The organism is Streptomyces sp. NPDC005374, from assembly GCF_042872225.1.
Taxonomy (GTDB): Bacteria; Actinomycetota; Actinomycetes; order Streptomycetales; family Streptomycetaceae; genus Streptomyces.
In genome coordinates, this window is the sequence record NZ_JBIAKA010000015.1 from 115,100 (window position 1) to 171,072 (window position 55,973).

The window sequence follows — 55,973 nt, forward strand, 5'->3', positions numbered from 1 at the left end:
ACGCCCTGCGCTACGGCTGGAACTACGCCCTCCTCCTCGCCCAGGGCCCCACCCCGCAGGCCCTGGTGGACTCACCGGTGCTCGCCGCGATGCGCACCGGGAAGGTGACCCGGGTCGAGGAGATCACCCGCTGCCTGCCCGAGGTGCAGGACGCCCTGGTGTCGATCCTCTCGGACCGGCGGATGAGCGTGCCGGAGCTGTCCGGCACCGACGACGCCCAGGTCGCCGCCGCGCCCGGCTTCACCGTCATCGCCACCGCCAACCTCCGTGACCGCGGAGTGTCGGAGATGTCCGCCGCCCTCAAGCGCCGCTTCAACTTCGAGACCGTGCACCCGATCGCGGACGCCGAGGCCGAGACCGAGCTCGTCAAGCGGCAGGCCACGGCCGCCGTCGCACGGGCGGGCGCGGCCTTCGGCGTCGACGACGCGGTGCTCGACGTACTGATGACCGTCTTCCGCGACCTGCGGGCCGGACGCTCCACCGAGGGCTGGGACGTGGAGCGTCCGGGCACGGTGATGTCCACCGCGGAGGCGGTTCAGGTCGCCGTCTCCCTGGGGGTGGCCGCCGCCTATCTTCCCGGTGGCGACTCCCTGGATCTGGTGCCCGGCCATCTGCTGGGTGTGGTCCGCAAGGACGACCCGGCCGACCATGCGCGACTGCTCGGCTACTGGGACGGCCCGGTGCGCCGGCGCGCCGAGGACGGCTCGGCGACCTGGCGGCGCCTGTGGGAGCTGCGGGAGAACCTCCGGTGACACTCGCTCTGGAACCGAGGGCGGCCCTGACCGCCCTCGCCGACTGCGCCGCCCCGTACCTGCTGGGCGTGCGGCATCACAGCCCCGCGCTCGCCGCCGCGGTGCCCGCCCTGCTGGACGCCGCCGGCACCGAGGTCGTCTGCGTGGAGCTGCCCGCCGACTTCCAGTCATGGCTGCCCCATCTCGGTGCGCCGGGCACCCTCGCCCCGGTCGCGCTGGCCGGGGCCGGTGAGGGCGGCCGGCTCGGCTTCTATCCGTTCGCCGACTTCTCGCCCGAGCTGGCGGCGATCCGCTGGGCACGGGAGCGGGGGGCGGAGGTCGTCTGCTGCGACCTGCCGATGTCCGATCCGCGGTGGGGCTCCGAGGGGCCCGCTCCGGACGAGGCCGGTCTCGTCCGGTCCGCCGAGGCGCCCACCGCGTTCGCGGCGGCGCTGACCGCGTCCGGGACCGGCCGCGACGGCGACGACATGTGGGACCGCAGTGTGGAGGTCCTCGCCCCGGGCTGCGCACCCGAAGCGGTCCGCAGGGCCGCACTGGGCGTCGGCTGGGCGCTGCGCCGTGACGCCGAGTCGGCGGGCGGCGTGCCCGCGGTCGATCTGGCGCGTGAGGCCCACATGCGCGAGGCGATCACCCGCGCCTCGGCCGGCGGCCGCCGGGTCGCGGCAGTCGTCGGAGCCTTCCACGCCCCCGCGCTGACCACGCGGGAAGCGGCGGAACCGACCGGGCCTGTCGGAGAGTGCTCGGCCGTGGTCACCTCCCTCGTGCCGTACGCCTTCGACCTGCTGGACTCCCGTTCCGGCTATCCGGCGGGCATCCGCGACCCGCGCTGGCAGCAGGCGGTGTTCACCTCGGGCGGCGACCCCGAGCGACTGCACGACGCGGCCGCTGGGGCGATCACCGGCGTGTGCCGCGAACTGCGGGCGGCCGGACATGTCGCCGGCACGGGCGAGGCCCGCGAGACCCTGCGGGTGGCGTGCGACCTGGCCCGGATCCGCGGACTGGCGGCACCCGGCCGCGGCGAGGTGCTGGAGGCGCTCACCACCGTGATGGGGCAGGGCGAGCCGCTCGGCCGCGGCCGGGCACTGGCCCGGGCGCTGGAGACCGTCCTGGTCGGCACCGACCGGGGCCGTGTCGCCCCCGGCACACCCCGCTCCGGTCTCGGCCCGTCCGTCGAGGCCGAACTCGCCTCGCTGCGGCTGCCCGGACCTGACGACCCCGCACCGCGCGAGCTGCGTCTCGATCCGCTGCGCTCGGCCCTCGACGGCCGCCGCGAGGTCCTCCTCCAGCGGTTGGCGGTGTGCGGTACCGGGTACGGCGAGCCGGTCCAGGTGGCGGGCACCGGCGACGCGGCCGCCCTGACCACCCGCTGGCGGCTGTCCTGGACGCCGGCGGTGCCGGTCCGCCTGGACCTGGCCGGTGTCCGGGGCGTCACCGCGGCCCTTGCAGCCGAGGGCACCCTGCGGGAGACCTTCCGCAAGGAGGCGGCCGAGGGCGGTGCCACCAGCGCCCTGATCCTCACGGGACTGCGCGACGCAGCCCTGTGCGATCTGCCCGCGCTGGTGTCCGAGCGGCTCGCCGACGCCGCCGAGGTCCTGCCCACCTGTGCCACCCTGCCCGAACTCCTCACCGCACTGGACCTGTTGGAGGCCCTGCGGCGCGGCCATCTGCCCGGCACCACACCCTCGATCCGGCAGGGCGCCGCACACCTCGCCACGGAGCTGATGGAGTCGGCCGTACGGTCTCTTCCGGGCCTGGCGGGCAGTGACGACCCGCAGGACGCCGACGCCCTCACGGCGCTGGCCTCACGGGCGGGCGAACACCGCCTGGGCCTGCGGATGGACGACGCCCTGGACGACCTTGCACGCCACGGGTCCCCGCTCATGCAGGGAGCCGCGCTCGCCGCCCGGGTCATGCTCGACCTGGACGACGCCGACACCCTCGGCCGCCGCGCCGCGGGCTGGATCGACAACGCCACCGGGCCGGAAGCCCGGCACGCGATGAGCCGTCGGCTCACGGGGCTGCTCGGCGGTGCCGCACCACTGCTCCAGTCCGCGCCCACCGCCCTGAACCCCCTGCTCGACCGGATCGACACGCTCACCGACCAGGGCTTCCTCGATCGGCTGCCCGCCCTGCGCGGTGGCTTCGACACGCTCAGCCCGGCCGGCCGTGACCGGCTGCTGTCCACGGTGACCGAGCGCCTCGGCGACCGTCTCGATCTTTCGCTGGGCGCCTCACCGCAGTTGCTCGCCCTGTGGACGGCCGCCGACGCGGCGGGCCGGGCGGCGGTGACGTCCCTGCGCCCGCCGCTGGGAACAGGACTGAACGGCACCGCGGGCACCCTGGAAGACCCCCCGCGGGACGAACCCGGACCTGCCCAGGCACCGGTCGGGCCCGCCCCGCACCTCACGCCGGCCGACCGCTGGCGTCTGCTGCTCGGCCGGGAGAGCGAGAAGCTGCCGCAGAACGCCCGCCGTCTCGCTCACGCACTCGACGAGCTCTACGGCACCGGCCGCGGCGAGGGCTCCTCCGACCTCGGCCGGGAGGGCGGCCGGGGCGGCGGCCAGGACGCCTCCTTCCCGACCGCCCGTGAGTGGGCGGAGGAACTCGACGCGCTGTTCGGCGCCGACGTCCGCGAGGAGGTCCTGGCCCGGGCCGCCGGTCTGGGCCGCACCGACGTCCTGGCCGAGCTCGACCCCACAGCGGTACGCCCCTCGGTCGACCTGCTGACCTCCGTGCTGTCCCTGGCCGGCGGAATGCCCGAACAGCAACTCGCCAAGCTGCGCCCACTGGTGCGCCGACTGGTCGACGAACTCGCCAGGGAACTGGCCACCCGACTGCGCCCGGCACTGACCGGACTGGCCACCCCGCGTCCCACCCGCCGTCCGGGAGGACGCATCGACCTGCCACGCACCCTGCGGGCCAACCTCGCCCACACCCGCCGCACCGACGACGGCCGCACCCTGGTCGTCCCCGAGCGACCGGTGTTCAGCACCCGTTCCCGCCGGGAGGCGGACTGGCGGCTGATCCTGGTGGTCGACGTGTCCGGGTCGATGGAGGCCTCCGTCGTCTGGTCGGCGCTGACCGCGGCCGTCCTGGGCGGAGTGCCCACGCTGAGTACGCACTTCCTCGCCTTCTCCACCGAAGTGATCGACCTGACCGACCGGGTCGACGACCCGCTGTCCCTGCTGCTGGAGGTACGGGTCGGCGGCGGTACCCACATCGCCGCCGGCCTGGCCCAGGCCCGGTCGCTGGTGACCGTGCCCAGCCGGACCCTCGTCGTGGTGGTCAGCGACTTCGAGGAGGGGTATCCGCTCGGCGGACTCCTCGGCGAGGTCCGGGCCCTCACGAGTTCCGGGGTGCATCTGATGGGCTGCGCCGCCCTGGACGACTCCGGCACCCCGCGCTACTCGGTTCCCGCGGCGCAGCAGCTCGTCGCGGCCGGCATGCCGGTCGCCGCCCTCAGTCCCCTCGCCCTGGCCCGCTGGGTGGGCGACCGCCTCCGCGGAGAGAACCGATGAACACCGAACTGCCCCCCGTGGCACCCGAGGTGGTCGCCGCCGCCGTGGAACAGCTGACGTCCCGGCTGCGCAAGAAGCTGGACGCCGCGATCGAGGCGTACACGACGCTGCCCGTCACCGCGGACGGGACGGTACGGCGCGTGCGGTGCGGTGAGGACGCCGAGGTCACTCTCGCCCCCGGCCCGTCGGGGGCGGTCACGGACGCCGCCCAGGCGCAGTGCAGCTGTCTGCTGGCACCCCGGTGCCTGCATCGCGCGGCGGTCCTGGGGGCCGCGCCGGTGGCCGACGCCGACGCCGGCGCGGTGACCGAAGTCGCGGACCAGCGGTCCGAGGCGGCCGAAGCGGACGGCGGTGTGCGGGAGTCCGCGACACCGGACACCGACGCGACCTCCGGACCACCGACCGGCCCCACCGCGGCACAGGTCGTCGCCGCGGCCGGGCTGTGGGCCGCGGCGGCGGCGGTGCTGGCCGCCGGGGTGCCCGGTGCGGGCGCCGTACCGCAGGCGCAGGTGTTGCGGGCCGCGCACACCGCCCGGCTCGCCGGCCTGCACCGCGCCGAGGCTGCCGCCCTGAGGGTGGTGCGCGCACTGCGCGCCGCCCGGGCCCGCCATGACGGCCACCGGTTGGCCGACCTGGTCGCCGGGCTGCGGGAGCTGCTGCTCACCAGCGGCCTGCTCGCCGCATCCGATCCCGACCCGGCCCTGGTCGGCACCGCCCGGCGCAACTACCGCCCCGGCGGCAGCCTCATAGTGCACGGCGTGTGCCGGGAGCCGGTGATCTCGGCCACGGGCTACGGCGGGGTCGTCACCCATGTCATCGCCGACGACGGGCGCTGGTTCTCCGTGTCGGACGTCAAGCCCGGCGGACCGGCGCGGGCACGCGGGGCCGCCACCGCCACGGTCGCGCTCGGCTCCGGCAGCCTCGATCACGCGCAGCTCTCCCGGAGCGGCCTGCTGATCTCCGGCGCGACGCTCTCCCCGGACGGCCGCCTCGGCTCCGGGAAAGGGGTTCGGGCCACCCCGGTCACGGGTCTGTCCTGGACGTCCGGGCCGCTCGCCCGTCTGTTCGCCCGCCCGCTCGCCCAGGCCGCCGCGGCACGGCTCACCCCGGTCGACGACGTGGAGCGGGCCGAGGCTCAGGCCGGTGAACTGATCGGCTGTGACGTGGTCATCGCGGGGGCGGCGGAGGACAGCCTGTTCGCGCGGGAACTGACTCCCGACGGAGGCGACTCCGAAGGCCTGTTGATCCGGCTGGTGCCGGCCAACGGCCACCCGGAGCTGGCTCATGCGGCCAACTTCCGCAAGCTTGCCTCGCGCCCGGGACTGCGGCTGCGCGTCGTGGGCCGCCTCGACCCCGACCGTGCCGCGACACTACGGCCGCTGGCGGTGGGCCCCGTGCCGGACGGTACGGCGACGCTGCTGCTGCCGTCCGAGTGGGCGGGACACGCCGATCTGGGCTACGACCGCCTCGAAGGTGCGCACTTCCCACCGGCCAGTGACCTTGCGGCGGTGACGGGCCCGACCACGCTGTCATCGGACCCGGTGGCCGAGGCGCCCCTGTGGCGGTTGCGACGGCTGGTCGAAGTCGCGGTGTCCGGTGGCCGCCGCGCCGCCGCCGAGCCCGCACGGGACGGTACCCGGGCCTCCGGCGCGGCGCTGCGACGCAGCGGTTTCCGCACGGCAGCGGATCTGGCGGACGCCCTGGCCGCGGAGGCGGACCGGCGGGGCCGCGACGTGTTCGGCCGCACCCAACAGGCTGATCCGGACGGATACGCGCGGGTGTGGCTGAGCGCGGCCGTATACCTGTCCGGCACCGAACGGGCCCTGGTCGAGGCGACGTGGCAGCCGGCCGCGGCCGCGTGAATATCGGCCTGGTCCCTCCTGCCGAACATGAGGTCCACCAGGAGGGACGGGGTCGGCCGGGCGTGTCCGGCTGCCACCGAGACGATTGTCCTGTGCCGGCTGACGGGGGGTGTGACGCGTGGGGCGGGATCCAGCCGACCGCCGGCTGTCGTCCCGTCCGACCACACGCTCGCCATCCTGCTTGTGGCGACGGTCACCGCCTCACGTCGTACGGCGCGGCAGGCCTCAGCCGACGTTGAAGTCGAGGTTGGTCACATACCAGGAGTCGTTGATCCTGCTGGACTCGACCTTGACGTCCAGCTGATCCTGCGTCACCCCGGTGGAATGAGACAGGACGATCTTGTCGAGGGCCTGGCCGTCGACCTTGATCCTGTCTGCCGGGACCGTGACCTTGTCACCGGTGCCGGGAGCCTGCGTGACCTCTACCTTCGGGGCGTCCGAAGGCGGGTCGGGGGTGAACGACTCCTTGAACTGTCCGAGCGTCGCCTCCATCCGCTTCCGCTCGGGCGCGTCGTCACCGCATGTCTTCTCGCTGCCGACCTGCGCGGGCTCGGAACCGTCCGCCGGTTCCGCCATCAGCAGACACGCCTGCCCGATCTCCCCCTTGATGAGGGCCGCGACCCAGCCGGCGACGGCCTTCTCCGCGGAGGACCGGTCCACGCCCGACGCCGGTGACGCGCCCTCCTCGGCCGACTCGCTCTTGTCGTCAACGGGGGAATCGCTCACGGACTGCGTCTGCCCGTCGCCGGGCTCCGTGTCGTCCGAGCAACCGGTCAGACCCACGACCGCCGCGACAACAGCTCCCGCGATCGCGCCGGCCCGTCTCGACCTCTGATCCACTAACACCACTTCGGCAACCCTTCTATGAACCTCAACTGCAACAGCGGCACCACGAGTTGACTCGCGTACCGGCTCCGCTACACCGTCAAGACGAGCGAGGAGACTGGGCGGTTCTGTTTCTCACCGTCGTTTACGCAACCGATCACCGGTCACGGGTCACGGGTGTCCGACAGCGGAGCGGGACCGCCGACCCGGCGGACGGTCACAGCGAACACTGGCGCGCGGTCGGGCCAGATCTGCGCAGCGAAGGCTGCTGCACGAGCTGAGCGAGTCCGGCCATGCACGCGGCAAGGTGCTCCTGCGACCGTGGAGAAAGCACCGAAATTCGGCATCGGCTCCGTGGGCGCCGGTGACAACCAGCAAGAACCAGTGCGCTACCCGTCCGCCAACGACATGTGTTCGCTGAGCCGCTCGGGATGCGGGCGTCCCGGTTCAGGTTCGGCTTTCGACGCAGAGGGTGGCGGGGTTCATCTGTTCGACCAACCAGTGGAGCAGGCGACGATCGCGCCCTGGTCCTCGGTGGCGTACAGACGCATGCTGCGACGGCCGGCCGGATGTGGCTCATGGAACTCAGCCATTCCCGTACCCGTGACGCACCCCCTGCAGCCGCTCGGCAACTCACCGTCATTCGACCAGGTTGTCCTGGTGAACACCTCAGGACGGGGTAGCCGCATTCCTGCAAGGTCCCCCGCACGAAAGTGATGCCTACCCCCATGGCGCAGACACGAGACGTCGTTGAACTCATTCTCGAGGACCACCGGAAGATGGAGGATCTCTTCCACCTGATGCGCAGCGTCGAAGCCGACCGGGCCGCCGCCCTTCGAGAATTCTCCGATCTGCTGATCGCTCACGCCCTGGCGGAAGAGGCGAAGGTCTATCCCGCCCTGAAGCGCTACAAGAAGATCGACGACGAAGAGGTGGAACACGGCGAGGAGGAGCATGAGGAGGGCAACAAGGCGCTCCTGGAGCTCCTGGAAGTCGATGAGGTCGGCTCCCAGGAGTGGGATGAGAAGCTGGAAGAACTCGTGCAGGCCGTCACTCACCACGCAGACGAGGAAGAGCGCACCATTCTGAACGGAGCGCGCGAGAATGTGGCCATGGAGCGCCGCGAGGAGCTGGGCGAGGCGTTTATGGAGGAACGCGAGCGTCACCTGAAGGCAGACTGCGGTGCTGTCGACAACGTGCGCCACATCGTGGGCTCCTGACTCCTGTACCCAGGCAGGAGCTGTGCGGGCAGTCGGAAGTCACGGTGCCCCGCCGGCTCCCCCGGGCTCCGGCTCCCGAGAAACTCGTGCTTGCACAACTCGCCCGGGTAGATGTCCCGGATCCGGGATATGGCTGTGGGCCCCTGGACTGTCAGGGGCCCACAGCCATTCTGTTGCCGGGCGAATTACCAGCGATACCAGCGTCCCTTTCGGCCACCTGTGTCCGCGGACCGCACGACGAAGCCGAGCAGCCAGACGACCAGCACGATGACGGCGAGCCACCATAGTGCCTTCAGCGCGAAACCCGCGCCGAAGAGAATCAGAGCCAGCAGAAGAACGACAAGCAGGGGAACCATAGTTATCAACCTCCGTCGCTCCTCATGCCCGGCGAATGCAAGAACACGCAGCGATTATCCCTGGTTTCTCTACTGATCGAGCGGGCATTGGGATCAGTTTCGAGTTGTAGTCGCAGTTGGTGTTCTCCCGGAAATGGGGAAGTCCAGCGAGTACACCGGGTATGCCGCCGGTGCCCGGTGCTGCGCGGTCACGAGCGCGAGGTGCGGGCGCCGGTACGGGAGGTGCCGCAGGACCGGTCCTGAAGCAACGGGCGCTCCGGCCGGATTCCCGCACCTCCACGCTCCGGCGAACGCGGAGGAAGACCCGTCAGCGACTGGGCACCGTCGGCTGCTGCGCCGCCGGCACCGTCCTGCGTCGGCTGTCGGAGCCCAGTGCGCGCAGGATCTCCTCCACGCTCTGTTTGGCGTCGCCGAACAGCATGCTGCTGTTCTCCCGGAAGAACAGCGGGTTCTGCACACCCGCATAGCCGGAGGCCATGGAGCGCTTGAAGACGACGACCTGCTCGGACTCCCAGACCCGCAGCACCGGCATCCCGGCGATCGGACTCGCCGGGTCATCGGTCGCGGACGGGTTGACGGTGTCGTTCGCGCCGATGACCAGCACGACGGAGGTGCCGTCGAAGTCGTCGTTGATCTCGTCCATCTCCAGGACGATGTCGTAGGGCACCTTCGCCTCGGCCAGCAGCACGTTCATGTGGCCGGGCAGGCGCCCGGCCACGGGATGGACGCCGAAGCGGACCTCGATGCCCCGCCCGCGCAACTGCCGCGTCAGCTCCGCGACGGGATGCTGGGCCTGGGCGACGGCCATGCCGTAGCCGGGGGCGATGATCACCGAGCGGGCCTGAGCGAGCATCTCGGCCACCTCCTCAGCCGCCACCTCGCGGTGCTCCCCCTGCTCCTCCGCGCCGCCGGACGGCGCTTCGATGCCGAAACCGCCCGCGATCACGGAGAGGAAGGACCGGTTCATCGCCTTGCACATCATGTACGACAGGTAGGCGCCGGAGGAGCCCACCAGCGCGCCGGTGACGATGAGCAGGTTGTTGTCCAGAAGGAAGCCGGCCGCGGCCGCCGCCCAGCCCGAGTAGCTGTTCAGCATGGAGACCACGACGGGCATGTCGCCGCCGCCGATGGAGGCGACCAGGTGCCAGCCGAGCGCCATGGCCAGCGCGGTCACCGCGATCATCAGGGGCAGGTTCGGACTGATCGTGAACCATACGGTCAGCGCGACGAAAGCCACGAGCGCCCCGATGTTCAGGGCGTTCTTGCCCGGCAGCATCAACGGCCGGGACTTGATGCGCGCCGACAGCTTCAGGAACGCGACGATCGAGCCGGTGAAGGTGACCGCGCCGATGAAGATGCCGATGAACACCTCGGCGTGGTGGATGCCCAGCAGGTCGGCACCGATCGCGTCCTGCGCCGCGCCGTGGGACTCCACCGCCAGGTAGCTGTTCCAGCCCACGAGCACCGCGGCCAGGCCGACGAAGCTGTGCAGGACGGCGATGAGTTCGGGCATCTGCGTCATCTCGACGCGCCGGGCCCGCCACAGGCCCATCGCCGCGCCGAGCGCCATCGCCAGCACGATCAGCGCGACCGCTCCGGCGGTGATGCTCTGCGCCGCGACCACCACGGTGGCCACCAGGGCGAGGCCCATGCCGGCGATGCCGTAGACGACGCCGGCACGGGAGGTTCGGTGCTGGGACAGACCGGCCAGGCTGAGGATGAACAGCAGGGCGGCGACCAGGTCGGCCGCGTGGGAGGCTGTCAGGGAGGTCATCTCGGCTCAGCCTTTCGAGAACATGGACAGCATGCGGCGGGTGACGGCGAAGCCTCCGAAGATGTTGACGCTCGTCAGCAGGATCGCCACGAAGGACAGCGTGGTGACGATCCAACTCTGGTGCCCGATCTGCAGCAGGGCGCCGATCACGACGATCCCGGAGATCGCGTTGGTCACCGACATCAACGGGGTGTGCAGCGCGTGGTGCACCTTGCCGATGACGTAGTAGCCGATCACCACCGCCAGCGCGAACACGGTGAAGTTGCCCGCGAGTTGGGCCGGCGCAAAGGCCACGAGCAGGAACATCGCGAGCATCCCGAGCCCGATCAGGCCGAAACGCAGGGCGGCCGTCAGTCTCGGCTGCTTCGGTGCGGGCGTCTCGGGTGCGGCCGCGGGCTGGGCGGCAGGAGCCGCGGAGACCGCGACAGGGGGCGGCGGCCAGGTGACCTCGCCGTCGCGCACCACGGTCACCGCCCGCTGCACGACGTCATCGAAGTCGATCGTCAGCTGCCCGTCCTTGCCCGGGGTCAGCAGTTTCAGCACGTTCACCAGGTTCGTGCCGAACAACTGCGAGGCCTGGGCCGGGAGCCGGGAGGCCAGATCGGTGTAGCCGATGAGGGTCACGCCGTTGTCGGTCACCACGATCCGGCCCGGCACGGTGCCCTCGACGTTGCCGCCCATGGCTGCGGCCATGTCGACGATGACGCTTCCCGGCTTCATCGCGGCCACGTCCCCGGCCGTCAGCAGGCGCGGCGCGGGCCGCCCCGGGATCAGCGCGGTGGTGATCACGATGTCCACGTCCCCGGCCTGCTTGTGGTAGAGCTCCGCGGCGGCGCGGTCGTAGTCGGCGGAGGTCGCCTTGGCATAGCCGTCGGTGCTCGCCTCCTGGGCGGCGTTCACCGGCAGGTACTCGCCGCCCAGTGACTTCACCTGGTCCGCGACCTCCGGACGGGGGTCGGTGGCGCGCACGATCGCCCCGAGGCTGGAGGCGGCGCCGATCGCCGCGAGACCCGCGACGCCCGCGCCGGCCACCAGCACCTTCGCCGGCGGCACCTTGCCCGCCGCGGTGACCTGACCGGTGAAGAACCGTCCGAAGACGTGCGCGGCCTCGATGACCGCGCGATAGCCGGCGATGTTCGCCATCGAGGACAGCACGTCCATCGACTGGGCCCGCGAGATGCGCGGCACCGCGTCGAGCGCCAGCGCCGTCACCCCGGCATCGGCGAGTGCCTGGAGCAACTCGGGATTCTGCGCCGGGGCCAGCAGGGCGACCACGACCGCGCTTCTCCGCAACCGGCGGATCTCCGCCTCGGTGGGGGCGTTCACCTTCAGGACGACGTCCGCGTCCCATGCCTCGCCGATGTCGGCGCCGATTTCGGCGTACGCCTGATCGTCAAAGCCTGAGGCCTCGCCGGCCCCCGACTCGACGACGAGCTCGTAGCCGAGGCCCAGCAGCAGCCGGGCCGTCGCCGGGGTCGCCGCAACCCGCGTCTCTCCGGAGACGGACTCGGCCACGACGCCGACGCGGCGAGGAGGATGATGTGCGCGATCTTGAGCAGACATGTCCTGTATCTCTCGTCAAAGGAGGTGCGAAAGGGAGATCTGCGCTCGGGGCGGCTACGACGTCCTGCCCCGTGATCGCTGGAACCTAACCCGCCGGTCGAATACGGGCCAACGGCAGCAGAACGTCAGCGCCGGGCCGGGGCCCCTCGCCAGATCCGGGAGCGGCGGGGCAATCTTCGGGGGCCTCCAGCCAGGCCCAGGTGGACAGGCTGTTGAGGGAGGACAGGTCGGCGGTGGGGAGCTGGATTTCCCCGGTTGGGTTGGCGTCGCTGTTCTCACGGGTGAGATCGCCGGGGCGGCCTACCACCAGGCCGGCAGGCGGGCCGGGCTCCCGGCCGAGGTGGGCGTTGCCTCGACCGTGTTCCGCGTCCTCGGAGTTCCCGTCGTACGCCGCGATGTCGCCCCCTGCTCCGTCATGACAGGGACCTTGCGGGTCGCCGTCGATGCGGGCGCCCATCGCTCCGAGCTCGAACTGGCCCGAGGTTTCGATTCCGTGGTAGGTCAGCGAGCGCCCAGCAGGCCGGCAAGCAGTTGGAGTCGCTCGGCGTCAAGGCTGCCTTCGGCGGCGGTGCAGACCAGGAGCGCGGGGCCGCGGTTGCCCGGTATCGGGTAGGCGTCCCAGTCCAGGTTCAGTTCGCCGACATGGGGGTGGTTGAGGCGCATTTGGCCGCGGGTCTGTTCCTCCACGTCGTGGAGGGCCCACAGGGCCGCGAACTCGTCGCTGTGGACCGCGAGTTCACCCACCAGCTCTACCGCGCGCGGGTGGCGGGGATCGGCGGCGACCTGTGTCCGCAGCATCCCGATCAGCTCCGCGACGGTGGCCGCCCGCTTCGGGCACGCCCGGCCGGCCTCGGGGTGCAGGAACAGCGCCGGCAGGTTCCGCTCCCGCTGCGGTCGCCTGGTGAACTCCCCCAGCAGGGCACCGCCGAGCGGGTCCCAGGCCAGCACGTCCAGGAAACGGCCGACGACCAGAGCCGGCGAGGCCAGGCCGCGCAGCAGTCGTAGCGTGGTGTCCGGTACCTCCTCCGGCTCGAAACCTGCACGGCCTCGCCGCCGCCTCACGCACCCCGGCCCGCCGGGCTCCTCGGCGGAGAAGTCGAGGGCGCGCGCGAGGGCGTCCAGGGCCTGTTCGGAGGGGCGGACGTCGCGTCCCTGCTCCATGCGCTGGTAGTAGTCCGAGCTCATCCCGGCCAGCAGGGCCAGTTCCTCCCGCCGCAGCCCGGCGACGCGCCGCATCGGGCCGGGCTCCAGGCCGACGTCCTGTGGTCGCAGCCGAGTTCGGCGGGCGCGCAGGAACTCTGCGAGTTCGCGCCGGGGATCGTCGCTCTTGGCGAGGGGGCGTCGATCACTGCGCCAGTATGCCGCCGACGCGGCCCGCGAGGGTGGGTCTGCCGGACCCAGGAAAAGGAGAACGACCGTGATGGCGCGTACGGGGTCCAGCATCGGACACACCCCAGCCGGTCACGGAAGGACAGCGACATGAAGGCCGTTCAGATCATGAGTTTCGGTACGGCGGACGTACTGCGGATCAACGACGTGGATCGTCCCGCTCCCGGCGCGGGTGAGGTGCTGGTGTCGGTCGAGGCGTCCAGTGTGAACGGACACGATGTGATCGTCCGCTCGGGCGAGGTGAAGATGGTGTCGGGACGCCGGTTCCCGATCGGTGTGGGACTGGACTTCGCGGGCACCGTCGCCGCGACCGGCGCCGGTGTCGCGGGTTTCCGGGTCGGGGACCGGGTGTGGGGCATGGTGCACCCCCGGCAGCGGCACTCCGTCGCCGGGGCGGCCGAGTACGTCGTGGTCGGCGCGGAGCGGATCGCGCATGCCCCGGCGGACCTCTCGTCGGTCGAGGCGGCAGCCCTGGTGGTCGCCGGTTCCACCGCGCTGATCGCGCTGCGCGACAGCGTGCACCTCCAAGGCGGCGAACGTGTCCTGGTCCGGGGCGCGGCCGGCGGCGTCGGCACAGCCGCCGTGCAGTTGGCGCACGCCATGGGCGGCCATGTGACCGCGCTGGCCCGCGACCGCCACGCCGAACTCCTCTCCGACCTCGGCGCCGACCAGGTCCTCGACCACGGCTCCACCACCTCGGACCGGATCGGGCCGTTCGACGTCATCGTCGACACGGTCGGCTCGGAACTGCACTGCTACCGAAGCCGGTTGGCCAAGGGCGGCCGGATGGTCACCGTCGCACTGTCCGGTTCGGCCCTGGCCGCGATCGCCGCGTCGAGCGTGCACGGCTCCCGCCGCATCCGCACGTTCAGCGCCAACCCCGAGAGCCCCGTGCTGCGCGATGTGGCCGACCTCGTCACGTCGGCCGCGCTGCGCCCGGTGATCGACAGCGTGTACCCGCTCGCGGACATCGCCGCGGCGCACGAGGCGTTCGAGCGCGGCGGCGTCGCGGGCAAGCACGTGGTGACGGTGCCGCGCAGCTCCGTCTGACGGACCCCGGTCAGTGGGGCGTAATGCGCAGGTCTATGCCCCGGCCCTGGGCGTCGGCGGTCACGATCCGGGTCGCCAGCCGTGACAGCCGCCCAGATGCCGACCGAGCTGGTTCATGGTCGGCCTGCGGTCCCGCAGCACTCCGAGCAGCCGCGTCTGGACGACCGACAGGTCGTACTCCCCCACGATCTGCGTCAGAACGCCCTGCACGAGGAACGACAGCTGGGCCAGGGCGTCGACCAGCGCACCGTCACCCGTAGTCGAGGATCTCGGGCGATCCCGCGTACCAAGTCCGAGGAGAGCAGCCATGGACGTCCACGCCGCCGTCGTCAGCTCGTTCGACACCCTGCCCCGCTACGAGCCCTTCGACCTGCCCGCCCCGTCCGACGAAGACCAGGCGCTGGTCGACGTGCTCGCGGTGGGCCTGCACCCCCGGGTGCGCACCGGCGCGTCGGGCAGCCACTACACGAGCACCGGAAAGCTGCCGATGGTGCCCGGTGTCGACGGGGTCGGCCGGCGCGAGGACGGAAGGTTGGTGTACTTCGTCGGCGACGACGAACTCGTCGGCCCGATGACCACTCGGACCGTCATCGACACCTGCCGCAGCATCCCGCTCCCGGCGTGGGCGGCCTGCCCGAAGGGGACCGGCGCGATGCCGGTGCGGGACCGACTCGAGTGACCTGCGGCGACCGCCAGATCCTCAGTCTTCACACACCGGTGATCAGCGGTGACCATCCCCGTCCCTGAGCCGGCTTTGGACCGGATGGCGCAGTGCAGGACGGCCACTGCATGATCACTGACCGACCGATGAATTCGTGTCTCCTGGGAGGTCTATGCAGAAGGAGAGCCCACAGGAGGTCCGCATGTCCAAGGTCTATACGCACATGACGATGTCGCTGGACGGCTACATCGCCGACCCCGAAGACGGAACCGGCGAGCTGTTCGGCTGGTACGACGCCGGCGATGTCACCGTGCCGAGTGCCGACGAGCACTGGTCGTTCCAGGTCGACGCGAACAGCGCGGAGATGTTGCGCGAGGTTCTCGCCGGGGCTGGTTCGCTCGTCTGCGGACGTCGGCTGTTCGACTTGACCAACGGTTGGAATGACAGCCACCCGATCGGCGCGCCGACCGTCGTCGTGACCCACAACGCGCCCGAAGACGCCGTGAAGTGGCCACGCACAACCTTCGTCGACGGCGTCGCGGAAGGTGTCGCACGTGCCAAGGAGATCGCTGGTGACAAACACGTCAGCATTGCCAGCGCCGACATCGCACGGCAGGCGCTTGACCTGGGGCTGGTGGATGAGGTCTACATCAGTCTCGTACCGGTGTTGCTCGGCAAGGGGATCCCCTACTTCGCCAACCTGACCGGCGCACCGCACCGCTTCGACGACCCGGTCGTGATCCAAGGCAAGGGCGCGACGCACTTGCGATACCGAGTGCGACGGTGAGTCGAGCCTACGGAACAGCTCGTTGGTATCGAATCACCGAGCACGAGGAGGCCCCTGGTGTCCCAGCCTTGCGTGCCGATCTCCGGGCAGTCCAGCCTGGTCACCCGGCGGTGTGACTGCCTGGCTCACCGGTTCGGGAACGCTGCCGACAACCCGATGCGTGAGCGCCAGTAGCCGACCGGCTGACGGACCGGTGTGCAGGCGGTCCACCCCGGCCGACGGCCATCGATTCCCGTGATCAACCGGACGATCAAGGCTCCCCTCGGGACCCTGGAGATCTCCCGCGTGCGTGGCGCTCGCCGCGGATAGAGTGGACGGTGATCGACAGGGACGGGCTGGGCGAGGGCGGCGGACGGCGTGGGTGGTGCCGAGGAGAGCAGGAGCGCGGGGACCGGGCGTCCGACGTCGCGGGACGTGGCCCGGCTCGCCGGTGTGTCGCACACCGCGGTGTCCTTCGTGTTCAACGGCCGCGCCCAGGGCAACCTCTCGCCCGCCACCCAGGAACGCATCCGGCAGGCCGCCGTCCAGCTGGGCTACCGCCCGGACCCCGTCGCCCGCGGTCTGCGCCGTCGCCGTACCGCCGTGATCGGGCTGGTCACCGACGAGATCGCGTCCTCACCCTTCGCCGGTCGGCTCCTGCGCGGCGCGATGGAGACCGCCTGGGACAGCGAACATCTCGTGCTCACCGTCGACTCCGGCGGCGACCTGGCCAAGGAGGACGCGGCCGTGGCGGAGCTGCTCGACCGGAGAGTGGACGGCATCATCTACGCGGCCATGTCGCTGCGCCGGGTGCGCGTCCCCGAGGGTCTGCACCGCACCCACTCCGTGCTGGCCAACTGCCTGCCCGAGGACGGCTCCCTACCCGCCGTGGTCCCCGCAGAGCGGGCCGGCGGTCGTACGGCGGCCCGGCTGCTGCTCGGTGCGGGCCACCGCCGGCTCGCCCTGGTCGGAGGTCTGGACGACATCGCCTCGGTGGAACGTACCCGCGGCTTCCGGGACGCGCTGCGCGCCGAGGGCGTCACCGTGCCCGAGGAGTGGATCGTGCGCGGCGGCGGGGAGATCTCCGCGGGGTACGCAGGGGCGCTGCGCCTGCTCGACGGGGTCGATCCGGGCCGCCGCCCCACCGGCGTCCTGTGCTACAACGACCGGGTCGCGGCGGGCGTCCTGCATGCCGCGACCCGGCTGGGGATCGAGGTGCCCGCCGATCTGTCGGTGGTCGGTTACGACGACCAGGAGCACATGGCCGCGTTCCTCACCCCGCCGCTCACCTCGGTCGCGCTGCCGCACCGGGCGATGGGCGAGGCGGCGACCCGGCTGCTCCTGGACGCCATCGACACCGGCCGCACGCCGCCCGCGACCATCCGGCGTCTGGCCTGCCCGATGGTCAGCCGAGCCTCCGTGGGTCCGGCCCCCACCCAGTGACCCGGGCACCCGGCCCGCGCCAGCCTCCAGCCCATGGTCAGCCGGGCCTCCCTGGGCCCGATGCCCACCCGGTGACCCGGACACCCGGCCCGTCGACCGTCAGCTCGGCGATGTCGCCGGGGCGCCGGTAGACGCGTTCGGTGACCATCGCCCGTTCGGCGACGAAGAGTTCGAGGAGCGAGCCGTCGACGAGCAGCCGGAGCGCGAGTTCCGGTCCCTTCGGTACGTGCACGGTGATCGGCGCGGAACCCTCCCGGCCGGTCCGGGGCCAGGCGGTTCGGTCGAGGACGACCGTTCCCTCCACGGGGTCTGCCCGGACCGTCAGCTCCCGCCCCGAAGCGTCCCGAAGCAGACTCACCGTGGTCGCCTCACGCGCGATGACCGTCAAGTCGTACGACTCCGGAAGCGGGGCCTTTCCCGGTCCGCTGACGAACGGCTCGGCCGCCCGCAGGAGTTCGAGCTCCGGAGCCGGACTCACCCGCAGTGAGCCGTCGGGGTGTACGTCCACGACACGGGGTGCGGTGAGCACGCCCGCCCATCCGGCCCGGTCCACCTCCTCTCGCGGACGGGCCTCCCACGACCAGCCCCACATCAGTGCCCGGTCCGGCTCCTGGAGCACGGCGGGGGCGTAGAGGTCCCGCCCCTGGTCGAACCGACCGCCGACCCGCGTCACGAACCTCAACCCTCCCCCGCCATCGGCATCCAGACGGCCCGTCAGATACCCGGTCGAGCACGGATCTCCGTCCCACAGGGACAGGAGGAGTACGTGGTCGCCGCTGCGAGTCGCGTACAGCTGCGGGCACTCCCAGCCCACCGCCCCCTTGTCGCCGAACACGCCTGCGGCCACCGGGTCCCTGCCGTCCAGCAAGACACCGGCGAACCGCCAGTCGGTCAGGTCGTCGCAGTCGTAGAGCAGGACCGAGGGCGTGCCGTCGGCGTGCCCGGCTCCGACGAGGGCCCAACGTCGGTGCGCGTGGCGGAAGATGAACGGATCGCGGAACATCGCCACGTCCAGTCCCGGCGGCGGCCCTGCCACCACCGGCGTCGGCAGCGGCTTCCAGTCGGTCAGTCGCTCGTCGTCCGGGTCCGCCGCCCGCGCCAGGCAGATGGTGCCGAGACCGGTGTGGTCATGGTCGATTCCGGTGTACACGGCGGTCGGTGTGCCGGCGTCGTCGACGACGCAGCCCGACCAGCAGCCGCCCTCGTCCGGGCCGCCGGGTGTCGGTGTGAGGGCGATCGGGTGGTACTCCCAGTGGACGAGGTCGCGGCTGGAGGCGTGGCCCCAGTGGATGTCGGCGTGGACGGGTGCGTTCGGGTTGTACTGGTAGAAGAGGTGGTGGCGGTCGCGCCAACGGAAGGGTCCGTTGGGGTCGTTGATCCAGCCGGCGGGCGGACGGATCCTGAAGCGGGGTGTGTGGCTCAACGGTTGACTCCTGCTGAGGTGATGCCCTCGCGCAACGGGCGCTGACCGACGAGGAACACGGCGACGGCGGGGAGCATCGACAGCACGACTCCGGCCAGGACCACGGAGATCGAGCCGGTGCCGAGGTTGCCCTGGAGAGAGACCAGGCCCAGCGGAAGCGTGTAGTTCTGGCTGGACGTCTCCAGGATCAGCGGGCGGAAGAACTCGTTCCAGTGGTAGTTGAAGGCGAGTACGCCGACGATCGCGAGGCCGGGCGTGGCCAGCGGGGCGTACACCGAGCGGAAGATCCGCCAGGGTCCCGCGCCGTCCAGCATGGCCGCCTCGCCGAGGTCCTTCGGCATGCCGAGGAAGTACTGGCGCATCAGGAAGGTGCCGAAGGCGGTCGGGAAGGCGGGGATGATCAGGCCGAGGAGGGTGTCGGTGAGGCTCATCGACTTCAGCACCAGGAACACCGGCACGATGGTGACCTGCAACGGCACCATCATGGTCGCCAGGACCAGGCCGAACAACGGCTTCTTGAAGCGGAACTCCATGCGGGCGAAGGCGTATCCGGCCAGGCCCGCCGTGATCATCTGGCCGACCGCGATCAGCGCGGTCACGAGGGTGGAGTTCAGGGCGAGCAGCCATACGTCGATCTGCTGGAAGACCCCGCGGTAGGCGGCGGTCGTCGGGTGGGCCGGGATGATCTGCGGGGGCAGGTCGAAGGACTCGGCCGGGGTGCGCAGGGAGGTCGCGACGGTCCAGATGACGGGGCCGAGGGTCACCAGGGCGCAGACGGTCAGTCCGGCGATCCGGGCCCAGGGGGCGAGAGAGTGGCGTGCGCGGCTCAGGGTCGGAGGAGGGGTCGGGGTTGCCTTGCTCATAGCGCTCATTGCGCCTGTGGCGCTCATACGGATCACCGGCTCACTGGTAGTGGACGAAACGCCGGCTGAGCCGGAACTGCAGGGCGGTGACCGCCATGATCAGGACGAAGAGCAGCACGCCCACTGCGGACGCCTCACCGAAGTCGAGCTGCTCGAAGGCTCGTTCGTAGATCACCATCACCACCGTGCGGGTGGCGTCGCCGGGTCCGCCGTCGGTGAGGACGTACGGCTGCTCGAAGACCTGGAGGGCGTTGATGATGCCGACGACCGATGCGACGAGCAGGGTCGGTGACAGCAGCGGCAGGGTGATGCCGAGGTGCTTGCGCAGGCCGGTCGCGCCGTCGAGGGCGGCGGCCTCGTGGATCTCCTTGGGGATGTTGTTCAGACCGCCGACGAACAGCAGGAACGAGAAGCCGAACTGCTGCCAGACGTAGACCAGGACCACCGTGGCCATCGCCGCGTGCTCCGAGGTCAGCCAGGGCACGGGCGCGATGCCGACCAGGCCGATCAGCCAGTTCACCACCCCGAAGTCCTGGTTGAACAAGTACTTCATCACCACCGAGATGGACGCGGCGGACAGCACCAGCGGGAAGAAGAACGCCGAGCGGAACACCGACCGCAGCCACACCGGCATCCACCCGTTCACCACGAGCGCCAGCGTCAGCGCGATCAGGAGTTGCAGCGCGACCGCGAGGACCATGAAGACGAGCGTGTTGCGGAAGGAGACCAGGACGGTCGAATCCGTGAACGTGGTGCGGTAGTTGGCGCCACCGGCGAAGCGGGGCGGGTCGATCACGTTCCAGTGGAACAGGCTCAGCACGACCGACCCGATGATCGGTACGACCGTGAAGACGACGATCCCGACGACCGTGGGCGCCAGGAACAGCGCGGCCAGCAGCCGGGTGCCACGGTCGCGGACGGAGGGCCGCGCGGCGGTGACGGCGGGTGGCGGGACCGGCCGTGAACTCACTTCCTGTACTTGGGTGTTCGTCATACCTCACGCTCCATGGCCTTCTCCAGGTCGCCCTGCATCCGCCGCAGCGCGGGACCCACCGCGCGGGGTGAGGCCAGCGCGGTGCCGGTGTACTTGAGCAGGACGTCGGTCACCTCGGCGACCTGCGGCGGTGCCGGGATCGGGCCGGTGTCGGGAAACCGGTCGAGGGTGTCGTAGAAGACCTGCCAGTGCGCCGGGCCGCTCTCGGCGTAGCGGGCGTCGGTCAGCATCGAACGGCGGGCGGGGGTCGTCTGGTTGCCCTGGAACAGCCGGGTCATCGTGTCCTTGTGGGCGGTGTACTTGATGAACTCCCAGGCGGCCTCCTGCTTCTTGGAGGTGCGCAGCAGCGCGTAGCCCGCCGCGCCGAACTGGTGGCGCTGGGTGCGCCAACGCGGGAAGTACTGCACGTCGTAGTCGTCCGCCCGCATGCCCGCCAGATGCAGCCCGCCCGCCCAGAAGCCGCCGGCCGGGGTGACGCCGACGCGGCCGGTGGAGAACACGCCGACCAGGTTGGTGCCGCTGCCGCCTTCGGGCCGTGAACACAGGTCTTCCTGCACGAGGGAGGCGAGATAGTCGTACGACTCCTCGACCCGGGCGGTGGTGGCCTGCGGGGTCGTCCAGCGGAAGCCGCCGCCGCGGCCCTGCCGGTCGGCGGCCGGGTAGAAGCTGTCCCAGAGCCACGAACCACCGGGCGCCTTGGACTCCTTGAGGAGATTGGTGCCGTTCGCGAAGAGCCAGGGGACCATGCCGCCCCACAGGCGGTTGGTCCAGAAGTACGGCGTGAAGTGCGTGCCGCCTGCCCGCTTCATCTCCCGCAGCAGCGCGGTGAAGTCGTCGCGGCTCCAGTCGGCGGGCGGGAAGTCCGCGCCCGTCCGCTTCAGCACCTGCCTGTTGAGGTACATGTCGGCGGCGTTGAACTCCATGGGAAGTTGGTAGAGGCTCCCCTCGTACATCATCGACTCGACCAGCGAGGGGTGGACGTCGGCGAAGTACTCGCGCAGTTCCGCCGCGTCCCGGCGCACCCAGCGGTCGAGTGGCACTCCGAGCTTCTGGGCGAACAACTGCACGCCCTCGGTGGCCACATAGACCAGGTCCGGTGCGGTGCCCGCGGCGATCTGGGTGAGGATCTTGGCGAAGAAGTCCGACCAGTCGACGGCCTGCACCGCGTTCACCCGCAGCGGGATGTCGGGGTGGATGCGGTGGAAGCCCTCGGTGAGGGCGTCGAGGGTGGCCGGGTCGTAGGCGGAGCCGAGGGTGGCGACGACGAGGGAGCCGTCGTCGCGGCCGGGGATGTCGGCTCCGGTGAGCCGGTCCCAGCTCGCGGCGGTACCGGCCAGGGCAGCTGCGCCCGCCCCGTACGCGCCGTACCGCAGCAGCGTGCGGCGGGGGAGGTTCGAGTCGGTCATCGAGCGTCCCTAACTCGTGTTAGTTCAGGGTTGATGCCCCAGATGATGGGAACCGGGCCATGCGCCTGTCAAGAGCCGGGAACGCTTGACCTTTAACGAGTTAGGTCTACAGTCCTCGTTCACACGAGCCGCTTTCTTTATCACGCCCTCCGCGTTGTGAGCCGCACTCGCGTGTGTGACGAGCCGCCACGGGCCCTCAGGGGCCGCCACGAGAGGAACGATGCACCATGCCGAAAACATCGGGGATTTCCAGGAGATCACTGTTCGCGGGATCGGCGGTGGGCGCCGCCGCGCTGCTGCCCACCCAGACGGCCACGGCTGCCTCGAAGCCCAAGGTCCCGACCAACAACGAGGTGAAGGCCAACGCCGCGGCGAGCGGCGCGAGTTATCGCGCCGCATACCACTTCACGGTCCCCGACCAGTGGAAGAACGATCCGCAGCGGCCCGTCTGGGTCGACGGCGAGTACCGCTACTACTACCTCTACAACGCCGACTACTTCACCGGCGTCGTCGGCACCGCGTGGCGCCTGGCCAGCACCAAGGACCTGGTCTCCTTCACCGACCGCGGGGTCGCCGTCCCCAAGGACACCACGCCCAACGGCGACCTCTGGTCGGGCTCCGCGGTGGTCGACACCGGCAACACGGCCGGCTTCGGCGCGGGCGCGGTCGTCGTCATCGTCACCATGTCCCCCGGCGGCGGCACCAATCAGCAGGAGCAGTTCCTGTATTACTCGACCGACGGCGGACTCACCTTCCGCAACTACGGGACCGCCCCCGTCCTGCCCAACCCGGGCGTCGCCGACTTCCGCGACCCCAAGGTGATCCGCGACGAGGACCGGAACCGCTGGGTGATGGCCCTGGCCGAGAACGACAAGATCGGCTTCTACCACTCCGACAACCTCAAGTCCTGGACGTACGTGGGCGGTTTCATCCACGACGGCATCGGCGTCCTGGAGTGCCCCGACCTGTTCCGCATCACCGCAGGCGACGGCACCGTCAAGTGGGTGCTCGGCGCGAGCGCCAACGGCAAGGGCTCGGGACTGCCCGCCACGTACGCCTACTGGACGGGTTCCTTCGACGGCAGCACGTTCACCGCTGACACGAGTGACCCGCAGTGGCTCGACCACGGCTGGGACTGGTACGCCGCCGTCACGTTCGAGAAGCGGAACGCGAGCGGCGTCGTGGACGCGACCGCCCGGTACGCGATCGGCTGGGTGAACGCCTGGGACTACGCCAACACCACTCCCACCATCGACTGCGACGGCTTCAACGGCACCGACTCCATCGTCCGCCAGGTCACCCTGAAGAAGGCGTCCGACGGCACCTACTACCTCGCCTCCCAGCCCGTCGCCGGCCTCGACTCGCATGTCACTCGCACCGTGAACCTGGGCGACGTGACCGTGAACGGCACGACGGTGCTCGACTACACCGGCATCTCCTACGAGGTGACGACCGAGATCACCTGGTCCCAACTCACCGGCGCCGGCCTTCAATTGAGGCGCTCCCCGGACGGCGGCCGGCACATCGACGCCGGGATCTACAACAACTACGCCTTCCTCAACCGACGCAACACGGTGAATGCCGACACCTCCGGCAAGTGGCAGGAGAGCCACACCCCGTTCGATCCGTCCGCCGGCACAGTGAAGCTGCGCATCCTGGTGGACCGCACCTCGGTGGAGATGTTCGTCGACGACGGCCACTACGTGCACACCAGCCAGGTTTTCCCCTACCTGCTGGACACCCGGCTCGCACTGTTCACGATCGGAGGCAGCGCGGTGTTCCGCAACACGGTGATACGCGAGTTCTCGATGTGAGGCCGACCAGGACGGGTGCACCGACCGTACGCGTGAACTGACCGGTGGGGCTTCCCACTTGGCGTGCGGTGGTCGAGCGCCAAGGGACCGGCCCAGCACTCAACGGACCGGCCGGTCCCCCGGGACCACGGATGACTCCTGGCCCCCGATCCCGCTCCGGCGGGCAGGTGACTGTCTCGGCGGCCACATGGATGCCGCCGAACGGAGGAAGTCACGATCACGCGGCGCACGCCTGGAAAGAACTCGAGCGGCGTTGTCGATCCAGCCAGGTCCCGTTCGACATCCTGATGTAGAACGCATCGCCCACACGAGGAGGCGACAGGACATGATGAGGGAGCACGTGGATCAGCTGCTGCGAGTGCAGAACTTCACCATCTCGAGCGACGGCATCGCCGCTGGTGAGGACCAGAGCCTGGAAGAGCCTTTCGGCCACGACATCGATCCGGGAAAGCTCTTCGCCTGGGCCGGCGCCACGGCGAGCTGGCCCAACCGCACCGCGCCCGGAGGAAGCCGTGGCCTCGACGACTACTTCGCCCGGGACTTCAGCCACAACATCGGTGCCGAGATCATGGGCCGCAACAAGTTCGGGCCTCAGCGCGGTGAGTGGCGCGACCACGAGTGGCGCGGCTGGTGGGGTGACGAGCCGCCCTTCCACACGCCGGTCTTCGTCCTGACCCACCACAGACGTCCGTCGTTCACGCTCTCCGACACCACGTTCCATTTCGTGGACGACGACCCAGCCACCGTTCTCGCGCAGGCGCGGGAGGCCGCGCAGGGCAAGGACGTCCGGCTGGGCGGCGGCGTGACCAGCATCCGGGAGTTCTTGGACGCCGACCTCGTCGACACCCTGCATGTGGTCGTCTCACCGGTGAAGCTCGGCTCCGGGCTACGTCTGTGGGACTCGCCCGAAGATTTGCTGGACCGGTTCCAATTGGAGGTCGTGCCCAGCCCGAGTGGTGTGTCACACCACCTGTTCTGGCGCAGATGACAAGAGAGACACCGCGGTAGACAAACGCTGGTGTGGGCGAGTTTCCCCTGCACGTCCCGGTACTCGCCCACAACTGCGCATCGACCACATGTGCTGCACCCCCTGTCAACTGCAGTGCGCCCCAAGGCCCCCCGGATGACGGCGCTTACGCACGAGGTCGTCGCCCACTGACGTCTCTCCCGGCCAGGTTGCGGCCGTCGCCCCGCCCGGACACACGGACGAGAGAAACCGACCGCCTCCTCATTTACGGCCCGCCCTTCGGAGATCGTCTGGCTCGACCTCACCGCGATCCGGGTGGCTTCCTCACCCGACTCCGGCGAGTACTTGCTCGGCGGCGCCCCTTCATCCTCGTTTCCTGTTCAGGGCAACCCAACTGGGTCGCTGACCGGAAACACCGGGACCGCACGCAAGGCGCCGCGTGCATCACGCCGCCATCCGTGCCGTTCCCTTCGGCACCGCGCGCCCGGCCACCGCTCGCCGCCGTCGCACCGGAACGCCCAGTGTCGGGTTGGCGACGCCCCAGGCCGCACCCTTGCAGACCAACTCCTTGTAGCGAGCCGCGAAACGGCCTGTCAGGGTGCGATCGACGGCCCGGTCGTCGGCGGTGACGAACTGGATCAGGCCGTCCTCGCGGCCGAGGGAGATGCACTGGTTGAAGTAGCGCAGCGGGGTGTTCGGCAGCTTCCCGTCGGTCAGGCGGGCGGCGATGGAGTCGGCAGCCTGCCAGGCCATGGGGGTGCCCGAAGCGCAGGACATGCGCAGTGACTTGCCACCGGCGCCCAAGGCGTGGCCGGCGTCGCCGATCGCGTACACGTCCGGATGCGAGAGCGAGCGCATCGTCGCGTCGACCACGACCCGGCCGGTGTCCGCGAGTTCCAGGCTGGTGGCCGCGGCCAGCGGGTGGACGGCGAAGCCCGTGGTCCAGACGGTCACGGCAGCCGGGAGGGTCCGGCCGTCCGCGGTCGTGACCCGGTCCGCACCGACATCGGTCACCGCCGCGTTCTCGCATACCGTGATGCCGAGCCTGTCGATGACCTTGCGCAGGTGCGCGCGGCCCTTCGGGGAGAGCCAGTCGCCCAGTTCAGCGCGGGTGGCCAGGGTGACGCCGAGGTCCGGGCGTGCCTCGGCCAGCTCCGTCACGAACTCCAGGCCGGTCAGGCCCCCGCCCACGACGAGGACTGTCTCGCCCTCGGCGAGCTCTGCCAGACGCTCGCGCAGCCGGAGCGCACCGGGGCGGCTCGCGATCTGGTGGGCGTGCTCGGCGACGCCCGGGACGCCGTGGTCGTTCCCGCTGCTGCCAAGGGCGTAGACGAGGGTGTCGTACGCCAGATCCGCCGTGCCCTCGGCGCTCTGCACCTCGAGCGTCTTGCGGTCCACGTCGATCGACGTGACCTTGGCGATCCTCAGCTCGACGCCCGTGTCCGCGAACATGTCAGCCAGCGGGCGCGGCTTGAGCTCCTGTCCCACGGCCAACTGGTGCATCCGGACCCGCTCGACGAAGTCGGTCTCGGCGTTGACGAGAGTGATGGCGACGTCCTCACGGCGCAGCCGCTTGGCGAGTCGGCCCGCCGCGATCGCTCCGGAGTAGCCGGCGCCGAGAACGATGATCCGGTGCTGCATCTTCCTGCTCCTGTCTGCGCGGGTCCGGTGCCTTCTGGCCCGGTCACGCACCTTGAACCGGACAGCCCGGCGATCCCTGACAGGAGACAGGAGTGACCTGCGTCACATGGAGATCAAAGGACTTCGGTCAGGACCGGAGGACCGAAGTCGCCCGCCGCCCAGCGCTGTGTCGCCCGCTCCAGCTTGTCCGGGTTGACCTGGCTGCGGATCGCGACGACCCCCTCATGCGTCCGCTCCAGGCACATGATGCCGAAGACCCGCCCGTCGACCACCGCGACCACCGCCGGGCCACCGTTGGCCGTGGTGGCGTAGAGGTCGGGCGAACCACCGGCCAGCTCCCGCTTGGCCGGGGCCGGCTTGAACAACCCGCGCAGGAACTTCGCCACCGCGTGCGCGCCCGCGACAGCACTGGCCCGCGCCGGCACCTTGCCACCGCCGTCGCCGACCACCACGGCGTCCGAAGTGAGCAGCTCGATCAGCGGTTGGGTCTCACCGCTGGTCGCCGCGGCGAGAAACTCCTCGACGATCCGGCGCGCGGCCGTCTCGTCGATCTCGACCCGCGCCCTGCCCTGCGCCACATGCTTCTTCGCGCGATGGAAAATCTGCTGGCTGGCCGCCTCGTTGAGGTCCAGGATCGCGGCGATCTCCCGGTGGGAGTATGCGAATGCCTCTCGCAGGACGTACACCGCGCGTTCGTTCGGCGACAGCCGCTCCAAGAGGACCATCACGGCGTACGACACCGACTCACGCTGCTCGGCCGTCTCCGCCGGGCCCAGCATCGGGTCCCCTTCGAGCAACGGTTCCGGCAGCCACTGGCCGACGTAGGTCTCGCGGCGCGCACGGGCCGATGTGAGCTGGTTGAGGCAGAGGTTGGTGAGCACCTTGGTCAGCCATGCCTCGGGCACCTCGATGCGCCCGGCATCGGTGGCCTGCCATCGCAGGTAGGTCTCCTGCACGGCGTCCTCCGCCTCGCTCGCCGAGCCGAGCATGCGATAGGCGATGGCCTCGAGACGCGGCCTGGCCGCCTCGAACCGGTCCGTGTCGTCGAAGGTCAGGGCCATGCCGGGATCCTATCGGTCGGGCCCTGCGGTTTCACTGCCGCACATCAGCGGCGTATGGACCGATCAGACGGACCGCCCTGTGCCGCGGCCCCCGCGGTCAGCCAGGCGGACTGCGATGGGCGCGCAGCGCAAGTACCAGGCACATCGTGGTCGCGGCGATGGCGAGTGAGGCGGGCAGACGTGCCCATGAGGTGCCTGCGACCGGCGCCTGGGCCGCGAGCAGTACCACCGCGCTCGCGGCGGCGGCCGTCAGCGCGGGTGTCACCCGCGGACGGCCGGGCGGGGCGGTGACACCGGCTGTCCAGGCGTCCGTGACAAGGAGGTAGGCAAGCAGCAGGGCGGTGATGCAGACGACCAGCCAGAGCGCGGGGCCGGTGGCCGCGGCGACCGCGATCGCCGCGGCCGGCAGCACGGTCGTCCTGCGGCGGGCCATGACGGTCCGCCAGCGCATGGAGGTCAGGACGGGGCGGGCGTCGACCATCGGGGCGGCCCACCATGCGGCCGTCGCCGCTCCCAGCACCAGCATCCTGTCCAGCAGTGGTGCGTGAAGGGCCGCCGGCGGGTCGCAGGCGGCGACGACAAGGGCCGTTCCGAGCAAGCGGTCGGTCATGCGGGAGGTGAGACGTGCGATGAGCAGGCTGACTCGGCTGCCGACCGGGCTCGGGGCCTGCGGGGCGATCGGGCCGCGGGCGGTGGTCATCGGGTCCCTCCGCGGATACGGGTGCGCAGCAGCGGCGCGAGGGCGAGGTCGAGGGTCTCACCGGGTCGGTGGGCGACGACCGCGATGCCGCGTTCCATCAAGGCGAAGCGCATGGCGTCGCGGTCAGCCCGCCACAGCCGCAGTGCGAGTTCACCTTCTGTGTCGCCGGGTGCCAGGACCGGCTCGCCGGTGGGGATCTCGACCACGATCATCGGGTTGGCCCGTCCGCGCACCTGGTGCAGGATGTCGAAAATCCGCTGATCGGCAAGTGGCGTGAGGACGTACACCAGCGCTCCTTCGGGCAACGCGGGCGGCGGGAGCGGGCTGAGTCCCTCCGTGCGGTACGCGCGGTCCTTGCGGACCTCCAGCACACTCTCCACGATGCGGTAGAAGTACCCCTGGCCGCCGCCCGGTTGCAGCCAGCGGGTCACACCGCCGACCGACACGACGCCCACCCGGTCGTGGGTGCGCAGGTAGGAGCGGACCAGCCCGGCAGCGGCCCGGAACGTTTCGTCGAGCGAGGACGCGCCGGTGACCGGGTCGACCACGTCGGCCAGCACGTCCAGCAGCACCACGGTGTCGGCGGTGCGCTCAGCGGCGAACTGGTGGACCTGCAGGGTGCCGCGCCGGGTGGTGGCCGGCCAGTGGATCCGCCGCTGCCGCTCGCCGCGCACATACGGATGCACGCCGGTGACCTCGACGCCCTCGCCGCGCTGCACGGCGGTGTGCTCACCGAGGCGTTGCGGCAGCCGGACCGGGATGGGTGTGAGGCTCGCGTGTCCGGGCAGCGGGAAGACGGCGATCTCACCGAGTTCGACCCGGACGGTGCGCCGGGCCAGGCCGCCGCGGTCGTAGACGTCGACGTCGACCGTGCCGAGCGTCCAGCGGCCCCAGCGCTGCGCGGTCAGGACGAGATCGACACGGTGCGGGCCGACCGCGAGGTGGTCGAGCCGGACCCCGTGACCGAGGGCGACGCCGGGGTCCAGGCGGCCGGTTGCACCGTCGTAGGACACCGTGATCCGCACCGTCACCTGCTCGCCCTCGAAGCACCGCCGCGGCTCCACCTCGGCCTCGGCCGTCACCGCCGCCGGGCGCGGCCGGCTCGGCAGGGCGAGGGCGAGCCGCACCAGGGGCGCTGCGGCGAGGGCAAGTACCCAGGGGCGGCCGGTGATCAGCGCGGAGACCAGCGCGACGACAGCCAAGGTGCCCAGCCGCAGGGCGCGTTCACCCGTACGCCAACCGGGCGGAGGAGGCGGCGGCGGTTGGGCGGACACGTCGTGGCGGCCGTCCAGGGCTCGTTGAACGGCTGCGGTCGCTCTGGAGTCCGGCATGGGCTCCGTCACGACGCGACCGGCGTGCGCGGCAAGGTCTGCGGGGCGTGCACGGATTGCACGATCTCGCGGATCACGTCGTCGCCGTCGATCTGCCGGACCCACAGCTCCGGCTTGAGGGTGACGCGGTGCGCGAGGGCCGGCACCGCCACGGACTTGACGTCCTCCGGGGTCACGTAGTCCCGCAGGTCCAGGACGGCGCGGGCGCGGGCGAGCTGCACCAGGGCCAGGCCGCCACGCGGGGAGGCGCCGACCTGGATGTGCGGGTGGGACCGGGTGGCGCGGACCAGTGCGACGACGTAGTCCAGCAGGTCGTCGTCGACCTGGACGCGTTCGACGGCGGCCTGCATGGCCAGCACTTCGCCCGGACCGCTGAGCGCGCGCAACACGGCCTCGGGCGCCGCCCGATCGACCCGTGCGCGCAGCATACCGGTCTCCTCGGATGCCGCCAGATAGCCCATCCGCACCCGCAGCAGGAACCGGTCGAGCTGGGCCTCGGGCAGCGTGTACGTGCCCTCGTACTCGATGGGGTTGGCGGTGGCGACCACCACGAAGGGCTTCGGCAGCAACCGGGTGCTTCCGTCGATGGACACCTGGGACTCGGCCATCGCCTCCAGCAGCGCGGCCTGGGTCTTGGGCGGGGTGCGGTTGATCTCGTCAGCGAGGAGCAGATGGGTGAAGACCGGTCCGGGCCGGAAGACCATGTCGGCGGTCCGCTGGTCGTAGAACGGCGCTCCGGTGACGTCGGAGGGCAGCAGGTCGGGGGTGAACTGGATGCGGCGGAAGTCCAGGCCGAGGGTGGTGGCGAAGGAGCGGGCCAGCAGTGTCTTCCCGAGTCCCGGCAGATCCTCGATCAGGACGTGGCCACCGGCGAGGATGCCGAGCATCACCAGAGCCAGCGGTTCCGTCTTGCCGATCACGGCCGTACGGATCTCGTCGAGTACGGCCGCGGCCCTTTCGCCCGCCTGTCGGGGAGTCAGGGTGTCGTGGTCCGGGGTGGGTCGCGGGCTGGTCACGGTCGGTTCCTCACGGGGCGGGGTCGGGATGCGCGGGCTGCAGGGGCGGTCGCAGCGCCACCGGTCACAGGGCTTCCAGGCGGTCGAGCAGGGAGTGCAGGACGGGCTCGGGGAGAACCGGCTGCGGAGCGGGCGCCTCGGGATCGATCCACGGCCACAGGTCGGCTCCGACCAGCGCCCGGGCCCGCGGCGCGTTCCGGTACATCGCCACGCCGTGCCGTTGGGCCAGCCGGGCGGCGAACAGCCGCTGCAGCTGTGGCCGCATGACAGTGTCGAGGTGCCCTTCACCGTTGTCCGCGAGGGTCTCGGCCACGATGCGCCGCCACCCGCCGAGCGCCGGAGCCCGGCTGTCCAGCAGGCGCACCGGCCTGCGAAAGCCACTGTCCTGGGCGGCGCCGCCCGCGGCATAGCGCCCGAGGACCAGCGCGACTGCGGTGATCAGGGCGAGGCCGGTGGCGGCCGCGGCGGCACCGTCCGCCAAGGCGAGCAGCACTTCGGCCGCGACCGCGGCGGTGCACAGCACGGCCAGCGAGTGCCGTACCGAACCGGGCCTTGAGAGCCCGGAGTTGACGGCGGCCCGGATCCGGGCAGGCGCCTTCACGAGGTACCCGTCACAGCTTCGGGTTCAGACGTCCGCGAGCGCAGGCCGTCGGCGATCTCGGCGAGCGCGGCCGCGGCCCGGTCGCGGTGGCTGCCGTCCATCGGGTGCGTGGAGTAACGGGCCTCGCGGAACAGGGCGGTGAGCGCGGCGGCGGCCGCCCCGGTGGACAGGCCGCCGGCGACGGCCCGCTCCAGCAGGTCCTGCGGGCTGTCCGAGGCGCGGCGAGTTACGCCGGAGTCGGCGAGCGACTTCTCCAGAGCGGCATAGCAGGCGATGACGGCTGCGCGGGCGTCGGCTTCGTCCAGCAGGGCACGGCGCCCGGAGTCCACGGCCTGGGCCAGGCTCTCCTGTTCGTCATCGAGAGCCGTGTACGTCGCCGATGCCTCGGGCGCCGGAGCCCGGGTCAGATACCTCCACAGACGCAGCCCGGCGATCATGACCACGACGACAAGCAGCGCGATGCCGAGACCGAGCAGGATGCGCATCAGCCCGAAGTGCATGCCGTGGCCGGCATGACCGGCATGCTCTGCGGGCGGCGGGGCGAGTGCCGTGGCTTGTCGCGGGCTGGGAAGCGGTAGCGATTCACGGCTTCCCCCCTGGCTGCTGCCGGACGAACCGAACTGGTGCAGGACCAGGACCAGCAGCGGAACGACCAGCGACGCGGCGAGCAGGATGCGGCTCACGCTGTCAACCAGCCGCTGTTCCACGGGGTTGAGCTCCCGGGCGGCGCCCACCTGTTCCCGGTGCTTCTCGCGGAGCGCCAAGCCGCCCAGGAGTGACAGCAAGGCGAGGCCCACCACCAGGACGGGGTTGTCCCCGAGCGGCCCGCGGCCCTTGGCAAACAGGCCTGCATCGGGTCGCAACAGCAGTGCCCCCACAGCCACCCCGCCCACCACCAGCACGGCCAACGCCGCCTGTGCGGCGCCGATCGCGCTGTGCAGCCGTCGCCCGGCCACCGTACGCTCCCGCCCCACGCCACACCCCTCCCTTGTGCTCGGCAGCATCGCACAGCGATGGACGACGTATGAGCATCGGGTCACGGCTGGTGCGGCCGCAGCGGGGCCCCGGAGCACCATCCCTCCCATCACGGTGCGCGTGCGCTGCAGTTCGCGCCGCGGTGCCCGAGGGTCGGTTGCACCGAGCGGTGAAGCCAGAGTCCTTCGCATGCCTCCTCTTCGGTCCGGGTTCGTCCGGTGAGTCCGAGGGCTGCCAGTGGCCGGCACCGGGCCCGGCTCATCCGGAGCAGCTCGTACCAAGGAGAACCGTGACCTGACACCGCATCCACGACGACCGTCCCGCCACTCGGTGAGAGGACGCCTTCATCTCCGGCAACGGCGCGTACGGGATCCTGGCCTACGGCGACCCGCACTCCGAACGAGTCGTCTTCAACCACCACCGCTTGGTCCTGCCCAACGGCACATGAGCGCTCTGACGTGGGAGGACTCGACCACGCAGCCGGACCGGCCCAGCGCGAGGCTGCGTTGAGCGCGGCGAGCAGGACCTCGTGGGGCAGTCGCCGGACGCCGACCTCGTTCCGGTCCCGCAAGCGGCGCCGACAGGTCATGCCCGAGCCGAAGCCCCGTTCATGGGACAGGTGCTCCCACTGGATAGTGGCCATGGCCAGGCTTCGGTTTTGCCGGTCGCTGCGGTCCACGTGCGGGATCTTGAGGCCACGGGTAGCCCATGGCAGGCTCATGCCGCATGATCGATGAATTCGCGAAGGACAACCTGCACGGGAGACTGCGGCGGGACCGCACGGCGCTGCTCTGGAAACTCGACGGCTTGTCCGAATACGACGTCCGCCGACCTTTGACGGCGACCGGGACCAACCTCCTCGGCCTGGTCAAACACGTGGCCGGCGTCGAGGCCAGGTACTTCGGCGAGGTCTTCGACCGTCCGTCCCCGGAACCGCTGCCCCGGTGGCAGGACCACGACGGCAGTGATCTGTGGGCCGCTGGGGACGAGACCCGCGATCAGATCATCGAGTCCTGCCGGCGCACGTGGGAACACTCGGACGCGACGATCAACGAGCTTCCCCTCGACGCCCCCGGCCACGTGCCGTGGTGGCCGGAGCCTCATTCCAACACGAACCTGTTCGCCATCCTGGTCCACGTCCTCGGCGAGACCAACCGGCATGCCGGGCACGCCGACATCCTGCGCGAAGGCATCGACGGCCGAACCGGGATGCGGCCCGAACACGAGACGCAGATCGATGAGGAAGCCCGCGCCGCCTACTGCGCGAAAATCGAGCAGGCCGCCAGATCGGCCGCATCGGTCAAGGCGTAGGAGGCTGTGCCACATGCCTTGATGTGCGAACGGCATGATGCCGGCCGTGAGTGCTGATCTGTCGAAAATAACCCGTTGGGGGAATCACGGCAGCCACTGCTACCGTTCCGGAGGCCGTGCAAGAGACCAGGAGGTGGTACCCGTGAACGTATCGACGTGGGTGCTCCCCTCCGGGGTCGCGGTCGGACGCTAGCCAGGTCGTCCGGGAGCGCCGTTTTCCAACGCACTCCCGAAAGGCACGACCATGCAGTTCACTTCCGAGCGGCGCCTCGACGACGGCGTCCTCGAACGCGATTTCATCCTCGCCGGGATCCCCGGCACGCTGTGGACGCCCGCATCCGTGTCCACGTCCGCACCGGCGCCACTCATCCTGCTCGGCCACCCTGGTGGACTGCGCAGGATGTACCCCCGACTGGCCGCCCGGGCACGGCGCTCTGCGCCGGAGGGCTTCGCCACGGCCACCATCGAGCTCTTCGGAAGCGGTGACCGGCCTCGCCCGGCCGCCGCCGAACAGGCCCGCGCCGATCTGCACCGGGCGCTGGAGGCCGGAGAGCCGGTCAGCGAAGAGATCATCGACGCCCTCGTCCTCCCGCTGGTCGACAAGGCGGTGCCGGAATGGCAAACCGCCCTGGACGCCCTCCTCGCGCTGCCCGAGATCGGCGGTCCGGTCGGGTACTCGGGCGGAGTGATCTCCATCGGGACCCGGCTGGCAGTGGTCGAGCCGCGCATCTCGGCCGCTGTTCTGTTCGCCGGGAGTTTCGTCCCTCGCGCCATCTTCGAGGAGGCCCGACAGGTCACCATCCCCCTGCACGTCCTGCTGCAGTGGGACGACGAAAGCAACGACCGGCAGGCGGCTTTGGACCTGTTCGACGCCTTCGGCTCCAAGGACAAGACGCTGCACGCCAACATGGGCGGACACACCGGCGTCCCGCAGTACGCAGGGGACGCCGCGGCCCAGTTCTTCACCCGCCACCTGACGCTGGGGCCGGACAAGCCCGCGGCAGAAGGTAGTTGATGTCGGCGACACACCGCTCATCGAAGACAGGTACCGGCCCTCCGTAGCCGAACACGGACGTCAGGCGCCCCCGAGCAGTGACGGAGCGGTCCTCATCGTGATCACGGTGAGGACCGCTCTTTCTGTCGTTGCGGCGATACGGTCGTCGCAGGGAACTCACCTACGCGCACACACGGGGAAGGCCGTCGCTTCATGAGTATTCGTCAAGACCTGTGGACGGGGTGCGATGTCACCTCACGCTGCGCCGCGCCCGCGAGGAGAGGAAGCTTCGTGACTCCGCGGGCCGTGGCCGCCTCAGGCGAAGTCCGCTGCGGTGATGCCGTCGGCATGTCCGGAGGGCCACTCCACCAACTCGATCCGGTAACCGTCCGGGTCCGTGAGCCACGACGTCTTCGGGCCGTGAGGGCCGCCCGGGTACTGGAGGGGTTCGGGCCCCAGGCCGGCTTCGGTCAGCGTCTGCAAGGTGGTGGTGAGCGTTTCCACCTGGATCGCGAGGTGGTCGAAACCGCTGCCCACGTCGACCGGTTTGTCGCCGGGGCGGTGGACCAGTTCGAGCGAGGCCGCCGCTTCGTCGGGGAACTTGAGGATCACGAGGCGAGCCCCGTCGCCCGCCTCGACCCTGCCCAGTTCGGCGTAGCCCAAGGCGGTGTAGAAACCGAGCGAGCGGTCCAGGTCGGTGACGCGGTAGGAGACGAAGAGCGTCCTCACACCGCCTCCCCGGGGCGAAGCACCCGGTAACGCAGGTGCGTGACGTCCCGGTCCTCGAGCCGTCGGACGAGATCGAGTTCGATGTGCTCACTGCCCAGGTGGTCGAACAGCCGTCGGCCGACCCCGAGGAGGACCGGAACCAAATGGATCTCCATCTCGTCCAGTTGCCCAGTTCGCAGGAGTGCTTGGGCCGCCCCTGCCCCATGGACCATGACCGGCCGGTCCCCTGCGGCCGCGCGAGCCTCACGGGCGCAGTCCTCGACATCGGTGACGAAACGCGCGTGGCCAGGTGGCACGTCCCCGTCATCCACCTGGTGGGTGAGGACGAAGACCGGTACGCCGTCGTGGTGGTCGCCCTGCCAGCGTCCGGCGAGTTCGAAGGTCCGACGGCCGGAGATCACCGCGCCTGTCGCCGTCGCCTCGCGGTAGACCTGACCGCTCGGACCGTCGGACTCCCGGTCGTCGAGCCAGTTGAAGAGCCGTCCACCGCCGCGTCCGAGCTCCTGCCCCGGCCGATCGTCCGGCCCGGCGATATAGCCGTCGAGCGACATCGACATGTACAGCCGAATCGGATTGTTCATCCTGGCCTCCACCTCTCCTCCATGACGCCGGGATCCGGCGTTTCCCCCATCCGCCGACAGGCGGGGATGTCACAGGGAAGACTTCACACACCCGGCAAACTCATCGGCCCGACGCGCCGACCTGCTGCCGGGCTGCGGGGACAGGAGTCATGACGGGGATCGATACTCGTGGGCTCTCGCAATCGACTTTCGTCAGTCACCGCTGCAGCAGAGGACCGTCACATCGGAAGGGAGAACAGACGCACTGGCTGTGAAGGCCAGTACGCGTTATCGCGCAAGGGTGCCACCATGGTCCGCAGGGGCATGGTCACCAAGCGGTTTTCGGGCTGCTCGACGAGTACGTCCTTGTCGAGCGGATGCCATCCAAGACGCTGGTAGAGCGGCACGAGGGGAGATCGGCAGAACAGGAGCGCGTGCTGAGGACCCATCGTGCGCGCGTGGTCAAGTGCCGCCGCGACGACGAGTCGAGCCAGTCCCCGGCCTTGCATGTGGGGTGCGACAGCCACTCCCCCGACGCCCACCACGTCGGTCACGCCATCACCGATCTCAACTGACAGTCGCACCAGGCCTGCGTGTGCCACGAGCCGGTCGTCGTGCCGGATCCCGAAGTGCTCCTCCTTGGGCAGCCAGGTCAAACCGGTCGCGGCAACACCGAAGGGATCATCACCGTCGCCGAGGATCTCGTCCTGCTTCGTCTTCGTGTACTGACAGAGCCGCACTACAGCCGGTGCTGCAGAGGATTGGGTCTCAGACATCCCCACATGAGACCACACCGCGAAATCCCCCCTGCGTCAGTAACTGACCGTCAAAGGGGGTTGGGCTGACGTCGGTCGGCTGTGGTCAGGCTTCTGGGCTCCGTGCCGCCGACTGATCGCTGCTGCCGTGCGCCAGCGAGGCGAGGATCTCCTTGCGGCAGATGTCGAGGATTTCGTTCGCCAGCGGAGACCCGTCCGGGCATGCCCGCGACAACATGACCGCGCCGACCGAATGGGCGAGCATGTCGATCAGCGTGGTGCGGTCCACGCGCTGGTCCTGGTCCGCATCATTCGGTGTGTCGCTCGGGGTCTGAAGGACGGTCAGCAACTGCTCGATCCCGGCCGCGAACTCCCCCTTGAGGTCTGCCGGTTGACGTGCGGCATCACCGCTCAGGGCCGCGATGGTGCAGCCGTCGCCGAGCCCGTCGCGATGCTCCCGGGAGACGTAGCTCCCGACGAATTCGGCGGGGCTCAGACCTTCTGCCCGTGCCGCGATCTGCGAGAGCCCGCTCGCGGACGCTTCGGCCATCAGGTCGGCCTTGGAGCGGAAGTGCTTGTAGAACCCGCCATGGGTGAACCCGGCAGCCGCCATCAGGTCCGCCACGCCGACACCGTCATAGCCGCGCTCACGGAACAGCCTGGCCGCCGTCGCGACGACGTGCGCACGGTTCCGCTCCGCCTGCGCCTTGGTCACTCGCATGTCCAGCCTCCCCTTCCACGGTCGGCATCCGACACCAGCATACATAGATGCCGATCGACATCTAAAGGCTTGACTTTTTAGATTACGACCATCATCGTATTGCTCGTCCCCGCCAGAGAGGCCGCAGCCCATGAGCGATACGCATGTGACCGCACCGACCCAGTACGTCGAGGTCGACGGCGACCGATTCGCCTACCGACGCTGGGGCAAGCCCTCCGGCGTCCCGATCTTCCTCGTCCAGCACTTCCGCGGGGGAATGGACAACTGGGACCCCCAGCTCACCGACGGGCTGGCCGAAAGCCGCGAGGTCATCCTCTTCAACGGCCGCGGCATCGCCTCCTCATCCGGAACCCCGCGCAACCGGGTCGAGGACATGGCCGACGACATCGCCGCGGTCATCCAGGCGCTGGGGCTGGAGCAGGTCGATCTGCTCGGCTTCTCGCTCGGCGGCTACCAGGCACAGGAAGTCACGCTGCGCCACCCCCAGCTGGTGCGCAAGCTCCTCCTGCTCGGCACCGGCCTGCGCGGCGGGGACCCGACGATGGACCCCAAGGTGCCCAAGGTGGCCCTGAACCCGGTCCCCGGCCTGGAGGACTTCCTCTTCCTGTTCTTCGGCCGCTCGCAAGCCGCAGTCGAAGCCGGCCGGGCCTTCTGGGAGCGGCGCCACCAGCGGACCGACCAGGACCCGCCGAGCTCACCCGCAGTCGGGCAGGCGCAGTTCGAAGCGTCCATGGCCTATGCGGAACCGCTGCCCGGTGAAAACCCTTACGCCTACCTGAACGCGATCACCCAGCCGACGCTGGTCCTCAACGGCGAGAACGACGTGATGATCGCCTCGATCAACTCCTGGCACCTCGCCCAGAACATCCCCAACGCCCAACTGCTGATCTACCCCGACGCCGGGCATGCAGCGCAGTTCCAGTACCCCGAGCGGTTCCTGAAGCACGCCCTTCAGTTCCTCGACGAATAAGCAGCCGCGCGCGAAAGGCGAACGGCGCGTCCTCGGCCGACGGTTTCGCGGCCATCGACCTTCGGCGGCGCGGAAGTCAATGCGCCCGGGCAGCAGTCGCACTCGCCGAGGCCGGCCTGACCAGCACTCCCGGGGCCCATGCCCCATCACCTGGGTGCGCCTCCACTCCCGAAGAACCACCTGATGAGAAGAGACAGACATGAAGATCGAAGGTTCGGTCGCTCTGGTGACCGGTGCCAACCGTGGCATCGGCAAGGCATTCGCTGACGAGTTGTTCGACCGCGGTGCAACCAAGGTGTACGCGGCTGTCCGCGATGTCGCCACCATCACGGACCCGCGCCTCACGCCCGTCGCGCTGGACGTCACGGACCCGGCGGCTGTCGCCGCGGCCGCTGCCCGGTTCGCCGATGTCTCGATCGTCGTGAACAACGCCGGTGTCGCCAACAGCAACCTGCCCCTCTCCGCCTCGCTCGACGTGGCCCGCAGCGAGCTCGAGGTGAACTACTTCGGCCTCATCTCCATGACGCAGGCGTTCGCCCCGGTCGTGGCGGCCAACGGCGGCGGTGCCTTCGTCAACATGCTCTCGGTCGCCTCGTGGGCGGCGTACCCCGTAGCCGCCACGTACGGCGCGTCGAAGGCAGCCGCGTGGAGCTACACCAACGCCGCCAGGCAGCAGCTCAAGACACAGGGGACCGAAGTCGTCGCCGTCCACGTCGGGCCGGTCGACACGGACATGCAGGCCGGCTTCGACGTCCCCAAGACCCCGCCGGCCGACGTGGCCCGCAGCGCCCTGGACGCGCTGGAGGCAGGCCGGCCCGAAGCCATCGTCGACGAGATGAGCCGCAACGTGAAGTCCACGCTGCACGACGACCAGGCCCTGCTGTACCCGGCCTTCGAGGCGCAGCTCGCCGAGCAACTCGCCGGCTGACCCACGGGAGCGCCGGCGCCAAGGTCGAGTCCGCGGTACTCGGGTCGAGCGCAACCGCTTGTCGGTACGGCGCCGGGCGCGAGGCCGGTGCAGCCCCGCCCGACCCCGGGCATGCAGCGGAGCGGGTTCATGCATTCTCCATGGCGGATCGGGCGGGCGCGGTGTCCGCGGTCCATGGCCCCGCAACGGTGTCGCCGCGGTGAGGTCGAGGCGGCTGTCCATGTCGAGGTTCACATCGCAGTGGGACCGGACGTGGGCCCCGGACAACGGGGTCAGGCCGCGCCGGCCAGAGGGAAGCCGTAGACGCATACGACGTACGCGCACACCATGTACGCCAGGAGCGACCGGCCCGGAGCCGGCGGTGCGCGAGTCCGGTTACCGAGCCCAGGCTCTCACCGACTTGTTCGGAGGTTCCTGGTGAAGGCCATATGCGACGCCGAGAGTGCTCGGAATCCGTCAACTGTGGCGGTCAGCCAAGCCATGGAGCGACAGTCAGAACACGTGGGGCCCCGGCCGAGAGCCGGGCCCCACGTTCATACCCCTACGTTTGAGGACACGCCGCCGCAGCAGCCGGACATCTGGACTCGGCCTTCCTCACCTTCATCGACCGGGAAGCCGACGTCATCGGGTTACGGGATCACTCGAGCTCTCGCCGCTCGTCCGGAACGACCGCCCGATGGTCCTGACCGGATACGTGCGGCTCCACCGGTCGGGCCTCGAGTTCCCGCTGCCTGGCAGCCAGTGCCCTCGCCAGCACCTTCGCCTTGTAGGGGTTCTCCGGACTGAGGGCCTTCGCCACCTCCACGGCCTCGTCCAGCAGTACCAGCCGTCGTTCAGGCATCTCCCGCAGCAGGGAGGAGCGCGTCTCCTCCACCAGGACGTACGCCAGTTTCGACCCGTATGCCTCCGAATCGACCTGTGTCAGAAGCCGGTAGATCCACAGCCCCTCGGTACCTCGCACCACCCGCTGGTTGGCACTGAGCAGCCTGACTCTCGCCAGCACGACCATGTCCTGATCCATCGATCCCCTTCGTCCCATCACTCCCGACCAGCGCTGGTCCCAGGCGAGACAGCACGGCGAACGCACCGGCAGCCGATGACGGATGCCGGCATGTTGGCCGGAGAGTGGATGACGACGATTCTGCGGGCACAGCACTGCCCGCAACAAGGCCGAACAGGCGTGCGCTACGTCCTACCGAAAACGTCGCTGAACAGGCATGATGGACCTGACACTCACTCAAGCCTGCTCGCTGGCACCCGCCACCCACCGAGCGGATGGCCAGGGACCGCTACCTCCGCGCTGAGACCACCGCTCGCCGAGGGGTTCAGACCTTCGAGCCCGGACCCAGAGGCTCACGAGACGGCAGTGCTCGCGGTGAACTTCACTTCGGCCGCTGGAGCGGCTGACGCCATGCCGCGTGGGACCGTGACTCCTGATGACGTCCGCACTCCGCACCCGCTACGTCGCAAGGGGCCCTCGGAGGCAACGGCCCCTTGCGACGTGTCGCCTACGGGAGAGGCGGGACGCGGGTGCGGCTCACTGCGTGTAGAAGGTGGCGTCGGCCCGGTCGGTCGCCGTGCCGGGAACCTGGACGTACAGCAGGTAGTCGTAGTGGCGGATGTAGCGGCCCGGAACGTTGTACGACTCGTACGAGATCCCGGCGGAGTCCGCGAGACCGGCCCGGGCCGTGAAAGAGGCGTCACCGCTGAACTGCGCCGTCCCGTCGTTCTTCTCCACCCACACCTCGTAGTTCTTGTGGCGGAGGAAGTACCCGGGGAAGTTGGCCGATTCCAGGGAGACGGTGCCGCTGCCGGCAAGACCGGTGACGACCCGGAACTGCGAGTCGGCCAGCGGGGAGACGTTAGGCTCGATCTTGGCGCGGAACTCCCAGTGCCGGATGAACCGGTCGGGGAAGTTGTAGGAGGAGAGCCGGACCGGGGTGACGCCGTCGGCGACCGGAATGCCGAAGTCGGGCGTGCCGTCGGCCTTCCAGTAGATCTTCTGAACGCGGGTACGGCGGTTGGGGTCGTTGAGAGGGTCGCCGCTGATGTCCTTGTAGTTGCGGTCGTGGTAGACGAGGATGTCGGACTTGCCGTCCTCCGAGACCGTGAACTGGTTGTGGCCGGGGCCGTATTGGCTGGTGTCGGTGTTGCTGGCGAAGACCGGGCCGGTGGACTTGGCCCAGGAGGAGACGCTGAGCAGGTCTGCCGTCGCCGACGCGGTCAGCATCCCCATGCAGTAGTTGGCGTCGGTGGCGCTGGCCGAGAAGGTCAGGAAAACCTTGCCGTTGCGCTGGAGCACGGCGGGACCCTCGTTGACCGTCTGGCCTCCGGCCGTCTCCCACGAGGCGGTCGGCCGACTGATCATGACCGGGGCGCCGGTGATGGTCCACGGGTTGGACATCTGCGCCAGATAGATGTTGGTGCCGGAGCCCACGGCCGGGTCGTTCTGCGCCCAGGCGAGGTAGCGGGTGCTGTTCACGACGAAGGTCGTCGCGTCGAGGGAGAAGGTGTCCAACGGCAGCGCGATACGCCCCTTCTCCGTCCATGCGCCTGTGATCGGGTTCGCGGCGGCGCACTCCAGGACGTACGGCCTGATCTTCCAGATGTTGTCGGCGTCGCCCGCGGCGAAGTAGACGTACCACTTGCCGTCGATGAAGTGGATTTCAGGAGCCCAGATGTGAGCTCCCATCACACCGCCGGCGTGCTTGGTCCATATGGTCGTCTCAGCGGCGGCGGACAGGCGGCCCTGGATCGTGGTGGCACGGCGCAGCACGATGCGGTCGTACGCGGGCACGGTGGCGGTGAAGTAGTAGAAGCCGTCGGTGTGCTTGAAGATGTGCGGGTCGGCCCGCTGCTCGGCGACGGGGTTCGTGTACGTCACACCGGGTGACGCGGGCACGGCGGCGCGGGCGGTACCGGCCGAGACGCCGGTGAAAGTAGCGGCGGCCGAGCCGGCGATCAGGCCGAGGGCCGTTCGACGGGTGAGCGCAGATCTCAAGAATGGCTCCCTCTAAAACGAACCGGGGAGTGAGCCTGCGGAAGGACATGTGCCCGCCACCAGCCCCTCTTCGGTATTTCGAACAACGTTCGGAGACTCGGGCAGAAGATAGGCCGCTTCTCAGGTCCCGGTCAACGCTCTCGCCACACCGGTCACAAAAGGGTTTGGCGGGCCGGTGAGCAGTCCGGTTCGCCGGAACGACGGCGACGGACACAGTGCGTGATGCGGCAGCACGCGCCCTCCCGCACGCCTGCCATTGTCAGCGGCCATGTCGCATCTGTCCGGTGTTGTGGTCGAGTCGTGGTGTCGTGGCGTGTGCACGGCCGCTACGCGCGTCGGCTTGCTGACGTGTCCCTCGGCCGGAGCCCTGGCGGGAGTCGAGCTCATGGTGCGCCGGTTCAAGTGCCCGAATCCGCAGCGTCCGGCGGGACGTTCGCGAGCAGATCGAAGGGCTGACCGGCCCGCATGCCTGGTACACACCGCTGCTGCGCACGCTGCTCACCTCGATCGCCGCTGCCATTGCGGGCCGGCCTGGTCCGCGGCGTGCGGCAGCGCCGAGCATCCGCGTCGCCGAGGACAAGCCCCTTGAACTCCTCCGCGCATTGCCGGAGTTATCACAGTTCGCCTTGCGGGTCCTCGGGGTCGACGACTTCGCGTTACGCAAGGGCGACTCGTACGCCACGATCCGGGTGGATCTGGCAGACCGGCAACCGGTCAATGTGCTGCCGGGCCGGGATGCCGAGCCACGGGCCGACTGGTTGCGCGATCACACCGAAATCGAGGTGATCTGCCGGGATCGGGCCGGAACCTACGCCTACGCCGGAGGTGCCCGGAGCGGGACTCCGCAGGCCCGGCAAGCGGCAGACGCCTGGCATCTGTTGCACAGCCTCACCGAAACTCTGTCGAAGACGACGGCGCCCATCACCCGTGCATCCGCGAGGCGTTCACGACGCCCCCATCCGCCCCGGAGTCCGCCACGGCACTCAGCGGGACGGCGGAGCCACCGCCAGGACGTCCTCGCACCCGCAGCGACTGGTGGAGCCCGCACCACCTGGCGGCACACGGCGGTGCAGCAGTTGCTGGTTGCTGTCCGAGGGGGAAATCCCTGGCCGCAATCGGCCGTCAGCTGCGGCTGGATCACTCGACCGTCCGGCGCTTCGCCCGCGCTCAAAGACCCGACGAACTGCTGACCAAGGCCGCCAACCGGGCATCGCTTCCTGGACGAACACAAACCCTGGCGCAAGGGCTGCCACGACGCCCCGCAGCTGCACCGCGAACTGCGCGTACGTGACGTCACCGGAGACATCCAGTGCGTCCGCCACTGCTTCCGCCCCGTCAAGAGGCGTGCCCCGGACACCCCGCCGGGGCCGACGCGGCCGAACTCGAAGAGATCCGGTCCGCCAGCGCACACCTCGACGCCACCGCCAGCCGCGTTCGCGAATTCGCCGACATGATGCGCGATCTGCGAGGCGAGAAACCGCCCGCATGGAGGGACCGCGTCCTCGCGGACGGCCTGCCCGCTCTGCACTCCCTGGTCAACATCCCCTGGTACACGGCATGAAGAGGGACCTGGGCGCGGTCGCAGCCGGCCTGTCCATGCGCTGGAGTTCCGGCCAGGTCGAGGGACACGTGACCAGAACCAAGCTCGTCGAGCGCATGGGCTGCGACCGGGCCAACCTCGATCTCCACAGCAGACGCATCCGTCACAACCCGTGGCTCCATCCTCGGGTGAACGAGCGGCTGCGGTAAGCGGGATGCTGTCAATTTGATGGCGGGCCGGGGCCCGCCCCGGTAACGTAGCGATCTTCGGGCGGTGTTGACTCCCGGAGTCCTTGAAGGCGAACGTTCATGCTGAACCCCGACCGATCCCGTGCCCGACTCCGCCTCGACGCCGCGGTGGATGGCCTGGCAGTCACCTTCCGGGGGATGACCGCTCACCCCGACGAGTACAACTGCGACTGTCACTGGGGCAGCGCGGAAGATCTTGCCCAACTCAAAGTGGCGGACACGGAGCTGGACCCCGACCTCCTGGAGCGCACATGGGGGGCCATCGACTGGAGCGATCACGCGTCCGTCCTCCGCAGGATTCTGCCCCAGTTCGCCACAGCCCTCATCAGCGGACTCATTGAGCCCGGCCTCGGCATAGAAAAGGTTGGACGCTCGTTCGCACTCGGCCACTGGCAGCAGTGGCCGGCTGAGCAGACCGCGGCAGTCGAGGAATTCCTGCACGCCTGGTGGGCGCACACGCTCACCGATCAGGATCCCGCCGTACCCGCGTACGAGGTCCTCATACTGAGCGCCGAGGCATCGGGCACGCTGACCCCCTGGCTCCGCACCTGGGAAACACTGACCGGACCCGCGGCCGACCATCATCTGGCCGAAGCGGCGACGCAGTGGGAGTACGACCTGCTCGGTGACCAACTGCCCTGGCACGCTTGGGAGAACGGGGAAGAAATGCGCGCCGAGCTGACTGTCTGGCTGGTCCAGCATGCTCCAACCCGGCTACGCGCCATCGGGGTCTCCGAAGAACTGCTTCACCGGATACGGCTGCTCGGGGTCACCGGTCCTGACCGTTGGGAGGACCCGCACTGGCCCGGCCACCGCTACTGATCCACCGAACGCGCGATGCCCCGACTGCGCAGAAGCAGGTGCACCGGGGCAGGCGCCGCATCACAAGATCTCCGGCAGAGGCGACATACGAGATCGTCGACACCCGTTCCGGCAAGCGCTGCGCCACCGCCTGCTGGAGCGGTGAAATCCCGCGCAACCGAGGCTGCCCGCTGTCCCCCCGCGCCCCGGAGCCTCAGAGCCCCGCTCCCATTCATCACGACCCGGATGGCCTCACCCGGCACCGCCATGTGAGGAGACCTGTTGGCCTGGCAACCCTTTACCAGAACCTGACATACCTGCAGTGGGCACAAATATACGATCCGCTTCATGAATAGAGCGGCGAAGGTCGGCATAGCCGGTACGTGTACGGCTTTGCTCGCCCTCGGGGGATACGGCGCCTACAACATCGTCCACGGCCTCACATCGAGGGCGACTGGTGACGTTCGGACCAAGGCGGCGCGCAGCTTCGACCCGGCGACGGTGTCGACCTCACCACCGTCGGACGCCAAGGCCGTCAAGCTGACCCGGGCATTCCTGGACAGCTGGTCGCGGCAGCGCCTCGACACGGCGGCGAGCGACACCGATACACCGACCACGGCCGCCACGGCGTTGCACGGGTACACCGACGGTCTGCGTGCGACGAAGCTGACGTTCGGACATGTCGTGTCGGCCGGGCCGTCGACGGTCACGTCCGGCGCCACCAAGGTCACCTTCGACGTCACGGCCAAGGTGGCAGGCGGCACCTGGACCTATCCGAGCGCGGTGGCGGTGCTGCAGAGCACGAACGGCCAGTTGGCGGTGCACTGGAACAACTCGGTGCTCTACCCGGGCCTCGGCGATGACCAGTCACTGACAGCGGGCAAGCTCCCCGCGAACGCGAGCACGGCCGAGGTCGTCGCAAGTGACGGGAAGACGGACCTGACCACGTTCCCCTCGCTGCGGGACATCGCGGCGACGATTCGCCAGAACACCCATCCCAGTGGTGGCACCACCGGCACCGGCGTGGCCGTGGTGGACTCCGGTGGCGCCGGGGTCAAGACGTTGAAGGTCTTCACCAAGGGCAAGGCCCCGAAGATCAAGACGACAATCGACGCCCGCCTCCAGGCCGTGGCCGAAAGCGCGGTGAAGGACTCTCCCCTGCAGGGCAAGCCGGCCGGGACAGTCGCGCTCGACTGGCGCAGTGGCCGCATCCTTGCGATCGCCCACACGGGCGCGGACGGCGACATCGCCATCAACGGCATCAAGTCACCGGGCTCCACCATGAAGATCATCACCTCGGCGGCCCTGTTCGACAAGGCCGGCCTCACGCCGAGCAGTCCGGCCCCGTGCACGGACTCGATCACGGCCAACAGCCAGACCTTCCACAACGACCCGGGCGTGACGGCCAACTCCGCCTCCAGCCTCGCGCAGGCGTTCACCGTGTCGTGCAACACCTCCTTCATCAAGGACGGATTCCACTACCTCGTCAACAACGGCGACGCCTCCGCCCTGCACGACGAGGCCGTGGGCGTCTTCGGTATGGGCAGCTGGTCCATCGGCGGCGGGGTCGCCACCACCGACCCGAGCATCCCGGCCGACGTCCAGGACGGCGACCAGGCGGCCCAGTTCATCGGCCAGGGCAAGGTCACGGCCACACCGCTGTTCATGGCATCCGTGGCGGCGACGGTACGCAACACCGGGTTCAAGCAGCCGATCATCCTGCCCGGACAGCACCAGGACACCGCGCCCCAGCAGATCTCCAGCCGTACGGCCGGCTACCTGCAGTCGATGATGCGCAGCGTGGCCACCAGCGGCACCGCGGCCCCGCGCCTCGGTGGCCTGGCCGACGTGGGCGCCAAGACCGGCACCGCGGAGGAGGGGGATCACACCAACGGTTGGCTGACCGCGTACAACTCCCACATCGCCGTCGCGGCCCTCGTCGAAGGGGGCAGCTCCGGCGTCAACTCCGCCGGATACGTCGTACGACACCTGCTGACCGAGAACTGATCCCAGCGAGCGCGCGAGCGAGGGCAGGCAGTCGTCGGCAAGGCGCGCATACTCCCAGGTCCGCCAGATGACTACGTCGCATCGCCGCTGGTTCCGGCACGAGGCGCCGCGGGTGTTCGCACAGGATGAGCGGGCCCAGGCAGTGACAAGCTCCTGGACGCTCGGCTCGCGATCGAACCCGGATGTCCGCTGTGGCGTGGTCGGGTGGCACGGAACCCGCCGGGGCCGCACCCACCCGGCACCGACTGCGCGCGTCATCTCGGTCAGAGGGACAGGCAGCGGCGCGCACGGACACTCGCAATAGTTCCCCCAGCACGGACGTGACCGGCAGCGCAGGGTGAATCCACACACGACGACAGCAATGACGACGAGGGAGAGCACGTGACCAGATCGGCCCGGCGCCGCGGCACGGTCCTGTATGCGATATCCGCGACCTGCGCCGCCATAGGCGCCCTGCTGTGGGTGCGCGGCCGGACCAGTGCACCCCCCAGGGTCTACTCGGACTACTTGGCGGCCGACAGCTACACCCCGTCGGTCTGGCGGGTGTGGTCACCGGCAGTGCCCGAGGACCGACTTGGCCTGTACCTCATCGCGGCCGCGCTGGTGCTGGCTGTGGCGACGCGTGTCTTCGCCGTCCGACGCGGCTGAACGACTCCAGGGCTGACGGTCCGATGCGGGGAGGCTTGCATGGTCACCAAACCGAAGGTCCGGCCGACACGACCCAGGGCGGCTACACCCTCACTCTGGACGAGAACGTCAAGCGGACCTCGGTGCGGTTCAGGAGCCGCTACGACGTCAAGGCCACCGTGGCGTGAACTCGTGGCCCGGGGTTCAGGATCCGGTGCGATAGCGGGCGAGCATGAGGGCGACGGCTTCGTCCACGATCGCGGCGTCGGTGGGGTTGGGCGGGACGAAGTCGGTCCGTACGAGTTGGGGCCACAGGAACTGGCTGCAGATCATGCCGAGGAACTGTTCGGCGACTTCGGCTGCCGACTGTGGCTGTCCGTCCTCCGAACGGAAGTCGAGTGTGCCGGTCCGTGCTTCGGCTTCCAGGTAGTCGCGGAGCCGGTCGAAGAAGGGTCCGCGGTCGATGGCGAAGCCGGTGCCGACGATGTCGGCGAGTTCCGGCATCTGGGGAAGTTCGGTGATGATGAGACGGCACAGCGCCGCCGTGCCGGGCCGCGCGACCAGGCAGGCGTAGTCGCGGCCGATGTGGTCCAGACCGTACCGGGGATCACCGGGCGGGGGCGGTTCGGCGTACTCCACAGCCAGTTGCCACTGTTCGGAGGTGACGGCCGCGAAGAGCGCGGCCTTGGAGGGGTACCGCTTGAAAAGGGTGCCGGTGGAGACGCGGGCCTCCTTGGCGATCTGGGCCAGGGAGGTCTTGTCGTATCCCCGGGCGAGGAAGAGGTCGCGGGCGGCGCGGATGATGCGCGCGCGGTTCTCCGCCTTGATCTGCGCGTGATACCCGGCTTTGGTCTGCGCGTCATACCCGGCCTGGCACGTATCTCCACCGGCTTCCGCTCGGTCCGCCACCGACATACCCACGCCCCTCGCCCGTCTCCCGGCCGCGTCCTCACTGTCAGAGGACGGTCTGGCCTCCGTCCAGGATAAGGTCCTGGCCCACGGCGAAGGCGGAGGCATCGGAGGCCAGGTACACGACGGCTTCCGCGACCTCCTCGGGCAGACCCATGCGGCCCAGCGGGATGCCGGCGCTGATGCCTTCCAGGACGGATGCCTGCACGGCGGGGTCCTCGATCCCGAGCTTGGCGTACAGCGGGGTGTCCACCGGGCCGGGGCTGACCGCGTTGAACCGGATGCCGTGCGACCTGAGCAGGTCCGCGTTCCACGACCGCATCAGGGAGGAGACGGCCGCCTTCGTCGCGGCGTAGGCGTTCGAGTGCCCGTAGCCGCCGTGCGCGCTGTTGGACGCGTTGAGGATGACCGAGGACGGGTTGGCCAGCACGGGTACCAGAGCCTGGGTGAGGAAGAAGACGCTCTTGACGTTGATGTCGAAGAGCCGGTCGAAACTGTCCTCCGTGTGGTCCTCGAACGGCCGCCAGTCCGAGACGCCCGCGTTCAGGAACACCACGTCCAGTTCCCCGAAGTGCTCACGCACCTGCTTGGCCAGGCCGCGCTGGGCGTCGAGATCGCGTGCGTCGGCCTGCACCACCGGCACCTTGTCCCCGAGGATCTGCCGCGCCCTGTCGATGCTGGCGGGGGTGACGCCGCTGACCAGCACGTCGGCCCCCTCCGCGATGAAACGCTGCGCGGTCTCCAGACCGATCCCGCTCGTGCCGCCAGTGATGAGGGCGCGCTTGCCCGTAAGACGAGTCATGTTGGTTGTTCCTTGCCGAGAGGTAAGGTAAGTCGAAGGACTCACCACCTGAAGGTAGCCCCGCACCCATCCATAAGGCAAGTTGGTCCACTTACCATCGGCGTCCTGGAGCGCTTCGGCCGGACCGGAGAGGTGGCTGCACGGGCTCGAAGGCCATGTCGCCGCCGAGGCCGGCCCTTGTACGGGACGCTGACGAGCGAGGGGTGTGCTCCCGCGGGGAGGTCGGCGACACTCACCGGGCACGGGGGCGGTCGCGTCGCGGCAGCCGCTCGATGGCCAGGTCGTAGGAGTCCTCGACCGCGTCGGTGACCAGCCCCTCGGTGATGCCGGGTCCGGGCCCCATTGAGATCCAGTGGCGTTTGTCGAGGTAGCGGCCCGGGGTGATCGAGGCGTGGCCGCGCTCCAGTGCCCGCGCGTGTTCGGGTTCGCACTTGACCGTGATGATCTGTTCGCGCGGGTCGTCGGTGACGATCAGGAACACCTTGCCCGCGACCTTGTACACGTCGAGGCCCGGGGTGAAGGGGTAGCCGTGGCTGACGTCGGGGAGAGCCAGGGCCGTCTGTCGGGCGGTGTCCTGGAGCCGGTCACCGGCCGCGCTCACCTGGCCTTCCGCGTGCCGGTGCCGTAGGTGTGCGGGTCGACGGGCCGCTCGGCCTTGGGAAGGGTGGCGACGACGAGCCGGTAGGAGTCGGTGACGAGCTCCCCGATGAGCTCCTTGTCGACGCCTTCTCCGCTCTCCAGGGTGATCCAGTGCTTCTTGTTCATGTGGTAGCCGGGGGTGATGTGGCTGTACTGCTCCCGCAGGGCGTGGGCCTCGCCGGGGTCCGCCTTGAGGATCACGACTGGCCGCCCCGGGACGTCGGTCATCAGCATGAACACCTTGCCGCGCACCTTGAAGACCTCCCAGTCGGGGCCGAAGGGGTGCTCCAGCTCGGCTCCGGGGAGTTCCTCCGCGCAGTCGGCGGCGGTCTTGTGCAGGGGCGATGCGTTCATAAGTGGTGAGCCTTCTCAGGTGGTGACGGGTTCTGTGGCATCAAAGGAACCGGAGGGCGCGCCGCGCGGGCGCGGTGGTGCGTCCCATCCTTCCGTCGAAGCCGACCGGAAGGGCGGTAGGCTGCGGACACGTGATGGTCGACAAGCGACACTCCAGCCCGAGCGGACAGACCGGACCAGCTGCGGTTCCGCTGTACGGTTTCCAGCCCCCGGTCGGTACTCCGTACGGCCTTGAAGTGAGTACCGTCGAGGACTTCTTCGCCCAGCACGACGACTGGCCGTGGAACCCGCCCCGTCCGGGCCGTGCCACCTTCCACTACCTCATCGCGGTCACCGAGGGCGAGCTGCGGCACGACGTCGACCACGTCACGCGGACCATCGCCCCCGGCCAGTGGCTGTGGGTGCGTCCGGGGCACGTGCAGTGCTGGCATCCGCCCGGCGCGGCACGCGGCCCGTTCATCCTGTTCGAACCGGACGTGCTGCGGCCCGACCTCGTCCGTCTCCTGGCCCCGCTCACCGCGCACGAGGCCCCTGCCGTACTGACCCCGCACCCCGAGGACGCCGCCTGGCTCCAGCAGACGGCACTCCAACTCCTTGACGAACATCGCGCACTGGGGCGCCGCCCCCTCGACATCCACCACGCCTTGCGCCGCAGCCTGCTCGAATCACTGCTGCTGCGCCTGGCCAACTCCCCGGACGTCGCCCCCATCGGTACGGCCGCGGCCGGCGCGGGCCGTGCCGAGAGGTACGGGCGCTTCCTGGACGCCCTGGAGCTGCACTTTCGCGAACTCCACCAAGCCGCGGACTACGCCGAGTTGCTCGGCTGCTCGGTCCGCACCCTCAGCCGCGCCACCCGGGACGCTACAGGCAAGCCAGTACGCGAACTCATCGACGAGCGGCGCCTGTTGGAAGCCCGGCGCCTACTGGGAGCTGCCCGGTGGGACGCCCGAGCCGTGTCCGTCCACCTCGGTTTCACCGACCCCGCGAACTTCGGCCGCTTCTTCCGCGACCGCACCGGCCTCACCCCGGCCGCCTTCGCGGCCGACGGGGCCACGACCGCCCCTCCCCCTCTCCTTGGCTGACGATCTCGGTGGGTTCCGGCCGGGTCTCAGTCGATGGCCTCGATGACTTCCATGGCCTTGATGGTGACGTCGAACGTGCCGTCGTACTCCTTGAAGGCATGGGCCCCCGAGTCGATTTCGCCGAGGATGACGATGCCGGGGTCGGCGATCGACTGGCCGTCGTGGTCATAGACGATGGCGACCGGCCCTTCCCTTGGAGCTTGAGGCTCATCGGTCACTTGCCCGATACGGACCATGCCGACCGCTTCCTGTACGCCAGTTTTCCTCTTACGGCTGCTGTGGCCGGGTGTTGTCGGCCGTCGCGCAGCCGGGGCTCCAGGCGCAGGAACCGAGGTGATCAGCCTGTGGTGGCGCCACGCCGTCCCGTATGTCCGACGACCGTCAGGGGCGGGCGATGAAGGGGACAGCAGCTGCGTCTGCCGGATCGGAGGGAGGCGCATGCAATACGTACACGAACAGGGAGACGGACGGCGAGCGGGAATGCGCCGACTGCCGACGGAGATCATTTCGTACCAGCGTCTGACTGACGGAACCAGCCTCTCCCAGACATGCGCTCCGAAGAATCGTCAGACGTGCTGCCGACGGGCCGGTTCGCGGCAGTTGCCACTCCAGCCCGGACGTCCGAGAACACCGCACCGATGAGCACCCAGGCTGACGTGACCGGACATCACACCCGGGTTCCCGTGGGAATGGCGGTGTCGATGAGCACGGCGGCGATGGCGGCGGCGGCGGGGAAGGCGTCCACGTTGAGGACCCTGGTGCGGGCCGAGGCACCGTCGAGGAGCAGGGCAAGTTGTTCGCCAAGCTCGACGGGGTCGGTGGCGCCGGCTTCGCGGGCGGTGTCGGTGAGCCGGGCGGCGATGGCTCGCTTGTACTCGTGCGCATATTGGCGGGCAGGGTGTTCGGGGTCGCTGATTTCGATGGACGCCGCGATGTACGGGCACATGGGCGTGAGGTTGTGCGGCCCGGTCTTGGGCACGTCGAACGCCGCCAGGAGCCGTTCGCGCGGTGTGAGGTCCGTGCGGTCGAAGACTCCGGGCATGACGTCGGGGTCGAAGTGCCGCAGGTATTCGGTGACGAGTTCGTCCTTGCCGGCGAAGTGCTGGTAGGCCGTGCGCTTCGACACCTGGGCCACCGCACACAGCTGGTCCATGCCGGTGTGGTTGATGCCCTGATCACCGAACAGCTGTTGTGACGCGTTCAGGATGCGCTCGCGTGCGCCCCTGCCGCGGCGCAGGCCCCGGGGCCCCTTCTCCATCTCTGCCATACCTGCAGCTTAACCCACATAGGTAACGCGCGGTGTACTTAGCTTGCGTCCGAGTCGACTGCCGGATACGTTAAGCACACAGTCCGGTGTACATAACGCTCCGGCTGTTCCGAACGCCCGCAGTTCAATGGAGTGATCATGGGAAAGCTCGACGGCAAGGTAGCGGTGGTCACCGGCGCGTCAACCGGCATGGCGCTGGCCGGAGCCCAGCTGTTCGTGGAAGAAGGAGCCCACGTCTTCATCCTGGGCCGGCGCCAGGAAGTGCTGGACGAGGCCGTCAAGCTGATCGGCCGCAACGTCACCGCCGTACGCGGCGACGCGGCCGACCTGGACGACCTGGACCGCCTGTTCGAGACCGTCAAGAAGGAGAAGGGCTCGATCGACGTCCTGTGGGCCAGCGCCGGCATGGGCGAGCAGGGCAAGCTCGGCGAAATCACCGAGGAACAGTTCGACCGTGCCTTCTATCTCAACGCACGCGGCACCCTGTTCACCGTGCAAAAGGCACTGCCGCTGCTCAATGACGGCGCCTCGGTCTTCATGACCGGGTCCAACGCCTCCCTGCGAGGCTTCCCCGGCTGGAGCGTCTACGCCGGCAGCAAGGCCGTACAGCAGGCCTGGGCCCGCGTGTGGCTCAACGAGCTCAAGGACCGCAGGATCCGCGTCAACGTGCTCACCCCGGGCCAGGTCGCCACGGCCAAGCAGGAAGAGTTGTTCGACGAGGCCACAAAGGAAGCCTTCGAATCCCTGATCCCCCGCGGAGAGATGGGCCGCCCCGAGGAGATCGCATCCGTCGCCCTCTTCCTCGCCTCCGACGACTCGGCCTATGTCAACGGATTGGAGCTGGTCGCCGACGGCGGCACCACCGTCATCTGACCGGATCCGACGGCAGCCGACCGGACGCCCCGCGGTCAAGCGGCGCCCGCGCTACCGGGTGCGCTCCGTGGAACCGCAGATGCGGATAGCTGCGCCGACGGGTCTCGCACGCAACGACAGATCTCCTACCAACAACGAGCAGCTGCGGCCGCGTTCGCTCCGCAGCGCGCCACCATCGAGTCCTTCATCGACTGCATGCCCCGTGCCGCCGGCCTTCCCCGCAGGAAGGTGAGAAGCGGCGAGACCCACCACGCCGCGCTCTTCCGGCTGCAGTTCGAAGACACCGCGGTCAACGGCATGGACCACATCCGGCTCGACGGTGGCGGACTCGCCGAGGTGACCGTCTCCTGGCGCCCGTTGCCGTCGGCCGATCAACAAGCCCTCGCGACCACGCACACGACGGAAGAGAGCACACCCTATGAGCAGCATCAGCATCATTGGCACCGGGAACATGGCCCGTACCATCGGCACGCTCGCGATAGCGGGCGGCAACAGCGTCGAGGTCATGGGCCGTGACGAGTCCAAGGCCGCCGACCTGGCCAGGACTCTCGGCAGTGGCGCCACCGCGGGACAGTGGGGCGCCGTGCCGGCCGGGGACATCGTCATCGTGGCCCTGTTGTTCGACGGTGTCGTTCCGACCGTCACCCGGTACGCGGACGCCCTCGCGGGCAAGGTCATCGTCGACATCAGCAATCCCTTCAACGCCGAGTTCGACGGGCTGGCCCACCACGGCCAGACCTCGATCGCGCAGGAGGTCGCCAAGGTGGCTCCGGCCGGTTCCAGCGTGGTGAAGGCGTTCAACACCGTCTTCCGCAACGTCCTGGAGAACGGCCGGCCCGACGTCTTCATTGCCGGGGACAGCGCGCAGGCCAAGGCCGACGTGGCGACGTTCGTCAAAAGCCTCGGGCTGCGCCCGCTGGATGTCGGCGAGCTGAGGATGGCGCATTGGCTGGAAGGAGCGGGCCTGCTCACAGTGGGCCTCGCCCGCAACGGGGTGGGGCACTGGGACTTCGCCCTCGGCGCCACGGAGTTTCTCGGCTGAGCCGGACCGCAGGGTGTCCTGCAGGATCAGGGTCGGTCGGAAATGTCGCGCTGGCCCGGAGCCAGGTCGTGACAAGATCCCTGTCGCACGAGTGTTTGACCAGCAAGGGGAGCTGTCCATGTGGTGGGCACAGGAGATTCTCTCGGACACAGATCGTCCGCAGTGGGCTTGGGTTCCGTTCGAGAGCGTGGGGCCCTTGCGGTTCGGGCAGAGTGTCGACGAGGTTGCCGCGGCCCTGGACGAATCCATTTATTCATTCGACTCGGACGAGCAGAGGGTGCAGTTCGCCGGCCTGGGCGTGGACACCTATTACTCCCGGGACGACCGGACGCTGGCCGCAGTTGCCGTCGACGCCTGCCGCGGACCCCAGGTCCGGCACGAAGCAACTCGGCTGGTGGGGCGCCTGCCTTCCGAGCTCACCCCGTGGATCGAGTCGGCGGCGGAGTCCCTTGAGGACATGCCCCAAGGTTTGAACGGTCTCCGCATCGGCCTGAACGGGGAAGCTGGTCTCCCCGGCCTGGGCTTGGTCATGCGCTGCCAGCAGAACGGCGATTACTGCCGCACGCGCCCGGTCCTTGTCGCACGCGAGTGGGCCGAGGGCAGCGCGGACAGTTGGGAGGGCCCCATTCCCCAAAGGGAGTGGTCGTCTTTCTGACCTTCACGAACCGGGGGCAGATGAAGGCGCCGCGCAGAGACGACTACCGACCCTTCCGGGATGGCACTGGCTGTGTGGGCGAGGCCTCGGCGGAGGGTGCGCGGGTGAGGTGCGCCCCTTCGCCGGAGATCCAATCGCCGCAGGGTGCCGCGGCCATAAACACCGGCCCGGCCGGGCCGGGAGCCACCGGATACAGTGCGCGAGAAGGCAGCCTGGTCAGAGAGGGCAAGTGTGACCGACACCAGCGACACCCGACCCGCCGACAGCGCAGAGCGAGCTCCGCGGCAGAGCCGACTGCTCCGCCTGATGCGCTACCTCCCCCTGATCGCCCCGGTACTTCTGTGGGCGGTGCCCTGCTGGGTGCTCCTGTACACCGGCCAGCACTGGCCGGTGCCCGTCGCCCTGGCCGGCACTGCCCTGTTCGTCGTCGGCCTCGTCGGTATGCCGCTCTCGATGGTGCGCGGCCACGGCAGGCGTCAGCAGGACCGGGCGGCGATCGTCGGTGACACTTTGCTGGGCACGAGCTGGGTCCTGTTCACCTGGTCCGTTCTGCTCGGCGTCTTCTTGCGGCTCGCCCTGACCGTGGCCGGCGTCGGCGAGAGCCAGGACCGGGCCCGGATCGTCACTTGGGCCGTCCTCGGTGTGACCGCCGTGCTGCTGGCCTGGGGCTACGCCGAGGCCCGCCGCGTACCACGCGTGCGCCGACTCGACGTTCAACTCCCCCGGCTGGGTGACGGATTGGACGGCCTCCGCGTCGCTCTCATCACCGACACCCACTACGGCCCACTCGATCGTGCCCGCTGGTCGGCACGGGTGTGCGAGACGGTGAACACCCTGGAAGCCGACCTGGTCTGCCACACCGGCGACATCGCGGACGGCACCGCCGAACGCCGCCGTGCCCAGGCCGCCCCACTGGCAACCGTGCAGGCAACCCAGGCCCGTGTCTACGTCACCGGCAACCACGAGTACTACAGCGAGGCCCAGGGCTGGGTCGACCTGATGAACGAGCTTGGCTGGGAGCCACTGCGCAACCGCCATCTGCTGCTCGAACGCGGAGGCGACACCCTCGTGGTCGCCGGCGTGGACGACGTCACCGCCGAGTCCTCCGGCCTGGCAGGCCACCGCGCCCACCTCGCCGGAGCCCTCGACGGCGCCGACCCCGACCTGCCCGTCCTGCTCCTGGCACA

56 protein-coding genes (2 of these 56 running past the window's edge) are annotated in these 55,973 nt (G+C 69.7%); 26 read left to right on the forward strand and 30 right to left on the reverse strand.

Annotation, left to right across the window (positions count from 1 at the left end):
- The 3 genes in view from ACFYRX_RS33220 to ACFYRX_RS33230 are tightly spaced (each overlapping or abutting the next) and all read left to right on the forward strand, a layout consistent with a single transcriptional unit that may run on beyond the window.
- Window positions 1-752, forward strand: partial view of an AAA family ATPase gene (locus tag ACFYRX_RS33220; protein ID WP_389107785.1) — the 3' portion only. Its footprint begins 409 nt before the window's first position; the window shows 752 of its 1,161 coding nt (coding positions 410-1,161); its start codon lies off the left edge, out of view; the stop codon is at window positions 750-752.
- Window positions 749-4,270: a DUF5682 family protein gene (locus ACFYRX_RS33225; RefSeq protein WP_389107788.1), complete on the forward strand. Its 3,522-nt coding sequence runs from the start codon at window positions 749-751 to the stop codon at window positions 4,268-4,270. Before ACFYRX_RS33220 ends, ACFYRX_RS33225 begins: the two co-directional genes overlap by 4 nt.
- The gene (locus ACFYRX_RS33230) at window positions 4,267-6,132 is read left to right on the forward strand and encodes a hypothetical protein (RefSeq protein WP_389107791.1); all 1,866 of its coding nucleotides are present in this window, start codon (window positions 4,267-4,269) and stop codon (window positions 6,130-6,132) included. The genes ACFYRX_RS33225 and ACFYRX_RS33230 overlap by 4 nt, the downstream gene beginning before the upstream one ends.
- A 225-nt stretch (window positions 6,133-6,357) precedes the next feature.
- Here ACFYRX_RS33230 and ACFYRX_RS33235 read toward each other — a convergent pair whose 3' ends face one another.
- Window positions 6,358-6,858 (reverse strand): hypothetical protein, encoded by a 501-nt coding sequence (locus tag ACFYRX_RS33235; protein WP_389107794.1) that lies wholly within the window; start codon window positions 6,856-6,858, stop codon window positions 6,358-6,360.
- An 827-nt stretch (window positions 6,859-7,685) separates the two neighbouring features.
- Here ACFYRX_RS33235 and ACFYRX_RS33240 point away from each other — a divergent pair.
- Window positions 7,686-8,177: a hemerythrin domain-containing protein gene (locus ACFYRX_RS33240; protein ID WP_389107797.1), complete on the forward strand. Its 492-nt coding sequence runs from the start codon at window positions 7,686-7,688 to the stop codon at window positions 8,175-8,177.
- 185 nt (window positions 8,178-8,362) lie between these two features.
- On the opposite strand, the gene ACFYRX_RS33245 is transcribed toward ACFYRX_RS33240, so the two are convergent.
- The 5 genes from ACFYRX_RS33245 to ACFYRX_RS33265 form a co-directional block, all read right to left on the reverse strand.
- Window positions 8,363-8,533, reverse strand: coding sequence for a hydrophobic protein (locus ACFYRX_RS33245; RefSeq protein ID WP_389107800.1), 171 nt, complete (start codon window positions 8,531-8,533; stop codon window positions 8,363-8,365).
- A 307-nt stretch (window positions 8,534-8,840) separates the two neighbouring features.
- A complete protein-coding gene (pntB, locus tag ACFYRX_RS33250) occupies window positions 8,841-10,307 on the reverse strand; it encodes a Re/Si-specific NAD(P)(+) transhydrogenase subunit beta (RefSeq protein ID WP_389107803.1) in 1,467 nt (488 codons plus the stop codon).
- A 6-nt stretch (window positions 10,308-10,313) separates the two neighbouring features.
- Complete coding sequence (locus ACFYRX_RS33255) at window positions 10,314-11,870, reverse strand: Re/Si-specific NAD(P)(+) transhydrogenase subunit alpha (RefSeq protein WP_389107806.1); 1,557 nt, start codon at window positions 11,868-11,870, stop codon at window positions 10,314-10,316.
- An 85-nt stretch (window positions 11,871-11,955) separates the two neighbouring features.
- A complete protein-coding gene (locus tag ACFYRX_RS33260; RefSeq protein ID WP_389107808.1) occupies window positions 11,956-12,327 on the reverse strand; it encodes a hypothetical protein in 372 nt (123 codons plus the stop codon).
- A 44-nt stretch (window positions 12,328-12,371) separates the two neighbouring features.
- Window positions 12,372-13,313 (reverse strand): helix-turn-helix transcriptional regulator, encoded by a 942-nt coding sequence (locus tag ACFYRX_RS33265; RefSeq protein WP_389107811.1) that lies wholly within the window; start codon window positions 13,311-13,313, stop codon window positions 12,372-12,374.
- A gap of 36 nt (window positions 13,314-13,349) precedes the next feature.
- On the opposite strand from ACFYRX_RS33265, the gene ACFYRX_RS33270 reads away from it, so the two are divergent.
- Window positions 13,350-14,309 carry an NADP-dependent oxidoreductase gene (locus ACFYRX_RS33270; RefSeq protein ID WP_389107813.1) on the forward strand — a complete coding sequence of 320 codons (960 nt, stop codon included), beginning with the start codon at window positions 13,350-13,352 and terminating at the stop codon, window positions 14,307-14,309.
- Between the two features lie 60 nt (window positions 14,310-14,369).
- On the opposite strand, the gene ACFYRX_RS33275 is transcribed toward ACFYRX_RS33270, so the two are convergent.
- On the reverse strand, window positions 14,370-14,618 hold the full coding sequence (locus ACFYRX_RS33275; RefSeq protein WP_389107816.1) for a hypothetical protein: 249 nt from the start codon (window positions 14,616-14,618) through the stop codon (window positions 14,370-14,372).
- Between ACFYRX_RS33275 and ACFYRX_RS33280 the strand changes: the two genes are divergently transcribed.
- The 3 genes from ACFYRX_RS33280 (at window position 14,617) to ACFYRX_RS33290 (ending at window position 17,179) form a co-directional block, all read left to right on the forward strand.
- Window positions 14,617-14,988 carry a hypothetical protein gene (locus ACFYRX_RS33280; RefSeq protein WP_389107818.1) on the forward strand — a complete coding sequence of 124 codons (372 nt, stop codon included), beginning with the start codon at window positions 14,617-14,619 and terminating at the stop codon, window positions 14,986-14,988. The two genes, ACFYRX_RS33275 and ACFYRX_RS33280, sit on opposite strands and share 2 nt — an antisense overlap.
- A 184-nt stretch (window positions 14,989-15,172) precedes the next feature.
- Entirely contained in the window at window positions 15,173-15,757 is a 585-nt protein-coding gene (locus ACFYRX_RS33285; protein ID WP_389107821.1) for a dihydrofolate reductase family protein, read from the forward strand.
- Between the two features lie 357 nt (window positions 15,758-16,114).
- Entirely contained in the window at window positions 16,115-17,179 is a 1,065-nt protein-coding gene (locus tag ACFYRX_RS33290; RefSeq protein WP_389107825.1) for a LacI family DNA-binding transcriptional regulator, read from the forward strand.
- 37 nt (window positions 17,180-17,216) lie between these two features.
- Here the strand turns inward: ACFYRX_RS33290 and ACFYRX_RS33295 are convergent, their stop codons facing one another.
- From ACFYRX_RS33295 to ACFYRX_RS33310, 4 genes are read right to left on the reverse strand one after another with little or no spacing between them, the layout of a single operon-like run.
- Entirely contained in the window at window positions 17,217-18,602 is a 1,386-nt protein-coding gene (locus ACFYRX_RS33295; protein WP_389107828.1) for a glycoside hydrolase family 32 protein, read from the reverse strand.
- Entirely contained in the window at window positions 18,599-19,465 is an 867-nt protein-coding gene (locus ACFYRX_RS33300) for a carbohydrate ABC transporter permease (protein WP_389107830.1), read from the reverse strand. Before ACFYRX_RS33300 ends, ACFYRX_RS33295 begins: the two co-directional genes overlap by 4 nt.
- Window positions 19,466-19,505: 40 nt before the next feature.
- Window positions 19,506-20,459: a carbohydrate ABC transporter permease gene (locus ACFYRX_RS33305; protein ID WP_389107833.1), complete on the reverse strand. Its 954-nt coding sequence runs from the start codon at window positions 20,457-20,459 to the stop codon at window positions 19,506-19,508.
- Window positions 20,456-21,865, reverse strand: a complete 1,410-nt coding sequence (locus ACFYRX_RS33310) for an extracellular solute-binding protein (protein WP_389107836.1) — start codon at window positions 21,863-21,865, stop codon at window positions 20,456-20,458. Before ACFYRX_RS33310 ends, ACFYRX_RS33305 begins: the two co-directional genes overlap by 4 nt.
- 227 nt (window positions 21,866-22,092) lie before the next feature.
- Between ACFYRX_RS33310 and ACFYRX_RS33315 the strand changes: the two genes are divergently transcribed.
- Both ACFYRX_RS33315 and ACFYRX_RS33320 read left to right on the forward strand, forming a co-directional pair.
- Window positions 22,093-23,679 carry a glycoside hydrolase family 32 protein gene (locus ACFYRX_RS33315; protein WP_389107839.1) on the forward strand — a complete coding sequence of 529 codons (1,587 nt, stop codon included), beginning with the start codon at window positions 22,093-22,095 and terminating at the stop codon, window positions 23,677-23,679.
- Window positions 23,680-24,019: 340 nt separating this feature from the next.
- Window positions 24,020-24,667 carry a dihydrofolate reductase family protein gene (locus ACFYRX_RS33320; protein ID WP_389108128.1) on the forward strand — a complete coding sequence of 216 codons (648 nt, stop codon included), beginning with the start codon at window positions 24,020-24,022 and terminating at the stop codon, window positions 24,665-24,667.
- Window positions 24,668-25,090: 423 nt separating this feature from the next.
- On the opposite strand, the gene ACFYRX_RS33325 is transcribed toward ACFYRX_RS33320, so the two are convergent.
- From ACFYRX_RS33325 to ACFYRX_RS33355, 7 genes are all read right to left on the reverse strand, one after another.
- The gene (locus ACFYRX_RS33325) at window positions 25,091-26,287 is read right to left on the reverse strand and encodes an NAD(P)/FAD-dependent oxidoreductase (RefSeq protein WP_389107842.1); all 1,197 of its coding nucleotides are present in this window, start codon (window positions 26,285-26,287) and stop codon (window positions 25,091-25,093) included.
- 113 nt (window positions 26,288-26,400) lie between these two features.
- Window positions 26,401-27,348, reverse strand: coding sequence for an RNA polymerase sigma-70 factor (locus ACFYRX_RS33330; protein ID WP_389107845.1), 948 nt, complete (start codon window positions 27,346-27,348; stop codon window positions 26,401-26,403).
- A 97-nt stretch (window positions 27,349-27,445) separates the two neighbouring features.
- The gene (locus ACFYRX_RS33335; protein ID WP_389107848.1) at window positions 27,446-28,048 is read right to left on the reverse strand and encodes a hypothetical protein; all 603 of its coding nucleotides are present in this window, start codon (window positions 28,046-28,048) and stop codon (window positions 27,446-27,448) included.
- Window positions 28,045-29,379, reverse strand: coding sequence for a DUF58 domain-containing protein (locus tag ACFYRX_RS33340; RefSeq protein ID WP_389107850.1), 1,335 nt, complete (start codon window positions 29,377-29,379; stop codon window positions 28,045-28,047). Before ACFYRX_RS33340 ends, ACFYRX_RS33335 begins: the two co-directional genes overlap by 4 nt.
- 8 nt (window positions 29,380-29,387) lie before the next feature.
- On the reverse strand, window positions 29,388-30,395 hold the full coding sequence (locus tag ACFYRX_RS33345; RefSeq protein WP_389107852.1) for an AAA family ATPase: 1,008 nt from the start codon (window positions 30,393-30,395) through the stop codon (window positions 29,388-29,390).
- A gap of 64 nt (window positions 30,396-30,459) precedes the next feature.
- Window positions 30,460-30,996, reverse strand: a complete 537-nt coding sequence (locus tag ACFYRX_RS33350) for a hypothetical protein (RefSeq protein WP_389107854.1) — start codon at window positions 30,994-30,996, stop codon at window positions 30,460-30,462.
- The gene (locus tag ACFYRX_RS33355; protein WP_389107857.1) at window positions 30,993-31,970 is read right to left on the reverse strand and encodes a DUF4129 domain-containing protein; all 978 of its coding nucleotides are present in this window, start codon (window positions 31,968-31,970) and stop codon (window positions 30,993-30,995) included. The genes ACFYRX_RS33350 and ACFYRX_RS33355 overlap by 4 nt, the downstream gene beginning before the upstream one ends.
- 727 nt (window positions 31,971-32,697) lie before the next feature.
- Between ACFYRX_RS33355 and ACFYRX_RS33360 the strand changes: the two genes are divergently transcribed.
- On the forward strand, window positions 32,698-33,282 hold the full coding sequence (locus ACFYRX_RS33360; protein WP_389107859.1) for a DinB family protein: 585 nt from the start codon (window positions 32,698-32,700) through the stop codon (window positions 33,280-33,282).
- 244 nt (window positions 33,283-33,526) lie between these two features.
- A complete protein-coding gene (locus tag ACFYRX_RS33365; protein WP_389107863.1) occupies window positions 33,527-34,297 on the forward strand; it encodes an alpha/beta hydrolase in 771 nt (256 codons plus the stop codon).
- Window positions 34,298-34,591: 294 nt separating this feature from the next.
- Here the strand turns inward: ACFYRX_RS33365 and ACFYRX_RS33370 are convergent, their stop codons facing one another.
- The 4 genes from ACFYRX_RS33370 to ACFYRX_RS33385 all read right to left on the reverse strand — a co-directional run bounded on the left by ACFYRX_RS33370 (window position 34,592) and on the right by ACFYRX_RS33385 (window position 37,041).
- Complete coding sequence (locus ACFYRX_RS33370) at window positions 34,592-35,005, reverse strand: VOC family protein (RefSeq protein ID WP_389107865.1); 414 nt, start codon at window positions 35,003-35,005, stop codon at window positions 34,592-34,594.
- Complete coding sequence (locus ACFYRX_RS33375; RefSeq protein ID WP_389107867.1) at window positions 35,002-35,586, reverse strand: dihydrofolate reductase family protein; 585 nt, start codon at window positions 35,584-35,586, stop codon at window positions 35,002-35,004. The genes ACFYRX_RS33370 and ACFYRX_RS33375 overlap by 4 nt, the downstream gene beginning before the upstream one ends.
- 218 nt (window positions 35,587-35,804) lie before the next feature.
- Window positions 35,805-36,341 (reverse strand): GNAT family N-acetyltransferase, encoded by a 537-nt coding sequence (locus ACFYRX_RS33380; RefSeq protein WP_389107870.1) that lies wholly within the window; start codon window positions 36,339-36,341, stop codon window positions 35,805-35,807.
- 85 nt (window positions 36,342-36,426) lie between these two features.
- Entirely contained in the window at window positions 36,427-37,041 is a 615-nt protein-coding gene (locus ACFYRX_RS33385) for a TetR family transcriptional regulator (RefSeq protein ID WP_389107873.1), read from the reverse strand.
- A gap of 130 nt (window positions 37,042-37,171) precedes the next feature.
- Here ACFYRX_RS33385 and ACFYRX_RS33390 point away from each other — a divergent pair, with 130 nt between their 5' ends.
- On the forward strand, window positions 37,172-38,011 hold the full coding sequence (locus tag ACFYRX_RS33390; RefSeq protein ID WP_389107876.1) for an alpha/beta fold hydrolase: 840 nt from the start codon (window positions 37,172-37,174) through the stop codon (window positions 38,009-38,011).
- A 199-nt stretch (window positions 38,012-38,210) separates the two neighbouring features.
- Window positions 38,211-38,939: an SDR family oxidoreductase gene (locus ACFYRX_RS33395; protein ID WP_389107879.1), complete on the forward strand. Its 729-nt coding sequence runs from the start codon at window positions 38,211-38,213 to the stop codon at window positions 38,937-38,939.
- A 637-nt stretch (window positions 38,940-39,576) separates the two neighbouring features.
- Here the strand turns inward: ACFYRX_RS33395 and ACFYRX_RS33400 are convergent.
- Both ACFYRX_RS33400 and ACFYRX_RS33405 read right to left on the reverse strand, forming a co-directional pair.
- A complete protein-coding gene (locus ACFYRX_RS33400) occupies window positions 39,577-39,960 on the reverse strand; it encodes a hypothetical protein (protein ID WP_389107882.1) in 384 nt (127 codons plus the stop codon).
- A gap of 516 nt (window positions 39,961-40,476) precedes the next feature.
- Window positions 40,477-41,904: a family 43 glycosylhydrolase gene (locus ACFYRX_RS33405; protein ID WP_389108131.1), complete on the reverse strand. Its 1,428-nt coding sequence runs from the start codon at window positions 41,902-41,904 to the stop codon at window positions 40,477-40,479.
- A 662-nt stretch (window positions 41,905-42,566) separates the two neighbouring features.
- On the opposite strand from ACFYRX_RS33405, the gene ACFYRX_RS33410 reads away from it, so the two are divergent.
- The 7 genes from ACFYRX_RS33410 (at window position 42,567) to ACFYRX_RS33440 (ending at window position 47,351) form a co-directional block, all read left to right on the forward strand.
- A complete protein-coding gene (locus ACFYRX_RS33410; protein ID WP_389107885.1) occupies window positions 42,567-43,130 on the forward strand; it encodes a transposase in 564 nt (187 codons plus the stop codon).
- 119 nt (window positions 43,131-43,249) lie between these two features.
- Window positions 43,250-43,501 (forward strand): hypothetical protein, encoded by a 252-nt coding sequence (locus tag ACFYRX_RS33415; RefSeq protein WP_389107888.1) that lies wholly within the window; start codon window positions 43,250-43,252, stop codon window positions 43,499-43,501.
- A complete protein-coding gene (locus ACFYRX_RS33420) occupies window positions 43,498-43,689 on the forward strand; it encodes a hypothetical protein (protein ID WP_389107890.1) in 192 nt (63 codons plus the stop codon). The genes ACFYRX_RS33415 and ACFYRX_RS33420 overlap by 4 nt, the downstream gene beginning before the upstream one ends.
- A 177-nt stretch (window positions 43,690-43,866) precedes the next feature.
- Window positions 43,867-44,550: a hypothetical protein gene (locus ACFYRX_RS33425; RefSeq protein ID WP_389107893.1), complete on the forward strand. Its 684-nt coding sequence runs from the start codon at window positions 43,867-43,869 to the stop codon at window positions 44,548-44,550.
- Window positions 44,551-44,877: 327 nt separating this feature from the next.
- Complete coding sequence (locus ACFYRX_RS33430) at window positions 44,878-46,536, forward strand: penicillin-binding transpeptidase domain-containing protein (protein ID WP_389107896.1); 1,659 nt, start codon at window positions 44,878-44,880, stop codon at window positions 46,534-46,536.
- Between the two features lie 381 nt (window positions 46,537-46,917).
- Complete coding sequence (locus ACFYRX_RS33435; RefSeq protein WP_389107898.1) at window positions 46,918-47,184, forward strand: hypothetical protein; 267 nt, start codon at window positions 46,918-46,920, stop codon at window positions 47,182-47,184.
- 35 nt (window positions 47,185-47,219) lie between these two features.
- Window positions 47,220-47,351, forward strand: a complete 132-nt coding sequence (locus tag ACFYRX_RS33440; RefSeq protein WP_389107901.1) for a hypothetical protein — start codon at window positions 47,220-47,222, stop codon at window positions 47,349-47,351.
- 16 nt (window positions 47,352-47,367) lie between these two features.
- Here the strand turns inward: ACFYRX_RS33440 and ACFYRX_RS33445 are convergent, their stop codons facing one another.
- From ACFYRX_RS33445 to ACFYRX_RS33460, 4 genes are all read right to left on the reverse strand, one after another.
- A complete protein-coding gene (locus ACFYRX_RS33445) occupies window positions 47,368-48,078 on the reverse strand; it encodes a TetR/AcrR family transcriptional regulator (protein WP_389107904.1) in 711 nt (236 codons plus the stop codon).
- Between the two features lie 40 nt (window positions 48,079-48,118).
- Complete coding sequence (locus ACFYRX_RS33450; RefSeq protein WP_389107906.1) at window positions 48,119-48,874, reverse strand: SDR family oxidoreductase; 756 nt, start codon at window positions 48,872-48,874, stop codon at window positions 48,119-48,121.
- 232 nt (window positions 48,875-49,106) lie between these two features.
- Window positions 49,107-49,475, reverse strand: a complete 369-nt coding sequence (locus tag ACFYRX_RS33455) for an MmcQ/YjbR family DNA-binding protein (RefSeq protein ID WP_389107908.1) — start codon at window positions 49,473-49,475, stop codon at window positions 49,107-49,109.
- Complete coding sequence (locus ACFYRX_RS33460) at window positions 49,472-49,867, reverse strand: MmcQ/YjbR family DNA-binding protein (RefSeq protein ID WP_389107911.1); 396 nt, start codon at window positions 49,865-49,867, stop codon at window positions 49,472-49,474. The genes ACFYRX_RS33455 and ACFYRX_RS33460 overlap by 4 nt, the downstream gene beginning before the upstream one ends.
- A 236-nt stretch (window positions 49,868-50,103) precedes the next feature.
- Here ACFYRX_RS33460 and ACFYRX_RS33465 point away from each other — a divergent pair, with 236 nt between their 5' ends.
- Entirely contained in the window at window positions 50,104-50,949 is an 846-nt protein-coding gene (locus ACFYRX_RS33465; RefSeq protein WP_389107914.1) for a helix-turn-helix domain-containing protein, read from the forward strand.
- 26 nt (window positions 50,950-50,975) lie between these two features.
- Here ACFYRX_RS33465 and ACFYRX_RS33470 read toward each other — a convergent pair whose 3' ends face one another.
- On the reverse strand, window positions 50,976-51,185 hold the full coding sequence (locus ACFYRX_RS33470; protein ID WP_389107916.1) for a hypothetical protein: 210 nt from the start codon (window positions 51,183-51,185) through the stop codon (window positions 50,976-50,978).
- 431 nt (window positions 51,186-51,616) lie between these two features.
- On the reverse strand, window positions 51,617-52,216 hold the full coding sequence (locus ACFYRX_RS33475; protein WP_389107919.1) for a TetR/AcrR family transcriptional regulator: 600 nt from the start codon (window positions 52,214-52,216) through the stop codon (window positions 51,617-51,619).
- A 138-nt stretch (window positions 52,217-52,354) separates the two neighbouring features.
- On the opposite strand from ACFYRX_RS33475, the gene ACFYRX_RS33480 reads away from it, so the two are divergent.
- The 4 genes from ACFYRX_RS33480 to ACFYRX_RS33495 form a co-directional block, all read left to right on the forward strand.
- On the forward strand, window positions 52,355-53,089 hold the full coding sequence (locus tag ACFYRX_RS33480; RefSeq protein WP_389107921.1) for an SDR family NAD(P)-dependent oxidoreductase: 735 nt from the start codon (window positions 52,355-52,357) through the stop codon (window positions 53,087-53,089).
- Between the two features lie 418 nt (window positions 53,090-53,507).
- On the forward strand, window positions 53,508-54,131 hold the full coding sequence (locus tag ACFYRX_RS33485) for an NADPH-dependent F420 reductase (RefSeq protein WP_389107924.1): 624 nt from the start codon (window positions 53,508-53,510) through the stop codon (window positions 54,129-54,131).
- A 118-nt stretch (window positions 54,132-54,249) separates the two neighbouring features.
- Window positions 54,250-54,786, forward strand: coding sequence for a hypothetical protein (locus ACFYRX_RS33490; RefSeq protein ID WP_389107926.1), 537 nt, complete (start codon window positions 54,250-54,252; stop codon window positions 54,784-54,786).
- A gap of 231 nt (window positions 54,787-55,017) precedes the next feature.
- Window positions 55,018-55,973 carry the 5' portion of a metallophosphoesterase gene (locus tag ACFYRX_RS33495; RefSeq protein WP_389107929.1) on the forward strand. The gene runs 265 nt beyond the window's last position, so 956 of the gene's 1,221 nt are visible here — the first part of the coding sequence; the start codon lies at window positions 55,018-55,020; the stop codon falls past the right edge of the window.

Bases quoted from the DNA above. Each gene is read 5' to 3' on its own strand.
- ACFYRX_RS33230 (WP_389107791.1), top strand. From the start codon at position 4,267: ATGAACACCGAACTGCCCCCCGTGGCACCCGAGGTGGTCGCCGCCGCC.
- ACFYRX_RS33240 (WP_389107797.1), top strand. From the start codon at position 7,686: ATGGCGCAGACACGAGACGTCGTTGAACTCATTCTCGAGGACCACCGG.
- ACFYRX_RS33245 (WP_389107800.1), bottom strand. From the start codon at position 8,533: ATGGTTCCCCTGCTTGTCGTTCTTCTGCTGGCTCTGATTCTCTTCGGC.
- pntB (WP_389107803.1), bottom strand. From the start codon at position 10,307: ATGACCTCCCTGACAGCCTCCCACGCGGCCGACCTGGTCGCCGCCCTG.
- ACFYRX_RS33255 (WP_389107806.1), bottom strand. From the start codon at position 11,870: ATGTCTGCTCAAGATCGCGCACATCATCCTCCTCGCCGCGTCGGCGTC.
- ACFYRX_RS33260 (WP_389107808.1), bottom strand. From the start codon at position 12,327: ATGGGCGCCCGCATCGACGGCGACCCGCAAGGTCCCTGTCATGACGGA.
- ACFYRX_RS33265 (WP_389107811.1), bottom strand. From the start codon at position 13,313: ATGCTGGACCCCGTACGCGCCATCACGGTCGTTCTCCTTTTCCTGGGT.
- ACFYRX_RS33270 (WP_389107813.1), top strand. From the start codon at position 13,350: ATGAAGGCCGTTCAGATCATGAGTTTCGGTACGGCGGACGTACTGCGG.
- ACFYRX_RS33280 (WP_389107818.1), top strand. From the start codon at position 14,617: ATGGACGTCCACGCCGCCGTCGTCAGCTCGTTCGACACCCTGCCCCGC.
- ACFYRX_RS33275 (WP_389107816.1), bottom strand. From the start codon at position 14,618: ATGGCTGCTCTCCTCGGACTTGGTACGCGGGATCGCCCGAGATCCTCG.
- ACFYRX_RS33285 (WP_389107821.1), top strand. From the start codon at position 15,173: ATGTCCAAGGTCTATACGCACATGACGATGTCGCTGGACGGCTACATC.
- ACFYRX_RS33300 (WP_389107830.1), bottom strand. From the start codon at position 19,465: ATGAGCAAGGCAACCCCGACCCCTCCTCCGACCCTGAGCCGCGCACGC.
- ACFYRX_RS33305 (WP_389107833.1), bottom strand. From the start codon at position 20,459: ATGACGAACACCCAAGTACAGGAAGTGAGTTCACGGCCGGTCCCGCCA.
- ACFYRX_RS33310 (WP_389107836.1), bottom strand. From the start codon at position 21,865: ATGACCGACTCGAACCTCCCCCGCCGCACGCTGCTGCGGTACGGCGCG.
- ACFYRX_RS33315 (WP_389107839.1), top strand. From the start codon at position 22,093: ATGCCGAAAACATCGGGGATTTCCAGGAGATCACTGTTCGCGGGATCG.
- ACFYRX_RS33325 (WP_389107842.1), bottom strand. From the start codon at position 26,287: ATGCAGCACCGGATCATCGTTCTCGGCGCCGGCTACTCCGGAGCGATC.
- ACFYRX_RS33330 (WP_389107845.1), bottom strand. From the start codon at position 27,348: ATGGCCCTGACCTTCGACGACACGGACCGGTTCGAGGCGGCCAGGCCG.
- ACFYRX_RS33335 (WP_389107848.1), bottom strand. From the start codon at position 28,048: ATGACCACCGCCCGCGGCCCGATCGCCCCGCAGGCCCCGAGCCCGGTC.
- ACFYRX_RS33340 (WP_389107850.1), bottom strand. From the start codon at position 29,379: ATGCCGGACTCCAGAGCGACCGCAGCCGTTCAACGAGCCCTGGACGGC.
- ACFYRX_RS33360 (WP_389107859.1), top strand. From the start codon at position 32,698: ATGATCGATGAATTCGCGAAGGACAACCTGCACGGGAGACTGCGGCGG.
- ACFYRX_RS33365 (WP_389107863.1), top strand. From the start codon at position 33,527: ATGCAGTTCACTTCCGAGCGGCGCCTCGACGACGGCGTCCTCGAACGC.
- ACFYRX_RS33375 (WP_389107867.1), bottom strand. From the start codon at position 35,586: ATGAACAATCCGATTCGGCTGTACATGTCGATGTCGCTCGACGGCTAT.
- ACFYRX_RS33380 (WP_389107870.1), bottom strand. From the start codon at position 36,341: ATGTCTGAGACCCAATCCTCTGCAGCACCGGCTGTAGTGCGGCTCTGT.
- ACFYRX_RS33385 (WP_389107873.1), bottom strand. From the start codon at position 37,041: ATGCGAGTGACCAAGGCGCAGGCGGAGCGGAACCGTGCGCACGTCGTC.
- ACFYRX_RS33390 (WP_389107876.1), top strand. From the start codon at position 37,172: ATGAGCGATACGCATGTGACCGCACCGACCCAGTACGTCGAGGTCGAC.
- ACFYRX_RS33395 (WP_389107879.1), top strand. From the start codon at position 38,211: ATGAAGATCGAAGGTTCGGTCGCTCTGGTGACCGGTGCCAACCGTGGC.
- ACFYRX_RS33400 (WP_389107882.1), bottom strand. From the start codon at position 39,960: ATGGATCAGGACATGGTCGTGCTGGCGAGAGTCAGGCTGCTCAGTGCC.
- ACFYRX_RS33420 (WP_389107890.1), top strand. From the start codon at position 43,498: ATGAAGAGGGACCTGGGCGCGGTCGCAGCCGGCCTGTCCATGCGCTGG.
- ACFYRX_RS33425 (WP_389107893.1), top strand. From the start codon at position 43,867: ATGACCGCTCACCCCGACGAGTACAACTGCGACTGTCACTGGGGCAGC.
- ACFYRX_RS33430 (WP_389107896.1), top strand. From the start codon at position 44,878: ATGAATAGAGCGGCGAAGGTCGGCATAGCCGGTACGTGTACGGCTTTG.
- ACFYRX_RS33445 (WP_389107904.1), bottom strand. From the start codon at position 48,078: ATGTCGGTGGCGGACCGAGCGGAAGCCGGTGGAGATACGTGCCAGGCC.
- ACFYRX_RS33450 (WP_389107906.1), bottom strand. From the start codon at position 48,874: ATGACTCGTCTTACGGGCAAGCGCGCCCTCATCACTGGCGGCACGAGC.
- ACFYRX_RS33460 (WP_389107911.1), bottom strand. From the start codon at position 49,867: ATGAACGCATCGCCCCTGCACAAGACCGCCGCCGACTGCGCGGAGGAA.
- ACFYRX_RS33470 (WP_389107916.1), bottom strand. From the start codon at position 51,185: ATGGTCCGTATCGGGCAAGTGACCGATGAGCCTCAAGCTCCAAGGGAA.
- ACFYRX_RS33475 (WP_389107919.1), bottom strand. From the start codon at position 52,216: ATGGCAGAGATGGAGAAGGGGCCCCGGGGCCTGCGCCGCGGCAGGGGC.
- ACFYRX_RS33480 (WP_389107921.1), top strand. From the start codon at position 52,355: ATGGGAAAGCTCGACGGCAAGGTAGCGGTGGTCACCGGCGCGTCAACC.
- ACFYRX_RS33485 (WP_389107924.1), top strand. From the start codon at position 53,508: ATGAGCAGCATCAGCATCATTGGCACCGGGAACATGGCCCGTACCATC.
- ACFYRX_RS33490 (WP_389107926.1), top strand. From the start codon at position 54,250: ATGTGGTGGGCACAGGAGATTCTCTCGGACACAGATCGTCCGCAGTGG.